Annotated in this window: 48 protein-coding genes (2 of these 48 cut by a window edge); 31 read left to right on the top strand and 17 right to left on the bottom strand. The window is 66.8% G+C overall.

What is annotated here, in order from left to right; all coding sequences use genetic code 11:
* On the bottom strand, window positions 1-206 hold the beginning of the coding sequence (locus BKH33_RS05395) for a GOLPH3/VPS74 family protein (RefSeq protein WP_003781361.1). It extends 454 nt beyond the left edge of the window; only the first 206 of its 660 coding nucleotides appear in the window; it begins with the start codon at window positions 204-206; the stop codon falls past the left edge of the window.
* A gap of 561 nt (window positions 207-767) precedes the next feature.
* Between BKH33_RS05395 and BKH33_RS13560 the strand changes: the two genes are divergently transcribed.
* The 5 genes from BKH33_RS13560 to BKH33_RS05370 all read left to right on the top strand — a co-directional run bounded on the left by BKH33_RS13560 (window position 768) and on the right by BKH33_RS05370 (window position 7,020).
* Window positions 768-1,595, top strand: a complete 828-nt coding sequence (locus BKH33_RS13560; RefSeq protein WP_003781354.1) for a hypothetical protein — start codon at window positions 768-770, stop codon at window positions 1,593-1,595.
* A gap of 446 nt (window positions 1,596-2,041) precedes the next feature.
* Window positions 2,042-5,659 (top strand): DEAD/DEAH box helicase, encoded by a 3,618-nt coding sequence (locus tag BKH33_RS05390; protein ID WP_043538941.1) that lies wholly within the window; start codon window positions 2,042-2,044, stop codon window positions 5,657-5,659.
* A gap of 217 nt (window positions 5,660-5,876) precedes the next feature.
* Window positions 5,877-6,128, top strand: coding sequence for a DUF4244 domain-containing protein (locus BKH33_RS05385; RefSeq protein ID WP_003781362.1), 252 nt, complete (start codon window positions 5,877-5,879; stop codon window positions 6,126-6,128).
* Between the two features lie 209 nt (window positions 6,129-6,337).
* Complete coding sequence (locus BKH33_RS05375; protein ID WP_076067872.1) at window positions 6,338-6,652, top strand: TadE family type IV pilus minor pilin; 315 nt, start codon at window positions 6,338-6,340, stop codon at window positions 6,650-6,652.
* A complete protein-coding gene (locus BKH33_RS05370) occupies window positions 6,649-7,020 on the top strand; it encodes an Rv3654c family TadE-like protein (protein ID WP_003784265.1) in 372 nt (123 codons plus the stop codon). Before BKH33_RS05375 ends, BKH33_RS05370 begins: the two co-directional genes overlap by 4 nt.
* A gap of 24 nt (window positions 7,021-7,044) precedes the next feature.
* Here BKH33_RS05370 and BKH33_RS05365 read toward each other — a convergent pair whose 3' ends face one another.
* From BKH33_RS05365 to BKH33_RS05355, 3 genes are all read right to left on the bottom strand, one after another.
* The gene (locus BKH33_RS05365; protein WP_076142627.1) at window positions 7,045-9,105 is read right to left on the bottom strand and encodes an ABC transporter ATP-binding protein; all 2,061 of its coding nucleotides are present in this window, start codon (window positions 9,103-9,105) and stop codon (window positions 7,045-7,047) included.
* Complete coding sequence (locus BKH33_RS05360) at window positions 9,102-10,835, bottom strand: ABC transporter ATP-binding protein (protein WP_003784480.1); 1,734 nt, start codon at window positions 10,833-10,835, stop codon at window positions 9,102-9,104. The genes BKH33_RS05365 and BKH33_RS05360 overlap by 4 nt, the downstream gene beginning before the upstream one ends.
* 102 nt (window positions 10,836-10,937) lie before the next feature.
* Entirely contained in the window at window positions 10,938-13,520 is a 2,583-nt protein-coding gene (locus tag BKH33_RS05355; protein ID WP_076142626.1) for a DEAD/DEAH box helicase, read from the bottom strand.
* Window positions 13,521-13,664: 144 nt separating this feature from the next.
* On the opposite strand from BKH33_RS05355, the gene BKH33_RS05350 reads away from it, so the two are divergent.
* The 3 genes from BKH33_RS05350 (at window position 13,665) to BKH33_RS05340 (ending at window position 19,072) form a co-directional block, all read left to right on the top strand.
* Complete coding sequence (locus BKH33_RS05350) at window positions 13,665-16,901, top strand: DEAD/DEAH box helicase (protein WP_003782996.1); 3,237 nt, start codon at window positions 13,665-13,667, stop codon at window positions 16,899-16,901.
* Window positions 16,902-17,133: 232 nt separating this feature from the next.
* Window positions 17,134-18,372, top strand: coding sequence for a sensor histidine kinase (locus BKH33_RS05345; protein WP_076142625.1), 1,239 nt, complete (start codon window positions 17,134-17,136; stop codon window positions 18,370-18,372).
* 34 nt (window positions 18,373-18,406) lie between these two features.
* A complete protein-coding gene (locus BKH33_RS05340) occupies window positions 18,407-19,072 on the top strand; it encodes a response regulator transcription factor (protein ID WP_003780160.1) in 666 nt (221 codons plus the stop codon).
* 115 nt (window positions 19,073-19,187) lie between these two features.
* Here the strand turns inward: BKH33_RS05340 and BKH33_RS05335 are convergent, their stop codons facing one another.
* From BKH33_RS05335 to BKH33_RS05325, 3 genes are all read right to left on the bottom strand, one after another.
* On the bottom strand, window positions 19,188-20,918 hold the full coding sequence (locus BKH33_RS05335; RefSeq protein ID WP_043538569.1) for an alpha/beta hydrolase: 1,731 nt from the start codon (window positions 20,916-20,918) through the stop codon (window positions 19,188-19,190).
* A gap of 356 nt (window positions 20,919-21,274) precedes the next feature.
* A complete protein-coding gene (locus BKH33_RS05330; RefSeq protein WP_003780126.1) occupies window positions 21,275-23,059 on the bottom strand; it encodes a M20/M25/M40 family metallo-hydrolase in 1,785 nt (594 codons plus the stop codon).
* A gap of 140 nt (window positions 23,060-23,199) precedes the next feature.
* Window positions 23,200-24,792: a serine hydrolase domain-containing protein gene (locus BKH33_RS05325; protein WP_043538570.1), complete on the bottom strand. Its 1,593-nt coding sequence runs from the start codon at window positions 24,790-24,792 to the stop codon at window positions 23,200-23,202.
* 487 nt (window positions 24,793-25,279) lie between these two features.
* Here BKH33_RS05325 and BKH33_RS05320 point away from each other — a divergent pair, with 487 nt between their 5' ends.
* The 8 genes from BKH33_RS05320 to BKH33_RS05285 all read left to right on the top strand — a co-directional run bounded on the left by BKH33_RS05320 (window position 25,280) and on the right by BKH33_RS05285 (window position 32,494).
* Window positions 25,280-26,173, top strand: coding sequence for a PDDEXK family nuclease (locus tag BKH33_RS05320; RefSeq protein WP_050998454.1), 894 nt, complete (start codon window positions 25,280-25,282; stop codon window positions 26,171-26,173).
* Window positions 26,174-26,728: 555 nt separating this feature from the next.
* Complete coding sequence (locus tag BKH33_RS05315; RefSeq protein WP_076142624.1) at window positions 26,729-28,714, top strand: ribonucleoside triphosphate reductase; 1,986 nt, start codon at window positions 26,729-26,731, stop codon at window positions 28,712-28,714.
* A gap of 175 nt (window positions 28,715-28,889) precedes the next feature.
* A complete protein-coding gene (locus BKH33_RS05310) occupies window positions 28,890-29,600 on the top strand; it encodes an anaerobic ribonucleoside-triphosphate reductase activating protein (protein WP_050998455.1) in 711 nt (236 codons plus the stop codon).
* Window positions 29,601-29,662: 62 nt separating this feature from the next.
* Window positions 29,663-30,049 (top strand): hypothetical protein, encoded by a 387-nt coding sequence (locus tag BKH33_RS05305; protein WP_076078475.1) that lies wholly within the window; start codon window positions 29,663-29,665, stop codon window positions 30,047-30,049.
* 122 nt (window positions 30,050-30,171) lie between these two features.
* Window positions 30,172-31,242 (top strand): glycoside hydrolase family 16 protein, encoded by a 1,071-nt coding sequence (locus BKH33_RS05300; RefSeq protein ID WP_003780124.1) that lies wholly within the window; start codon window positions 30,172-30,174, stop codon window positions 31,240-31,242.
* Between the two features lie 76 nt (window positions 31,243-31,318).
* A complete protein-coding gene (locus BKH33_RS05295; protein ID WP_003780133.1) occupies window positions 31,319-31,681 on the top strand; it encodes a nuclear transport factor 2 family protein in 363 nt (120 codons plus the stop codon).
* Window positions 31,682-31,784: 103 nt separating this feature from the next.
* On the top strand, window positions 31,785-32,096 hold the full coding sequence (locus BKH33_RS05290) for a type II toxin-antitoxin system Phd/YefM family antitoxin (RefSeq protein WP_050998453.1): 312 nt from the start codon (window positions 31,785-31,787) through the stop codon (window positions 32,094-32,096).
* Complete coding sequence (locus BKH33_RS05285; protein WP_003780159.1) at window positions 32,093-32,494, top strand: type II toxin-antitoxin system VapC family toxin; 402 nt, start codon at window positions 32,093-32,095, stop codon at window positions 32,492-32,494. Before BKH33_RS05290 ends, BKH33_RS05285 begins: the two co-directional genes overlap by 4 nt.
* Here BKH33_RS05285 and BKH33_RS05280 read toward each other — a convergent pair.
* The 4 genes from BKH33_RS05280 to BKH33_RS05265 form a co-directional block, all read right to left on the bottom strand.
* Entirely contained in the window at window positions 32,489-33,127 is a 639-nt protein-coding gene (locus BKH33_RS05280) for a malonic semialdehyde reductase (protein ID WP_003780100.1), read from the bottom strand. The genes BKH33_RS05285 and BKH33_RS05280 overlap by 6 nt on opposite strands.
* Before the next feature lie 339 nt (window positions 33,128-33,466).
* Window positions 33,467-34,174, bottom strand: coding sequence for a hypothetical protein (locus BKH33_RS05275; protein ID WP_003780150.1), 708 nt, complete (start codon window positions 34,172-34,174; stop codon window positions 33,467-33,469).
* Window positions 34,171-34,497 carry an ArsR/SmtB family transcription factor gene (locus BKH33_RS05270; protein ID WP_003780101.1) on the bottom strand — a complete coding sequence of 109 codons (327 nt, stop codon included), beginning with the start codon at window positions 34,495-34,497 and terminating at the stop codon, window positions 34,171-34,173. The genes BKH33_RS05275 and BKH33_RS05270 overlap by 4 nt, the downstream gene beginning before the upstream one ends.
* Before the next feature lie 83 nt (window positions 34,498-34,580).
* Window positions 34,581-35,366 (bottom strand): CPBP family intramembrane glutamic endopeptidase, encoded by a 786-nt coding sequence (locus BKH33_RS05265; RefSeq protein ID WP_003780118.1) that lies wholly within the window; start codon window positions 35,364-35,366, stop codon window positions 34,581-34,583.
* A 462-nt stretch (window positions 35,367-35,828) separates the two neighbouring features.
* Between BKH33_RS05265 and BKH33_RS05260 the strand changes: the two genes are divergently transcribed.
* From BKH33_RS05260 to BKH33_RS05245, 4 genes are all read left to right on the top strand, one after another.
* The gene (locus BKH33_RS05260) at window positions 35,829-36,227 is read left to right on the top strand and encodes an excalibur calcium-binding domain-containing protein (protein WP_003780109.1); all 399 of its coding nucleotides are present in this window, start codon (window positions 35,829-35,831) and stop codon (window positions 36,225-36,227) included.
* Between the two features lie 249 nt (window positions 36,228-36,476).
* Window positions 36,477-36,950, top strand: coding sequence for an excalibur calcium-binding domain-containing protein (locus BKH33_RS05255; RefSeq protein ID WP_232621419.1), 474 nt, complete (start codon window positions 36,477-36,479; stop codon window positions 36,948-36,950).
* A 409-nt stretch (window positions 36,951-37,359) separates the two neighbouring features.
* Complete coding sequence (locus tag BKH33_RS13420) at window positions 37,360-37,914, top strand: excalibur calcium-binding domain-containing protein (RefSeq protein WP_081395144.1); 555 nt, start codon at window positions 37,360-37,362, stop codon at window positions 37,912-37,914.
* 459 nt (window positions 37,915-38,373) lie between these two features.
* On the top strand, window positions 38,374-39,453 hold the full coding sequence (locus BKH33_RS05245; RefSeq protein WP_076142621.1) for a type I restriction enzyme HsdR N-terminal domain-containing protein: 1,080 nt from the start codon (window positions 38,374-38,376) through the stop codon (window positions 39,451-39,453).
* A gap of 519 nt (window positions 39,454-39,972) precedes the next feature.
* On the opposite strand, the gene BKH33_RS05235 is transcribed toward BKH33_RS05245, so the two are convergent.
* The 4 genes from BKH33_RS05235 to BKH33_RS05220 all read right to left on the bottom strand — a co-directional run bounded on the left by BKH33_RS05235 (window position 39,973) and on the right by BKH33_RS05220 (window position 43,424).
* Entirely contained in the window at window positions 39,973-40,917 is a 945-nt protein-coding gene (locus BKH33_RS05235; protein WP_003780102.1) for an HNH endonuclease, read from the bottom strand.
* A gap of 205 nt (window positions 40,918-41,122) precedes the next feature.
* Window positions 41,123-41,866: a cupin gene (locus BKH33_RS05230; protein ID WP_076142620.1), complete on the bottom strand. Its 744-nt coding sequence runs from the start codon at window positions 41,864-41,866 to the stop codon at window positions 41,123-41,125.
* Complete coding sequence (locus tag BKH33_RS05225) at window positions 41,863-42,672, bottom strand: ABC transporter (protein ID WP_076142619.1); 810 nt, start codon at window positions 42,670-42,672, stop codon at window positions 41,863-41,865. Before BKH33_RS05225 ends, BKH33_RS05230 begins: the two co-directional genes overlap by 4 nt.
* Window positions 42,669-43,424, bottom strand: a complete 756-nt coding sequence (locus BKH33_RS05220; protein ID WP_003780116.1) for an ABC transporter ATP-binding protein — start codon at window positions 43,422-43,424, stop codon at window positions 42,669-42,671. The genes BKH33_RS05225 and BKH33_RS05220 overlap by 4 nt, the downstream gene beginning before the upstream one ends.
* 130 nt (window positions 43,425-43,554) lie before the next feature.
* Between BKH33_RS05220 and BKH33_RS05215 the strand changes: the two genes are divergently transcribed.
* Both BKH33_RS05215 and BKH33_RS05210 read left to right on the top strand, forming a co-directional pair.
* Window positions 43,555-44,556, top strand: coding sequence for a sensor histidine kinase (locus BKH33_RS05215; RefSeq protein ID WP_076142618.1), 1,002 nt, complete (start codon window positions 43,555-43,557; stop codon window positions 44,554-44,556).
* Complete coding sequence (locus BKH33_RS05210) at window positions 44,549-45,250, top strand: response regulator (RefSeq protein ID WP_003780125.1); 702 nt, start codon at window positions 44,549-44,551, stop codon at window positions 45,248-45,250. The genes BKH33_RS05215 and BKH33_RS05210 overlap by 8 nt, the downstream gene beginning before the upstream one ends.
* A gap of 357 nt (window positions 45,251-45,607) precedes the next feature.
* Here the strand turns inward: BKH33_RS05210 and BKH33_RS05205 are convergent, their stop codons facing one another.
* A complete protein-coding gene (locus tag BKH33_RS05205) occupies window positions 45,608-46,771 on the bottom strand; it encodes a bifunctional glycosyltransferase family 2/GtrA family protein (protein ID WP_003780136.1) in 1,164 nt (387 codons plus the stop codon).
* A gap of 1 nt (window position 46,772) precedes the next feature.
* Window positions 46,773-47,807 (bottom strand): phosphodiester glycosidase family protein, encoded by a 1,035-nt coding sequence (locus tag BKH33_RS05200; RefSeq protein WP_003780151.1) that lies wholly within the window; start codon window positions 47,805-47,807, stop codon window positions 46,773-46,775.
* Window positions 47,808-48,080: 273 nt separating this feature from the next.
* On the opposite strand from BKH33_RS05200, the gene BKH33_RS05195 reads away from it, so the two are divergent.
* The 9 genes from BKH33_RS05195 to dnaK form a co-directional block, all read left to right on the top strand.
* Entirely contained in the window at window positions 48,081-48,230 is a 150-nt protein-coding gene (locus BKH33_RS05195; protein ID WP_232621420.1) for a hypothetical protein, read from the top strand.
* Window positions 48,220-48,426 carry a hypothetical protein gene (locus BKH33_RS05190; protein WP_043538572.1) on the top strand — a complete coding sequence of 69 codons (207 nt, stop codon included), beginning with the start codon at window positions 48,220-48,222 and terminating at the stop codon, window positions 48,424-48,426. The genes BKH33_RS05195 and BKH33_RS05190 overlap by 11 nt, the downstream gene beginning before the upstream one ends.
* Complete coding sequence (locus tag BKH33_RS05185; RefSeq protein ID WP_003780127.1) at window positions 48,423-49,136, top strand: ATP-binding cassette domain-containing protein; 714 nt, start codon at window positions 48,423-48,425, stop codon at window positions 49,134-49,136. Before BKH33_RS05190 ends, BKH33_RS05185 begins: the two co-directional genes overlap by 4 nt.
* A gap of 19 nt (window positions 49,137-49,155) precedes the next feature.
* A complete protein-coding gene (locus tag BKH33_RS05180) occupies window positions 49,156-50,256 on the top strand; it encodes a hypothetical protein (protein ID WP_003780129.1) in 1,101 nt (366 codons plus the stop codon).
* A 171-nt stretch (window positions 50,257-50,427) separates the two neighbouring features.
* The gene (locus BKH33_RS05175) at window positions 50,428-51,600 is read left to right on the top strand and encodes an ABC transporter substrate-binding protein (protein WP_003780135.1); all 1,173 of its coding nucleotides are present in this window, start codon (window positions 50,428-50,430) and stop codon (window positions 51,598-51,600) included.
* Window positions 51,600-52,700, top strand: coding sequence for a FecCD family ABC transporter permease (locus BKH33_RS05170; protein WP_198482857.1), 1,101 nt, complete (start codon window positions 51,600-51,602; stop codon window positions 52,698-52,700). The genes BKH33_RS05175 and BKH33_RS05170 overlap by 1 nt, the downstream gene beginning before the upstream one ends.
* Entirely contained in the window at window positions 52,697-53,455 is a 759-nt protein-coding gene (locus BKH33_RS05165) for an ABC transporter ATP-binding protein (RefSeq protein ID WP_003780156.1), read from the top strand. Before BKH33_RS05170 ends, BKH33_RS05165 begins: the two co-directional genes overlap by 4 nt.
* A gap of 112 nt (window positions 53,456-53,567) precedes the next feature.
* A complete protein-coding gene (locus BKH33_RS05160) occupies window positions 53,568-54,872 on the top strand; it encodes a multidrug effflux MFS transporter (RefSeq protein WP_003780119.1) in 1,305 nt (434 codons plus the stop codon).
* Window positions 54,873-55,742: 870 nt separating this feature from the next.
* Window positions 55,743-57,104 carry the 5' portion of a molecular chaperone DnaK gene (gene dnaK, locus BKH33_RS05150; RefSeq protein ID WP_076142616.1) on the top strand. 498 nt of this gene lie beyond the right edge of the window, so only the first 1,362 of its 1,860 coding nucleotides appear in the window; it begins with the start codon at window positions 55,743-55,745; its stop codon lies off the right edge, out of view.

Raw genomic sequence — 57,104 nt, 5'->3', positions numbered from 1 at the left:
GCCCAGTCCAGCACGGGGTGCCCGGTGGGCCCCGAGTTGATGATGTAGACGCGGGGGCTGCGTTCCTCGGTCAAAGAGATACGGCCGGCCAGCAGCAGGTCGGTGAGCAGCGCGCCGGTGAGGCCGTAGGCCGGGTAGGTCATGCGACTCTCGGGCTTTCCGGAGTCCTTGGTCAGCAGCAGGAACAATTCTTCACAGATCAGCATCGCATTCATGGGTCCAGTACAACGCGCCGTGACCTGTTTGTGATCCCTCGTAGGTGCGAGATCCGGATCCGGGGCGGGTCCTTCTTGAGGGGGAGGCGCTGGGGCTTGAGCCATGTCCTCATAGTCGCACCGAGGTGTGCTGAACTTGCTCTTTCACAGAGACGCGGAGGCTCACCGGTTCCCACCGGCGAGCCCCCGCGCCCGAAGCCGTTGCTTCCTTCGGATCTCCCTGGCCCTCCCAGGTTCCGATGGATCGAACAGGCTAACTATGTTGCATGCCTGTCGGCTCGGTAGCGCTTGGCATTCCAGACCCGAACCCACTCCTTGTGGCGGATCGTTCCTGCTTCCGCGTCATGAAGATAGCATAGCACTGTTCAGCCGTTCTTCCCCTAGATTTCAACGCTAATGGCGGTTCAAGGATGTGAATCTACGGAGAGACATGATCCTTAGTGCTGTTGTTTCAGTGTACTTTGGTGCCGATACACTGCTACACTTGTGGCGGACAGTAAGTAGATCTGCGTACCGCGTTGTACCACCAAGAAGCAGCAAAGAGGGATCAAAGTGACCGAAGTCACAAATAGTTGGGATGTGTTGGCTGAGCGCGCGAAAGTTGAGCGCACAAGCCTGCTTTCGCCTGCATCGCAAGAAGCGGTCAATCGGCTGGCTGAACGAGTGCGTCGCCGCGAGAGGGGCGCTCTTGTAAGAAATAGTTTTGTTCGATACTTCGGAAAAGATGAAAAAGGGCGCCCACCGCTTTCGCTCCTTGTTGGCGTGAAAGGGAGAGGTGGTGGTGAAGTTGCTCTAAAATTATATCTAGCTTTGCTTTGGTTAAGTTCTGGGTACGGGCATACTAGTGAACTCGAGGCTGGTGACTGGGCGCAAATTCTTGATCTCGGGCCGCTTGAAAAAGGGGCTAGGAGAGTTAGGAAGGCGCTGGAAATACTCGAGAGGCATCAACTTATTGCGATTCAAAGACGTCCAGGAAAATCGAACGTGGTGAGGTTGCTGCGAGACGATGGTTCGGGGAATAAATACTCTCTCCCCAAGGGGAGGGGTGAGGCGGATAGGTATTTCAGTGTTTCTGCCGAATTGTGGACCCGGGGCCTTATTCAGGGCATGAGTGCTGCCGCCCTTGCGATGCTTCTCGTTGTGCTAGAAGAGTCGTTTGGCAGAAATCAACCTCAGTGGTGGTCTCCTCGCGTGTTTTCCGAACGTTTCTGCATTAGTCCGGATACGCGCACTAAAGGCATAAAAGAACTTCGGGATGAACTGCATCTTATTGTTGAAATGAGTCAACGACTTCGAGAAAGTCCTGGCAAAAGGTCGTCATTCACTGCGAGACGTCGACGAAAAGCTTACCTCTTAGTAAACGAAGCTCGATACGCATGAACAAATGCTGTCGTTTCAAAGTGGTTTTGGCCTATCGAAAACCTATTCCTTGATGATTCTGTGGATCGACATTGCTGTTTGTCAGTGTTAAATATAGCGATAAGGCTTATTCGTCGGACTCGTTGCGGTGATTGTCGGGGTTGGGGTGGTTTCGATCAGTATTTACGCAGTGGATGTGGGTGCTGCGGAGGTGCTCGGAGTTATGACGAGAACCGTAGGGTTCCAGAGTTGTCCGCTAGTCATGCCGGCTGGGGTGCTGGTCGTGTACGCTGCGTGGACACCGAGCGACTCGTGAGCTAAGGGATGATGGCAGATCTGACCACACGTTCTTATGAGTAATCCTCAAAGTGTTTATCTAAGCGTAGATTGTCGGCCTGTTCGCGCTGGGCGTTCGATCGGTGCTCATGGTGCCCGAACGCGTCGTACCCCGCGTCTAACCTGGGGTCATGGCGCGCGCTATTCGGCATGACGACTGGCCGGTGAGGCTCACTGATGACCAGATCATCAGTCGGGTCGGCCGCGGGGCCTTCCAGCGCGGCCTGGACTACGCGCGCAAGGGCCGGGTGCGGGGCATCGGCGTCGCCGGGGACGGGGACATCATCAGTGCCCAGTCCAAGGGCTCGGGCGCCCGCATCTATCAGACCATGGTCTTCCGCAAGCAGCACGACCAGAGGGGCCCGGAGGCCTGGGTCGGCAACTGCTCGTGCCCAGTGGGCGCCAACTGCAAGCACGTGGCCGCCCTGCTCATCACGGCGCGTTCCCTGGCGCAGGAGGAGCCCGACGTCGCAGGCCCGGCCGGTCAGGTCGCTCCCTGGGAGAGCCGTCTGGCCGGCCTGCTGCAGCTGGAGCGCATGCCGCACCGTCGGATGGCCCTGGAGATCATCGACGACACTGGCAGCATGTGGGGCAACCCTGCCGGCCCATCCATGCTCCCGCTCATCGGGGGCAAGCGCGGCTGGAACCGACAGGGCGCCTCCTGGAGCCAGATCGCCTCCGGTGGGCTCGACGACGAGGCGGACCCCGAGGTGATCGGCGTCCTGCGCGAGCTGGCCGGTATGGCCGGCGGCTACGGCTTCTACTACGCCGACGACCGCGTCTCCCTGATGACCGCGCCCGCCCGCGTCTGGGAGGTGCTGCGCCGCGGAGTGGCGGCCGGCCTGACCCTCACCACCGCGCAGCGCCACGGCCGGCCCGTCCACCTCGCCGAGGGTCTGCGCGGCGGTGTCCACCTCATCCGGGAGGGCGACGGAGGCGTCGTCGTCGCCCCCGCGCTGGAGATCGACGACGTCGAGGAGATCAACCGCCAGCAGGTACCCGGGATCGAGCTCGATCTGACGCTCATGCCGATTGGCGACCCGGTCCACGGCTTCTACACGTGGATGCCCGGACGCGAGCTGCTGCTCATGCCGATCGAGCCGCGCCCCACCGAGGCGCTCTCGCGGCTGCTCCTGGGTGAGAGGGAGACGATCACTATCCCGGCCGGAGACGTCGAGCGCTTCGAGACCGAGCACCTCGAGGCCCTCACCCGGGCGCTGCCGATCCTGTCCGCCGACGCCTCCATCCGCCTGCCCCGGCCCACGACGCTGCGCGCTGCGCTCGCGGTCCACGTCGACGCCGACGAGCACCACCTGACCACCGAGTGGTCCATCCGCTACGTCTCCGAGGACGGCGAGGTCCGGCACGGTCACGGCGTCGGGGACCTCGCCGAGGCCGCCGAGGGCCGCATCGAAGACGGGGCCGCCGGCCGAGACGTGGAGGGGGAGACCCGCCTGGCCCGCGAGGTCCTCAACCGCCTGCTGCCCCTGGCCGTCCAGCACCCGGCCGTCTGGCACTCCCTGGACCTGCGCGGCATGGCCACGGCCCGCTTCATGACCGAGACGCTGCCGGTCCTGCGCGAGCTGGAGGCCTTCGACGTCGAGGTCGACGACGACGTCCCCGACTACCGCGAGGCCGCCGACGCCCCGGTCATCACCACCAGCGTCAGTGACGACGAGGACCGCCCCGACTGGTTCTCCCTGTCCGTGCGCGTCCACGTGGGTGAGGAGGAGATCCCACTGGCGCCGCTCATGGCGGCCGTGGCCGCCGGTGAGCCCGAGGTGCTCCTGGAGTCGGGCACGTGGGTGAGCATCGACCGCCCGGAGATCGAGACCTTGGCCCGCCTCATGGAGGAGGGGCGCGAGCTGGACGATCCGCAGGCGCACGGCACCCTGCGTGTCAGTGCCCTGCACGCCGGCTACTACGAGGTACTGGAGTCCCTCGGCATCATCGAGCGGGCGACCGCGCGCTGGAAGGAGCGGGTCGGGCGGCTGCTGGAGCGGGCGCGCGCCGCCGAGGCCGCTGCTGAGCACGACGCCGTTGCCGATGCCGGGGGCAGCGCCGGCGGGACGCCCGTGCCCGAGGGACTGCGGGCGACGCTGCGCCCCTACCAGCTCGAGGGCTACCGCTGGCTGGACTTCCTGCGCCAGGCTGGCCTCGGCGGGGTCCTGGCCGACGACATGGGACTGGGCAAGACCGTCCAGGTGCTCGCCGTCGTCCAGCGCCTCGTTGAGGAGCGTGAGAAGGTCGAGGGGCAGGTGCCGACCGACGTCGGTACCGGCGAGGACAGCGAATCGACTGACTCCGACGAGCTGAACGAGCTGAACGAGCCGGACGGGATCGGGCCGGTGCTCGTCATCGCACCGACCTCCGTGGTCGGCTCCTGGGTGGAGCAGGCCGAGCGCTTCTGCCCGAACCTGCGGGTGCGGGCGGTGACGCGGACAGCCGCCAAGCGCGAGGAGGCCCTGGAGCGGATCGCGGAGGGCTCCGACGTCGTTGTCACCTCCTACACGATCGCGCGGCTGTGCGAGGAGGAGTTCGTCGCCCAGGACTGGGCCTGGGTGGTGTGCGACGAGGCCCAGTTCGTCAAGAACCGTACCTCGGCCACCTACAAGGCCGTGCGGCGGCTGCGGGCGCCGTCGACCATCGCGATTACGGGCACGCCGCTGGAGAACTCGCTCATGGACCTGTGGGCGCTCATGAGCATCGCGGCGCCGGGGCTCCTGCCCGATCCGGAGCGCTTCGGACAGGTCTACAGAAAGCCGATCGACCGCGGGGACACCGAGGCACTGGAACGGCTGCGGCGCCGGATGCGGCCCTTCCTGCTGCGGCGCACCAAGGAGCAGGTGGCCGCGGACCTGCCGGCCAAGACCGAGCAGGTTCTGGCCGTCGAGCTGGGCGCCAAGCACCGCAAGGCCTACGACCAGCGCCTGGCCCGGGAGCGGCAGAGGATCCTCGGGCTGCTGGAGGAGGACACGGCGCAGTCGCGCTTCATCGCCCTCAAGGCGCTGACCACCCTGCGGCAGATGGCGCTCGACCCGGCGCTTGTCGACGGCGACGGCGGGAATGACGGGTCAGGGACGATAGCGGCCCGCGGTGCGAAGGGTGTGAAGGACAAGGCGGCCGCCACCCCTCCCGAGGCACAGCGGAGGTCCGGTCGGCGGCCGAGCCCGTCGGCCAAGGTCGAGGTACTGCTGGAGCACCTGGGCTCCATCGTCTCCGAGGGACACCGGGCCCTCATCTTCTCCCAGTTCACGCGCTACCTCTCCGGCGTGCGCGAGCACCTGGAGGATGCCGGTGTACGGACCGCCTACATGGACGGCTCCACCCCCGACCGGCAGAAGGTCATCGACGCCTTCCGGGCCGGCGAGGCCGACGTCTTCCTCATCTCCCTCAAGGCCGGTGGCTTCGGGCTCACGCTTACCGAGGCCGACTACGTCTTCCTGCTGGACCCGTGGTGGAACCCGCAGGCCGAGGAGCAGGCCGTCGACCGCACTCACCGGATCGGCCAGGACAAGCCGGTCATGGTCTACCGGCTCGTCTCGGCCGACACCATCGAGGAGAAGGTCATGGCCCTCAAGGAGAAGAAGGCCGAGCTCTTCGCCCGGGTCGTTGAGGGTACCGGCGACGTCGAGGCCGGCGGCGAGGGCGCCGGAGGGCCGGCCGGGGTTGCGGGTGCGGCGGGCGCGGGTGGCCTCAGCCCTGCGGCCCTGACCGCCGCCGAGATTCGCGAGCTCATCGAGGGCTGAGGCTCTCGACGCCGGTGAGGGCCTTTCACGTGGCCCGGCGGATCGGCTGAGGCGTGGGCGTCCCAGGGTCCACAGGCTCGGGACTGCAGGTGGTCTCCACAGGGCTGAGAAGCCCCTGAGCGCGCGGGCTCGGGATGGACCGATTCTGTTGGGGCGGGCACAGCGCCCGCTGGGGAGCAGCGGTGCGCTGGTCCCCATCAACCAGAGGAGAACCACCATGAGGAGACCCACGAGGACCACTCTGCGCGCTCTGCGCACCAGTGTGATGCTGGCCCGCCCGGGCGACGTGTCGGCACTGCCGACCCGCTTGCGGCGCCTGGTGTCCCGGGAGGAGGGCATGGCCACCGCCGAGTACGCCATCGGGACCTTGGCGGCCGCGGCCTTCGCCGGCCTGCTGCTGGCGCTCATGCGTTCGGGCAGCCTGAGCGGCGCCCTGCAGTCCATCATCGAGTCGGCGCTCTCGGTGTGATGTGCGGCGTCATCGCAGTGGGTGGGCGCGCTCGCCCCCGAAGGGTCCGGCTGCCCGGCGGTGGCCGACGTCGCCGCCCGGGCCCCGCCTCCCGCCGGCCTTCCGGCCGGGCGGAACCGCATCCGTCACGCGGGTGCCCGTGCCATCGAGACGCTGAGTCCGGCGGTGGGTCCAGTGGCCCGGACGAGTCCGGGCAGGGCGAGCAGGGGATGGTGACGGCGGAGACGGCGCTGTCGCTGCCTGCAGTCGTCCTCGTGCTCCTCATCGTCCTGGCTGCCGTCAGCGCCGGCGTCACCCAGCTGCGGGTGGCCGACGCCGCCCGCACGGCCGCCCGACAGGCCGCCATCGGACAGGACGACTACACCGGCGCGGCCCAGCGCGTGGCCGGCGGGGTGAGCCTCGGTGTCGAGCAGGGCGAGCTCACCTGCGTCACCGCTGCCCGTCCCGTGCCCGGCCCACTGGGCGGGCTGGGCCTGACGGCGCGCGCCCGGGCCTGCACCTACACCGAACCGAGCAGCCCATGAACCGTCCACGAAGGGATGAGCGCGGCTCGGGGACGGTTTACGCCCTGGGTGTCATCGCGGTGCTCCTGGCGGCCGCGGTCGGCATCGCGGGCCTTATCCAGGCCCAGAGCGCCACCGGCCGGGCCCGGGCCGCCGCCGACCTCGCGGCCATCTCCGGTGCCACAGTCCTGTCCTCGGTGGTCGCCCCCGGCGACCCCTGCGCCATGGCCGGACGCGTCGCCGCCGCCAATGGCGCCTCGGTGAGCGCCTGCTCCGTGGCCGGCGAGGACGTCACGGTCAGCGTGACTGTTCCCGCGACGATCCTCGGCCTGCCCCGCCAGGCCGCCGCCCAGGCCCGCGCCGGCCCCGTCGACGCCCCGCCCGGCTGAGCTCAGCGCGCCCCGGCCCGAGACTCAGTCCTCGACGGCGACGGTGGCACCGTTGGCGAACTGGGCCGCGTGGAGCCTTGCGTAGGCGCCGTCGGCCGCGATGAGCTCATCGTGGCTGCCCTGCTCGACGATGTCACCATGCTCCATGACCAGGATGGTGTCGGCGTCGCGGATAGTAGACAGACGGTGGGCGATGATGAAGCTTGTGCGGCCCTCGCGCAGCGCATTCATGGCCTGCTGGACCAACAGCTCGGTGCGGGTGTCCACCGAGCTGGTGGCCTCATCGAGGATGAGCACTGCCGGGTTGGCCACGAAGGCCCGTGCGATCGTGAGCAGCTGACGCTCACCGGCGGAGATGTTGGCGGCGTCCTCCTCCAGAACCGTGTCGTAGCCCTGTGGCAGGGCCTTGATGATGTGGTCGACGAAGCACGCCCTCGCGGCGGCCTCGACCTCCTCATCGGTGGCCCCGGGGCGTCCGTAGCGGATGTTCTCGCGGATCGTGCCGGCGAACAGCCAGGGGTCCTGCAGGACCATGCCGGTTCGACGGCGCACGTCGTGGCGCGTCATGGTGGCGATGTCGCGCCCGTCGAGCAGGATGCGGCCGCCGTCGAGCTCGTAGAAGCGCATGAGCAGGTTGACCAGGGTGGTCTTGCCCGCTCCCGTGGGCCCCACGATCGCGACCGTGTGGCCGGGGTCGACCCGCAGCGACAGGTCCCGGATGAGCTCGACCTCCGGGCTGTAGGAGAAGCGCACGTGCTCCATCTCGATGACACCCGGGCCCCCCGGAGCCTGCCCGCTGGGGTGGGTCGCAGAATCCCGGCCGGCGCCCTCCGGGGCGACATCGTCGGGCCGCTGCTCCTCGGCATCGAGCAGCTCGAAGATCCGCTCGGCGCTGGCGGTACCGGACTGCACGGCCGTGGCCATGCCACCGAGCTGGCCCAGGGGCTGGGAGAACTGCTGGGAGTACTGGATGAAGGCCTGCACGTCGCCCAGGCGCAGCGACCCGGAGGCGACCATGGCGCCGCCGACCACCGCAATGGCCACGTAGTTGAGGTTCCCGATGACCAGCATGACCGGCATCATGATCCCGGAGAGGAACTGCGCGCGCAGGGAGGCCCGGAAGAGCTCCTCGTTCTCGGCGGCGAAGGCCTCGCGCACCGAGTCCGTGCGCCCGTAGACCTGGACCAGGGCGTGTCCGGAGAAGGACTCCTCCACCCGGGTGTTGATCTTGCCGGTGCGGGCCCACTGGTGGGTGAAGGCCTTCTGCGAGCGCGGCCCGATCACCCCGAAGACCACGCCCATGAGCGGGAAGATGATGAGCGCCACCAGTGCCAGCTTCCAGGAGATGGAGAACATCATCCCCAGCACGCCCACCACCGTGAGGATGGAGGTCAGCGCGCTGGACAGGGACTGCTGAAGGGTGTTGGTGACGTTGTCGACGTCGTTGGTCAGGCGGCTGAGCAGCTCACCGCGCTGGACGGTGTCGAAGTAGCTCAGCGGCAGGCGGTGGACCTTGTCCTCCACCTGGGCGCGCAGACGGTAGAGGACCTTGACCGTGACGCGGTTGAGGAGCCAGCCCTGAAGCCAGTTGAGCAGGCCCGAGCCCACGTACAGGGCCAGCACCACCGTCAGGATCTGCCCCAGGCGGGTGTAATCGATGCCGGCGCCGGGAACGACGTCCATGGCGGAGAGCATGGAGGCGAAGTCGTCCATGCCTCGGGCTCGCAGCATCTCGACGGCCTGGGCCTTGGTGGTGCCGGCCGGCAGCATCGTGGAGACCACGCCCTCGAAGATGACATTGGTGGCCTGGCCCAGCACCTTGGGGGCGGCCACCGCCAGCACCACCGTGCCCACGGCGGCCAGGGCCACGACCACCAGCGAGATCCGGTGGACGCCCAGCAGGCCGACCATCCGCTTGAAGGAGGGCCAGAAGGCCTCGGCCTTGCCCGGAGGCGGTCCGTCGTGCCAGTCGCCCGAGGATGCCTGCGTCTCGGCGGCCAGCTTGAGGTCCTCCTCGCTGAGCTCGTCGGGGTCGACGGCGGTGCTCGTTCCGGTGCTTGCGTTGCTACTCGTGCTGGTGCTCATGCTGCGGCCTCCGCTCCGAGCTGGGAGGTGACGATCTCGCGGTAGACGGGGCAGGTGGCCAGCAGCTCGGTGTGCGTGCCGCTGCCCACCAGGTGGCCGCCGTCCAGGACGAGGATCTGGTCGGCCTCGGTGATCGTGGAGACGCGCTGGGCCACGATCACCTTCGTGATGCCGGCCGTGGCCGGCCCCATGGCCTCGCGCAGCCGCGCGTCGGTGGACACGTCCAGGGCCGAGAAGGAGTCGTCGAAGATGAGGATGTCGGGGCGGCGCACTAGGGCCCGGGCGATGGCCAGGCGCTGACGCTGACCGCCCGAGACGTTGGTGCCGCCCTGGGCGATGGCCGCCTCCAGGCCCCCGTCCATCGCGGAGACGAAGTCCTTGGCCTGGGCGACCTCCAGGGCCTTCCACAGCTCGTCGTCGGTGGCCTCCTCGCGCCCCAGGCGCAGGTTGGAGGCCACGGTTCCGGCGAACAGGAAGGGCTGCTGGGGGACGAGCCCCATCTGGGCCCACAGCGCCTCGGGGTCGGCCTCGCGCACGTCGGTGCCGCCGATGAGCACCTGCCCGCTGCTGGCCTCCAGCAGCCGGGACAGCAGCCGCACCACCGTGGACTTGCCCGACGCCGTCGAGCCGACGATCGCCGTCGTCGTGCCGGGCTGAACGGTGAAGCTCACCTCCGCCAGGACGCGGGCGTCGGCGTCGGGGTAGACGAAGGTGACGTCACGCATCTCAACCGTTCCGGGGGCCGGGAAGGTGTCGACGGCGTCGGGGGAGGAGGTGATGGTCGGCGCCGTTGCCAGCACCTCGCTGATGCGCTCGGCGCATACGGCCGCGCGCGGAATCATGATCGTCATGAAGCTCGCCATGACGATGCCCATGAGGATCTGCATGAGGTAGGACATGAAGGCGATGAGGGTGCCCACCTCCACGTCGCCGTCGCCGACCTGGTGCCCGCCGAACCAGATGACGCCGACGATCGTCACGTCCAGCACAAGCATCACCAGTGGGAACAGCAGGACGAAGAGCTGGCCCACGCGCTCGCCGACCCGGGCGATGTCGGTGTTGGCGTCCTCGAAGCGCTCGGTCTCGGCCTGCTCGCGCACGAAGGCTCGGATCACCCGAATGCCGGTGAGCTGCTCGCGCATGACCCGGTTGATGGCGTCGAGCTTGTCCTGGTAGGAGCGGAACAGGGGCAGCATCCGGCCCACGATGAGGCCCACCGCCACCAGCAGAACCGGCACCGACACCCCGATCAGCCACGACAGGCTCGGGGCGCGCGTGATCGCCATGATGATGCCGCCCACTGCCATGACCGGTGCCGTCACCAGCATGGTGCAGCCCATCATCACGAGCATCTGAACCTGCTGGACGTCATTGGTGTTGCGGGTGATGAGCGACCCCGCCCCGAAGGCGGTGATCTCCCGCTCGGAGAAGCCGCTGACCCGCTCGAAGACCTCTCCGCGCAGGTCGCGGCCCATGCTCATGGCGGACCGCGCCGCGAGATACGTCGCCGCCACCGAACACACACCCTGACCGACGCTTACCACCAGCATGAACGCGCCCATTCGCCAGATATAACCGGTGTCCCCGGTGGCCACACCCTTATCGATGATGTCGGCGTTGAGGGTGGGAAGGTACAGAGAGGCCATCACCTGGGCGAACTGAAGCACCAGAACGCACAGAAGCAGTCCCGTATACGGTCGCAGGTGCCTGCGCAGTAATCGAACGAGCATGCTGGGAACGTATCAGTCTCACGCTACGTGAGGGCGAGCATCTCATGAATACGAAGGCGAGTGTCTTATGAATTTATGTTCATGCCCGAGCACTGAGCAGCCTCATGGTGCGTGAGGGCCGGTGGCCGGCGCCGCCTCGAGCAGGAGCCGCAGCAGGGCGGCCGCCCCGGCCTTGTCCAGGGGCTCGTTGTTGTTGCCGCACTTGGGCGACTGCACGCACGAGGGGCAGCCGCTCGCGCACCCGCAGCCCTCGATGACGGCGAGCGTCGCCGCCAGCCATTCGCGCCCGGCCCGGTAACCGCGCTCGGCGAAGCCCGCCCCGCCGGCGTGCCCGTCGTGGACGAACACGGTGGGCGCCCCCGTCTGCGGGTGCGCTGCGGTTGACAGCCCGCCGATGTCCCAGCGGTCGCAGGTCGCCAGCAGCGGCAGCATCCCGATGCTCGCGTGCTCGGCCGCGTGCAGGGCGCCGGGCAGGTCGGTGGGCTCCAGGCCCGCCGCCTCGCAGGTCTCCTGCGGGATCGTCCACCACACGGCGGCGGTGGGCAGCACGTGCTCGTCCATCTCAAGGGCGTGCTGGGAGACGACCTCCCCGCCGGGCAGCGCCATCCGCTGGTAGCCGGTCACCTGGCTGGTGACCTCCACTGACCCGAAGGACCAGGTGATCGCCGCAGCTCCGGGAGCCTCCCGCCCGTCGTCGGCCGTGTGCGCTGACGGCTCAGGGACGTCGTCGAGCCGATCCCCGCCCCCGACCGGCCGGCCCCAGACCTGCTGCTCGCGCTCGGCGATGATGCGCACGCTCGAACGCGACCGGGCCCGCGTGCGGTAGCCGACCGCCGCCCGCTGCCGCACGAGTGCGACGTCGTCGGCCAGCTCCTCGACCACGTAGACGCGCCCCTGGTGGACGTAGACCGCGCCCTCGTGGACGGTGGAGTCGGCGGCCGCGCCGTCAACCGTGCCGATGACCGCGCCGGTGTCGGCCTCCACCACCGGCACCTCGGGCGGCCCGTCGCCGCGCAGGGAGGTGAGGTCCTGGGGCCGGCCGGGCAGGTTGACGTTCCAGAACCAGCCCGTGGGTCGACGCCGCAGCGCGCCCCGGCTCTCCAGCTCGCGCAGCAGGGCGTCATCGGGCAGGCCGAACAGGGCCAGGTCCTCGGCCCTCAGGGGAGCCTCGGAGGCGGCGGCGCACAGGTGCGGCGCGAGCACGTAGGGGTTGGCCGGGTCGAAGACCGTGGCCTCGGGGGCGGCGAAGACCGCCTCGGGGTGGTGCACCAGGTAGGCGTCCAGCGGGTTGTCGGAGGCGATGAGGACGGCGAGTCCGCGGCTGCCGGCACGTCCGGCCCGGCCCGCCTGCTGCCCCAGCGAAACGCGCGTGCCCGGCCATCCGGCGATGAGGACCGCGTCCAGCCCGGTGACGTCGATGCCCAGCTCCAGGGCGTTGGTAGTGGCCAGGGCGCGCAGCCGGCCTGAGCGCAGGTCTGCCTCCAGGGCCCGGCGCTCCTCGGGCAGGTAGCCGCCGCGGTAGGCCGAGACCGTGCCGATGAGCTCGGGCAGCGAGAGCCCCAGTGTGTGGCGGGCCCGCTCGGCCACGATCTCCGCCGAGCGACGAGAGCGCACGAACACCAGCGCCCGGGCGCCTACGCTCAGCAGGTCCACGAGCAGCTCGGCGGCCTCGACGACGGCGCTGCGCCGCGCCGAGGGGTCCTCGCCCGGGTCGCCTGAGTCCGGTTCGGCCGCACGGGCCGAGTCCTGGGCCGGATCGACGTCGGGCGCAGGCAGCATCCAGGGGTCGCGCAGCGCAGGCTGCCACAGGGCCAGGGTGCGCTCCCCGGCGGGTGCGCCGTCGTCGGTGACGGCCACGACGTCGTCGGGCTCGGCGCCGATGAGTCGGGCCGCGGTGAGGGCCGGCTCGGCTGCCGTCGCCGAGGCGCACAGGACGATCGGTTGCGGGCCGCGCGGGCGCAGGCGCGCCACGAGCCGCAGGAGGCGGCGCAGCACGAGGGCGACGTGCGCCCCCAGGATCCCGCGGTATGCGTGGCACTCGTCGATGACGACGTAGCGCAGGCCCCGCAGGAGACGGGTCCAGCGCTCGTGGCCCGGCAGCAGGGAGAAGTGGAGGAAGTCGGGGTTGGTCAGGACGACGTCGGCATGGGCACGCACCCAGTCTCGCTCGGGCAGGGGTGTGTCGCCGTCGCAGGTGCCGGTGCGCACCGTGCGCAGGGAGCCCGTGGGGGTGCCGGCCTCGCGCTGGACTGCCTCGAGCTCGCCGATGAGCCGGCCCAGGGAGGCTGCCTGGTCGGCGGCGAGCGCCTTGGTGGGGGAGAGGTAGAGGGTGGTGGGGCGCCGGCCGTGGGCGGAGATGCGCGAGTCGGCGCCGGGGGACTGGGCCGCTAGGACGTCGGAGAGCGCCGGCAGCCAGGCGGCCAGGGACTTGCCCGATCCGGTGCCGGTGGCCAGAACCGTGTGGTGGCCGGCGTGGGCGGAGCGCGCGGCGGCGACCTGGTGCGTCCAGGGGCGTTCGACGCCGATGCGGCGGTAGGCGGCCACGAGGTCGGGGTCCGCCCACTCGGGCCAATCGGAGTGGCGGCCGGGGCGGGCCGGGGTGCGTTGGAGATGGACGAGCCGGCCGTCGCGCCCGCCGATGGACTCCAGGAGCCCGGTGAGGTCGCGTCTGGTCCCGTCTGCCATGGGGCACAGTGTGCACCACCGGTGGCCGTCGGCGTCCGACTCGCCTCCGCCGGTGTCCGGGCCCGAGCGCGGTGATCCCTCCTCGCCAGAAGTATCCCGTGCAAATCATCCACTCGAACTGCTGCGACCTGGCAGAATCCTCCCATGGGAATGAATACTTCCTCCGAGACTCGTCAGCGGATCCTGCAGTACTGGTGGATGCTGGAGCTATTCAGCCCACAAATTGTGAAAGAGTCAAGAGGTGGTCGGTGGGTCGACTGGAGGATGGGGAACTCTCTGCCCTGGCATACCTTGGCTCCACCTGAGTCGGCGGGAAAGACGCCTATGAAATGGCAACATACTGTCTACTTTGGCGTGTACGACCTCGATAGGGTCTATGAGGGCCTGCACGACTTCTTCGGAGAGGATCCTGACGCCTACGATGAACGTACGGCCGGTCTCAGTGCCTGTTCGGCGATCGTCCTAGATGAGGATGGAAGTCTCTTGGCTGAATCAGCGACGCTTTCCTCTGCGTTATGGGCTATGGCTCAGGTCAGCATTACGGGTGAGACACCGAGGTCACTGTGGGCTAACGAATTCTATCAGGTGTCTGAGATATTCAAGGATAGGGTGGCTGCTTTTAAGGAAAGTCGTCAGGCGGTCATTGGTGCTGGAGATTTCTCGATCCTGGACGAGATGTCGTTGCTGGAGCTGCTAAATATATCTCATCAGGTTTCTGGGGTGGCTAGGGTACCTAAACTCGCTAGTTCACGTATCATTATCTCATCTGTGGCTGTATCCCGTCGTCGTACCGACGATGCTGCTGCCAACATCGACTTTCTCAACAGTTTCTTCCTTGAGGATCTTGCAGGAGTCATGGCGGGGATATCGGATGGGGACTGCCCGCCGGCACTGTCTGAGTACCTGACCGCCGACGCCAACCTTCCCGTAGGGCGGAGGAAGGACGTCATCAGGGACAACACCGTTGCCGACGCCGGAGTCCGGGTTGACAGGTTGCCGAAAGGTCGGTGGCCCTCCAATACTGAGCACGGCCTGGCGTTGCGTCAGCAGTTCGCCGTCAACCGGGCCTTGGATGATCTGCCTGATGCAGGTGGGCTGATGGGAGTCAACGGACCTCCCGGTACCGGCAAGACAACGATGCTGCGCGACATCCTGGCCGGCAATGTTGTTGAACGCGCGCGGCGCCTCGCTGACTTGAAGAGTCCTGGGGATGCATTCACTGAAACTACATACCGATGGAGAACTGGTGGTGAACATTGGTGCAAAGTCAGGCAACTGCGTTCCGAACTCACTGGATTCGAGATGGTTATCGCTTCAGCGAACAATGCCGCCGTTGAGAACATCAGCGTTGAGATTCCCGCCCTTGGTGCGATCGATGGCAAATGGCGGGAAGACGCCGACTATTTTGCTGACATTGCCTCTGCGGCTCTGGCGGCCTTGGATGTCGGGGAACGGAAACGTGAGGATGCTGAGAGAACGGAGCGGAAGGCCTGGGGCCTGGTGGTGGCCAGATTAGGTAGTAAGCAGAATCGAAAAGCTTTTCGTGAAGCCTTCTGGTTCGACGTCACAGACGGGAACGGGAAACGCGTTCCGGGAACTGCTCCGCGCATGCAGACGCGTCTGAATCAGTGGCGTGACGGAAAGGTGCCATATAAGAGTTGGTCGCAGGCACGAGAAGACTTCCGTCGGGCCGAGCGACGAGTCGACGAGCTCCTCGCTCAGCGGGAAGCGGCTCAGTGGCGTATGGAGCGTCTCAAGGATGCCCTCATGGAGGAGCTGGAACTCGCAGCGCAGGCTCAGCGCCTTGCGTTGGAGGCTGCCAAGGCTGCGGACGAGAGTTGGGGGTATGCGAATGTCATCGAGCGTGCGCAGGCGGAGTACTCCGAGGCTGGCAGCATCCGGAACCGGCACGCGGAGATCAAGCCCGGGGTGCTTGAGACGCTCTTCACCTTGGGGCGAGCTGCTCGCGAGTGGAGGGAACGGTTGGAGCCACTCGAGGAGAAGCTGCGGACGGCGGAGCAGAACTGGCAGCGGGTGCGCCAGCATGCGCAGTACCTCGACGAGCGGGCGCGGCACATCTCTGGCGAGCTGGCAAGCGCTGAGAATCGATGCAAGCGCCTTTCCCAGGAAGTGGCTGATCTGCGCTGGCAAGTGGCTGAGGACCGTGAGCACTATGGGCGCGGGTACCCGGATGAGAGGCGGGATAGAGAGGACCGCGAGAAGTATGCCCCATGGCTCGACGCAGAGCTCGATGCGGCTCGGTCTGACCTGTTCCTGGCAGCGCTGAGGCTCCATGAGGACTTCCTTGCCAATGCGGCCGGAGATATGGTGAAGGGGTTGCGTGCGGCTATTGAGGTAGTTGCTGGTGCTCACCCTCGTGGTCTAGAGCCGGAAAAGATACGCGCAGCGTGGCAGATCTTCTTCCTGGCTGTGCCGATGGTTTCGACGACCTTCGCCTCCTTCGGCCGTTTATTCACGGGACTTGGTCCTGAGTCTCTCGGATGGTTGCTCATTGATGAGGCTGGACAAATATGCCCGCAGGGCGCGGTTGGAGGGATCTGGCGATCCCGGCGGGTCATCGTCGTCGGTGACCCATTGCAACTGCAGCCGGTAGTGACGATGCCGCGCAAGGCTCAGTATGACATCGCAGCTGCGTTCGGTGTCTCATCGGTCTGGATTCCGCCGCAAGCCTCGGTCCAGACTCTTGCTGATCGCATTTCGCGCTATGGAACCACTTTGTGCCACGGAGAGAAACCCATGTGGGTGAGTGCACCACTGACAGTGCATCGCCGATGTGACGATCCGATGTTCAGGCTGTGCAATGAGATCGCTTATGGGGGTATGATGGTTAGCGGTGTTCACCATTATCTTGATAATAGTGATCATCCAGATCTATTTCTCCTTGAAGGGCCTCGGGGGTTGAGAGTCCCAGCAAGTCAATGGCTTGATGTCCGGGAGATTCCATCCTGTACGCATCTTCAGAAGAATCAAATGAAACTATTACGTCGTCTGCTTGACGATCTTCGAGGGCGCGAAATTAAAATGTCGCAGATTATTGCCATCTCGCCGTTCCGAGTGGTGGCTAACGAGTTGGAGTCCCTCGCGAGGAGTTATCCCGGGTTGTGTGGCGGTACGATTCATACCGCCCAGGGCCGGGAGGCGGATGTGGTCTTCCTGATTTTGGGAGGGAAGCCCGACGCTCCTGGGGCGAAGGCCTGGGCCTCGTCGACCGTCAATCTCGTCAATGTCGCCGCGAGCCGAGCGAAGCGTCGTCTCTACGTTATCGGTGACCGCACCGCCTGGGTGCAGTATCCGTATTTCGCGGACCTCGCCTCTGCACTCGCCCCGGAGCCTCAGCAGGCCGTGGATACGGTGGGCTGAACGAGAGCACCGACAGGACTGGAAGGCGCAAGGTGTCGTTGGAGATCCAGTGAGACACCGTTCTCCGATTGCCTGCACCCCGGTTGTCGTGGTCCTACCTTATGTCTCCCGTTCGAGGGGTAAAGGGTACGAACGTGACACCCACCCCACGGCCACGCGCGGCTGACGATGACGAACGGCCTCCCCCACCTGGGGGAGGCTCCCGCGCAGGCGCCCTCAGTAGGGTCGGCCCATGTCCGACGCCTCCGTCTCCTCCAGCACGCACGCCCGCAAGGTGCAGATCCTCGTCTGGAGCGGCACCGCCTCGATCACCGTGGTGCAGACGCTGCTCGCCCTGATTGTGTACCTCAAGCTGGAAGGCGGCTCCACGGTTGTGCCGGGCCTGGACCGCTGGCAGGTGTTGTATGCCGGACACGTACTCATCTCCCTGACCTGTCTTCTCCTCCTCATCCCGGTCCTCAGAGGACCCCGCCCGTCGTTGTCGATCCTTATCGTCTTCCTGGGGCTCATCCCCACCTGGCCGCAGGTGGCGGCTTCTGTGTCTGCGACCGTCATCGGCATGCGTAAAGGGGCGAAAGCGATACCGGTCGTGGTGGCCGTCATGGTCGTGGGTGTGTCCATGTCTCCGCTCCTCAATCCGATTCGCGAAGAGGCCACGCTATCGGCCGTCGCCTCATACGCAGTCAGTAGTCTCCCGATCTGCATCGTCTGCGTCATGCTGGGCGTCAACCTGCAGGCCCGTGAGGAGCTGCTGCGCTCGGCCTCCCGCGAGGCCCGCCTCATCCGCACCACGCAGGAGGCGCGCATCGCCCAGAGCCGCGCCGAGGAACGCGCCCGCATCTCCCGCGAGATGCACGACTCCCTCGCCCACCGCCTCTCCCTGGTCTCCCTCCACGCCGGCGCGCTTCAGACCCGCACCGACCTGGATCTGGGCAGCGTCAGCAAGATCGCGGGCAGCATCCACACCCTCGCCGCCGACTCCGGACGCGAGCTGCGCCAGATCCTCGCTGTCCTGCATGACGACGGTTCCGCTGACGGCGCCCGCGCCACCTGGTCCGATGTCGAGGACGTCCTGTCCTGGGAGCGGGAGGCCGGCCAGGAGATCGAACTGCACCTGGCCGGGTCCTGGGCGGATTTCTTCGAGGCCGCCGACGCCCGCAGCCGACACGCGGTCCTGCGCACCATCGAGGAGCTGCTCACCAACGCCCGCCGCCACGGAACCGGCGGCGTGGTGCGGCTCGACTGTGAGGTCGAGGCCTCCGACGGTCCCGGCGACGACGGCGCAGCCCTCGTGGTGCGGTGCGTCAATGACTGCCCGTCCACGCCTCGGCCGGCGGCGCCCGGCGGCGGCCTGGGCCTGGAGGGTCTGCGCGAGCGGCTGCGGCTTCTCGGTGGCGAGCTGCACGTCTCGCAGCGCACAGAGCAGTTCATCGTCATGGCTGCTGTCCCCGCCCACCCCGACGTACAGTAGCCTCCCAGGTAGTTGAACAAGCAAAGGAATCGGCATGGACTCACCGCAGCGCCGTGTACGTGTTGTCATCGTTGACGACGATGCCCTCGTGCGCGCCGCCTTGCGTCTCGTCCTCGAGGGCGACTCCGGCGTCACGGTCCTTGGCGAGGGGGCCGACGGGCGCAGCGGCTACGACGCGGCGCGCAGTCTGCGCCCCGACGTCGTCCTCATGGACCTGCACATGCCCGGCACCGACGGCGTCTGGGCCACCGCCCAGATCGCCGCCGACTGCCCTGACACCAAGGTTCTCGTGCTGACCGCCTTCGACACCGACGCGATGGTCGCCGCCGCCCTACGCGCCGGCGCCACCGGCTTCCTGCTCAAGGACAGCGCCCCCGAGATCATCTTCCGCGCCGTGCACGCCGCCGCCGACGGCCAGCGGGCCTTCTCCGGCTCCGTCCTGGACCGGCTCGTCGAGGCCGCCGTCGAGGCCACCCCGCAGCGCCGCGCCTTCCCCGAGACCGTTACCGACCGGGAGCGTCAGGTCGCTCTGCTCGTGGCTCAGGGCCTGGGTAACGGTGAGATCGCCGAGGAGCTCGTCGTCGGTGCCAGCACCGTCAAGACCCACGTCTCCGCCCTGCTGGACAAGTTCGGCGTCACCAACCGGGTCCAGCTCGCCGTCGCCGTGGCCGAGTGCACCGTCGACGACGTCCCTCGCTGAACCTGCTGCCGCCGACCCGACGACACCCACTCCCGCCCAACAGACTGGGACCTCGGACCACTCGCCAGGAGTGAGCCCGAGGCCCCGAAGTGTCCCGCACGTGCGGTGCTGTCCGTCAGCCCTCGGCTCCGCCGGCGGCCTGTTGGGGGCCGGCGTCGCAGGTGGTTCCCTCTGCCGGGACGGTTCCGTTGACGAGGAAGTCGATCATGGCGGCGCCGGCACAGCTGCCGGAGGCGCCATGGCCGTAGCCCTTGACGGTGAGCAGGTGGCCGTTGTCCAGCTGGTCGGTGAGGCTCTGGGCCCAGGGGTAGAGGGTTCGGGAGTCTCCTGTGGTTCCGATGACGAGGATCGGGGCAGATCCCTTGGCATGGGTCTCCTGGGGTGGGGTCTGTGCCCGGTGCCCCCAGCCTCGGCAGTAGGCCTCCATAGCGTTCGAGGTGCCGCCGAAGAAGGGGTAGCTCTTCTTCTCGGCGGCTGACTGCGCGTCCCAGTCGGAGGCGGTGCCGCCCGTGTCCGGGTAGTCGTTGCAGATGACCGCGCCGAACATGACCTCGCTGTTGGCGCTGCTGACCGCCTCCTCGACGGTCGTCTCCGGCGACAGGTCGGGCACGCTCTGCTTCGCTTTCACCATGAGGGTGCCGTCACGCTTGTTCATGGCCGGGTTGAGCATGGCGGTCAGCGCCTCCCAGTCCGGTTTCTCGACGGCGTACTGCTGGACGATGGCGGTGGCGTCTTGCGTGTTGACGGTGACATTGGAGTCCGGCGCGGTGAGGGGATTCTTGTCCAGGCCGTCCACGAAGGTCGTCAGCTGGGCGACCGCCTCGTCCGTGGAGCCGGTCAGGGGGCAGCCGTTCTGGGCCTGGCAATGCTCCACGTATTGGCGCAGGGCACCTTCCTTGAAAGCTACTACCTCGGCGTCGCTGTCGGTCCGGTACCGCGACGGGTTCATGGCCGCGTTCAGGACGGTGCGTCCGACGTGGCCGGGGAAGAGGTCGGCGTAGATGGCTCCGATGTAGGTCCCGTAAGAGGTGCCCAGGTAGTTCAGCTTCGCGTTGCCGTTCGTGGCGCGCAGGATGTCCAGGTCGCGGGCGACGTCGCGGGTGCCGACGTGGTCGAGCAGCTCGGGGACCTCGGAGTGCTGGGCGCATCTGGCGGCGTTGGCCGCGCCCTGGTCGATCTTGTCCTGGGCCGGAACGTTCTTGGAGGTGACGCCTTTAAGCGGCTTCATTGGGTTGGTGCTGCCGTCGTCAGGGGCTGCCAGGGACTGCTTGATCTCGTCATCGGTCCAGCAGGTGATCGGGGTGGACTGTCCGACTCCCCGAGGATCGAATCCGATGATGTCGTAAGCACCGCGAAGCTCCTCGGGCATAGCGGCCGGGTCCTTCACCGTCTCAATGCCGCTGGCGCCGGGGCCTCCTGGGTTGGTGAACAGGGAGCCGTGCTCAGCGTTGCCGTCAGAGGCGGGGAGCTTCTTCAGGGCGATCGTGATGGTGCGGCCATCCGGGTGCTCGTAGTCCAGGGGGACGGTGACCGTCCCGCATTTGAAAGGGGCGCCGTCCGGGCAATCCTGCCAGTCGATGCTCTGGCTGTAGAAGCTCTCCAGCCCTTGGGGAATGTCGCTCTGGGAACCGTCGCTGGAACCGTCGGGGCTGCCGGTGGAGTTGCTGGAGCTGCCGGGGGAACCGCTGGCAGGGGTGCTGGCCTGGGCGGTGGGCGTGGGTGCGGATGTGGGTGGTGTGGTGCTGGCGGCGGAGGCCTGTGGTTGGCAGGCCGTCAGGGCGGTCGACAGCATCAGTGCTGCCAGGACCGCGCCCGCCTTCCGCGCGGCGAGAGGTATCGGTTTCATAGGGTTTCTGCTCCTTGGGGGCTGGAACGTCTTCGGTCTCTACCTGCCGCGGGCAGAGGTGGCCGCGGGCGGCGCGATGCCTCGTGTCCGACTCATTCCCGCTGGTAGGTTTCGCCCGGGCTGCGCCCCCGCGGCGCCCGGACACTTGCGACGTTAAAGGAGCGGCGGTGTCGGTTTCCTCGACCATCGGGAGGATCTTGGAGGCGCCGGTTTGCGACCCCCAGGTAGATGATATTGACCTCCCGGAGGAAAACGGACGAGGTCCGTTTTCGTCCTCCGGGAGGTTGACGCGTCCATACCTTTCGGCACGCGGCAGGCTACGGCCGTACGGTGGGCGTGCTCGCGGCTGCGCCGTCCTAGGCCGTCGCGGTGGCCGGACCTGCAGCGCTGTCGAGAGCGGCGTCAGGTCTGCTGCTGGTCCGCGCGGTGGTGCGCTGGGTGCGTCGGGAACCTGCCTGCAGGAGCACGAGTGCCAGCGGCGCCACCGGCACGATCGCGAAGAACACGGTCGCCCACACCGCGCCGAGGCTGAGCAGCTCGTGGATGAGCAGGACCGTGGGGGCGAAGATCACCACGATGATGAAGGCCGCCAGCGCCCCGACCACCGGCCGCATCCGCTGTGGCGCCAGGGCGGTCAGCGCCAGGGCGAGTGTGGGGAGGACCAGGACGTAGGCAGCGCCGGGCAACAGCACCATGAGCGGGATGCAGGCGGCCGCCAGCAGGAGCAGCACCGCGGCGACGGCCTCCTGCCCGAGCCCCTCCTTCCAGCGCCGCACCACGAAGCGCACGGTGAGCCCAACCCCGATGAGGGCTCCGCCGGCGAACATCCACGGCAGTAGCGGGTTCGGTCCGAGTCCGCTCTCCGGCGCCCACTTCATCGCCATGGCCCCGAGCTGCACCAGCCCCGCCGCGGCGGAGGCGAGTGCGGATCGCCACGTCAGGCCCCACACGGTCCCCAGGACCCGCTTCCAGCGCAGCGACCTGGCCCGCATTGCGACGGCGCCGAGTGCCGCGATGACGGCCAGGCAGCCCAGCCCCGTCCCGACCGCGGCCGGGTAGCGCACCGTCAGCCCCCGCCACAGCTGGAAGAAGTGGAGGTCGCCGTCGGCCGTCAGCGTGGGGGCCTGCCCGTCGAAGGCCCAGGCCCGCGTGAGGCTGAGGACCTGGTCGCCGTAGTGCTGGAGGGTCGAGTGGTCGACGTAGCGCGGGGCGTCGGTGGCGTGGTGGTAGTGCTCGGCCTCTCCGATCGCCGCGATGTTGAGCACCGTGAAGCCCTTGGGGATGAGGACATTCATGTCGGTGCCGTTGGGCATGCGCGCATACAGCGAGGGGAGCAGCGAGCTACTCACGGGCTGCTTCACGTGACTGAGGAAGTAGCCGGCGACGGCGCTGTTGTTCGGAGAGGTCTCGAACATGAATGCCGGGCCGCTCGTGCCGCGGGCCTCGAGGTTGAGGACGAGGTCGACGTTCTCGTAGTCGGCGCGGTGGTGTTGCATCTCGTTGCGGGCGCCGACGAGGCCGATCTCCTCTGCGTCGGTGATGACAATCTTCAGCGAGTTTTCCGGCTGGCGCCCCTCGGCCTTGAGAGCCCGGAGCGTCTCGACGATGGCGGCCACGCCGTAGCCGTCGTCGGATGCCCCGGGAGAGGTGCCGTCGGTGATGTGCTGATGGCCGTTCTCGTCCGCCTCGACCGTGGCCGAGTCGTAGTGGGCCATGAGCGCCATGGTGCGCTCGGACTTCCCCGGCACGTCGACGACGATCGTCTCGGCTGGCGCGTCCTTGACCGCCGCCTGCTGCTCGGTGGACAGCATGTCGAAGGTCTCCTTGTCCTCCGGGATGCTGAAGTCGAACAGTGGGTCGGAGTGCACGGTGGGGGTGTAGCCGAGGTCGGTGAACATGCCGATGACGTCGTTGCGCGCCCGGTCGTGCGCTTCGCGGCGCAGGACACTGTGGGGTTCGTCGGCGAGGCGGTTGATGGAGGCCATGGCGCGCTCGGCGGAGAACGTGGTCGGGTCGGCGGTGGTCGGTGCGGGGGAGGGCAGGATGAGGACGCTCAGGCCCGCCACCAGCCCCAGCAGGGCGGCGATCGGAGCCAGCAGGCGCCGGGAGAGATCGGGTACGGAGAAACGGTGAGTAGTCATGGCAAGGAACCTAGGAACTCGAAAATGACGTGTTGATCGGTCGAGAGGTCGAAGTTGGTGGTCTTCAGGTGGAAGCGGGCGGGGCTCGGCTCCCCCACCTGGGGGAGGGCAACGGTTGAGAAAGCATCGGGTCGGCCGGTTCAGGCCTTGGGCCAGGCGACGAACAGGCAGACGGCGACGAAGGCGACAGTCAGTGCCAGCTGTGTCCAGCCGAGCCAGGCCCGGCGACGTGGCAGGGTGGGCAGGTCCGGCCACAGCGTCATGCCCCGGACGATCCCGTACAGGCCGGGCAGCGACGCCACCGCCAGGATCCAGGTGGGCACGTGCGCCCAGGGCCCCGAGGCCGCGGCCGCCGCCAGGCAGGCGAGGAGTGCGGCCACGCGGCAGATCACCGCCATGCGGCTGGGTGCGCTCGCTGCGCGGGCGGCCGTGTACAGGCCCATGACCAGCGCCAGGATGGTGAAGATGCCGAGGATCATGCCCTGGAGCAGCATCTCGGCCGGCACCGGTAGGTGCGCCGTCGAGATCTTCTGCCCGTCGGTCAGGAGCGTCGCGGCGAGCGCGGCGGCGGTGCCGTCCGTGTTCTGGTCGGTGTAGACCATGACGGCCTTGCCCGACTCCTTGTCGATGGCCAGGTGCGTCATGTACTCCATCGTGGTGCCGCCGTGGCTGATGATCGTGTGCCCGTCGACGACGTCGGTGTACCAGGTGTAGCCGATCTTCTCGCCCGGCAGCTGGAAGCCGGCCAAGACCTCGGCCGGCCACCGCGGCTCCTGGGGGCTGTCACCTCCGGGGGCTGTGCCGGTCAGGACCGCCTGGGCGTAGCGGGTCATGTCCTCCGGGGTGCTCCACACCCCGGCACCGGCCGGGTTGGAGGCCGTGCCGCTGAGCGACTGGCCGCGGCGCCCATTGGCCTGGACCCCGTGGATGGCGCCGTCGGGAATCTCCGACTGGTTGGCGATGAGGGTCGTGTGCTCCATGCCCAGCGGCGTGAAGAGCCGCTCCGAGATGTAGGACTTCCAGGAGTCGGCCCCGGCGGCGCGCTTGAGGGCCTCACCCAGCAGCGAGATGCCCAAGTTGGAGTAGGCGAACTCGCCGCGCTTGCCCATCTCGGTGGTGCGGGTCTTCTCGATGAGCTGGTCGGTGCTGTCGGAGAAGGGGTTGAGCCCCAGGATGTCGCCTCGCAGCGCGAACCAGGTCTGGTCCTGTGAGGGGACGCCCGGGATGCCGGAGCGGTGCGAGGCGACCTCCTCCAGGGTGGCCTCGCCCGCCGGGGTGCCGGCGAGCTCGGGCAGGTGGGTGGACAGCGGGTCGCTCGCCTTGACCTCGCCGCGCGCGACGGCATCGGCCAGGAGCTGGCCGCTGAAGGTCTTGGTGATCGAGCCGATCTCCATGGGGGTGGTGGACGTGTACTGCTGGCCGGAGGCGGCGGTGCCGATGCCGGCGTGGCGGGCGCCCTCGGCGGTGATGACGGAGACGTGGATGCCGCGGGCCTGGTAGTCGTCGGGCAGAAGGCTGATGACCTGCTTGGCCAGGTCCTTGTCTCCCGTGATGGAGGAGGTGTCGGCCTTCGGCGCGTGCGGCCCGACGGCAAAGACCATCAGGGCCAGGCAGACCGCCAGGACCGCGCAGGCCCAGCGGGGCAGGAGGCTGCGCGACCGGATGGGAGACGTGGGTCTGACCTGCTGCGACGGAGGGTGGGAGCGGCGGAGGGGAGAGGTGTCAGTGCTCATGGAGCCAGGTTGTCGGAGCGTGATCGCCCACACGATCCGGCCACCTGGTCGCTCGATGTCGGGTCAGCCCGACAAAAGAATGACGGTCCGCGAGGAGGGCAGGTCGGCGGGGTGACATGGGGCGCCCTGTCCTGATCTGGGTGAGCGCCGGTGACGGGGACGCTGATGAACAACCTCCCATGTGGTTCCGGACGTGCAGAGGGCCTTGGAGCGGTGGGGAGTGTCCATATCGGTGACAAAGGCGGCAACGAGCACTGAGTGTGCTTGATGAAACCGCATGATTCCGAGGTTCGCGTGGCTCGGCGAAAAGTGGTTGGGCTCCTTTGTCTCCGATTTGGACACAATGCTCGGGCTACCAGGGCGTGATGTCTCTGGGGTTGGTGACATGTCGGGTCCTGGAGGCCACAGACTGACGGATGCGCCAGTTGTCCACAGGGCGCCGGCGACCGGGTTGCGCCCACTCCGCAGGTGGGCGGCAATGGGCTCCATGAGCACCTTGGACACAGACCTGCTCGCCGTTGTTCGTGGCTGCTACGGCGCGGTGCGCGTTCGGGACCTTGACCTGTCTCGCACTCAGCGCCGTCATATCGCCTCTCTTGTGAGAGCCGGTGAGCTCATCGACCATGAGCACGGTGTCGTCAGTCTTCCGGGGGTGGAACGTGCCGTCGTTCTGGCGCGTATCCACGGTGGACTTCTCTCCTGTCAGGCCGCTATGCGCTACTACGACCTGCCGGTGACACAAGGGGCCGAACAGGTTCATCTTGTGGTCACGACAGGTAGGCGATTCTCAGTTGTTGGGCGGGAGGTGCTCCATGCAGACCGGCATCGGACTCGGTTATCGCCAACCTCATACCCGGTGCAGTCACTTCCTGAGGCGCTGGCTCGTTTTCTGCGCTGCCACGTTCAGGACGACTCCCCACTCATCGCTCTTGACGCAGCACTTCACGATGAGCGCGTCACTGTCGGACAGGTTCGCGACCTGCTTCGCGGCCCCGGTTCGGCCCGTGCGCTCGCACGGCTCGATCGTGCCAGTGACCGGGCTCGTTCCCCGTTGGAGACGCTGGCGCGAATGGACCTCGAGGCTGCAGGACTGAGCTTCGAGGACGGGGTGGAGATCGAGGGCGTCGGCGAGGTGGACCTGGTGGTTGAGGGATGGGCGGTCGTGGAGCTGGACGGCTACACCTACCACTGCGACGAGTACCAGTTCGGCCTCGACCGATGGCGCGACCGCCGGCTTGTTGCCCGTGGCTTCCTGCCACTGCGCTTCACGAGGAAGGATGTCTACGCGCATCAGGTCGTCCCGGACGTGCAGAGGGCCTTGGAACGGTGGGGAGTGTCCAAATCGGTGACAAAGGCGGTTGCAGGCGCTGAGCGCGCTTGACAAAACCGCATGATTCCGCGGTTCGTGTGGCTCGGCGAAAAGTGGTTGGGCTCCTTTGTCTCCGATTTGGACACGAACCTCCCTCGGAGGGTTTTGCACAGCTCTGGTGATGCCTCTTCTTCGTCGGGGGATAGCAGACGGCCGGCGGCGCAAGTGGATCGTGAAGAGAGCGATCGCGCGCAGGGGTGAGGGTTGCGCTCCCGCCCTCGTCCCAACACGCCGGGCAGGAGTGATCTGGGCCTCATATGTGCTCTCCGGGTGGTCCTGTCGGCTCGCGTTCCAGCTTCGACGGCATCCGCGAGATCGCGCGGGAAGGCGTCGCCTATAGGGACGAAAGTCCTCGCCTCTATCGCAAGATGTTGTGGTTGAGATACAATTAAGACACAAGATGATGTGTCTCATCGATGTGATTTGGGAGTATGGTCGGCACCGGTGCCGCCGACCGGTTGGCTCCCAACAGGCAGTGCTCAGTCACTGACGGCACCCAGAAGGACCGGCCTCATCGACGCTCGACAAGGCCGTGAACAGGAACGAGAAGGACCATCGGAGAGACCCGTGCTCGAGAAGAACCTTGCCTCCACCGCCCCCGCAGCTGACGGCTCGGCGCAGCCGCCGGCCGCCACGCCCGACGCCACCACCGACCCGCACCTGGTGGCCCCCGGCTCGGCCGACTCCGCCGTCGCCCGCGGCGAGCGCCCCATCGTGGACGCCATCGCCACCATCACCGAGTACCTGGACCGCTCCGACTGGCGCGTCAACGCCAATGCCAACCAGGGCTACTCGCTGGGCGGGATGATGCTCAACACCTCCGGCAAGGTCGTCGCCAACTACTGGCTCAGCCAGGTCTACCCGGCGGTCGCCGGCCAGGCCCACCGCAACGCGGACCTCCACATCCACGACCTGGACATGTTCGCCGGCTACTGCGCCGGCTGGTCCCTCAAGGACCTCCTCCAGCAGGGCTTCAACGGCGTCCCCGGCGCCATCGCCGCCGGCCCCGCCAAGCACTTCTCCTCCGCCGTCGGGCAGATCGTCAACTTCCTGGGCACCCTCCAGAACGAGTGGGCCGGTGCCCAGGCCTTCTCCTCCTTCGACACCTACATGGCGCCCTTCGTCCGCCTGGACGACATGACCTACGGGCAGGTCAAGCAGTGCATGCAGGAGCTCATCTTCAACCTCAACGTCCCTTCGCGCTGGGGTACTCAGACGCCCTTCACCAACCTCACCTTCGACTGGACCTGCCCCGCGGACCTGGCCGACGAGCACCCCCTCATCGGCGACGACGTCTGCGACTTCGCCTACGGCGACCTCCAGGCGGAGATGGACCTCATCAACCGCGCCTTCATGGAGGTCATGACCGAGGGCGACGCCGAGGGCCGGGTCTTCACCTTCCCCATCCCCACCTACAACATCACCCGTGACTTCGACTGGGACGCCCCCAACACCGAGCTCCTGTTCACCATGACCGCGAAGTACGGCCTGCCCTACTTCCAGAACTTCATCAACTCCGAGCTCGACCCCGGCATGATCCGCTCCATGTGCTGCCGCCTCCAGCTCGACCTGCGCGAGCTGCTCAAGCGCGGCAACGGTCTGTTCGGCTCGGCCGAGCAGACCGGGTCGGTCGGTGTCGTCACCATCAACATGGCCCGGCTCGGCTACCTCTACGCCGATGACGAGGCCGCCCTGACCGCCCGGCTCGACGAGCTGCTCGAGATCGGCCGCGACACCCTCGAGCTCAAGCGCACCGTCATCCAGCACCACATCGACGCCGGCCTGTTCCCCTTCACCAAGCGGTACCTGGGCACCCTGGACAACCACTTCTCCACCCTGGGCGTCAACGGCATGAACGAGATGGTCCGCAACTTCACCCACGACGCCTACGACCTGACCGACCCGCGCGGCCACGCCATGTGCGTGCGCCTCCTGGACCACGTGCGGGACAAGATGGTCGAGTTCCAGGAGGCCACCGGCCACCTCTACAACCTCGAGGCCACGCCGGCTGAGGGCACCACTTACCGCTTCGCCAAGGAGGACCGCAAGCGCTACCCCGGCATCCTCCAGGCCGGCACGGAGACCAACCCCTACTACACGAACTCCTCCCAGGTCCCCGTGGGCTACACCGACGACCCCTTCGAGGCCCAGGAGATGCAGGAGGAGCTCCAGACCAAGTACACCGGCGGCACCGTCCTGCACCTGTACATGAACGAGCGGATCTCCTCGGCCGCCGCCTGCAAGGAGCTCGTGCGCCGTTCCCTGACCGCCTTCCGCACGCCCTACATCACCATCACTCCGACCTTCTCCATCTGCCCGGTCCACGGATACCTCGTGGGCGAGCACCTGACCTGCGACAAGTGCGCCGAGCTCCACCCGGAGGCCGAGCCGGTCGAGTGCGAGGTGTGGACCCGCGTCATGGGCTACTTCCGTCCGGTGCGCTCGTTCAACATCGGCAAGAAGGGCGAGTACATGGAGCGGCAGATGTTCACCGAGGTCGCCGCCGGCGGCCACGGCCCGGCCGTCTCGCGCCTGAGCGCGGTCAGTGCCTGAGAATCCGCCGGGTCGTCGGGCGCCGTCGGATGATCCGGCGACGGCGCCCGACGACCCGGCGCCATGACGACAAGACGCGAGAGGAGCAGCCGTGACCTCCCTGCCGAGAGGCTCGCAGGCCTCCCCACCCGTTCCGGCGGCGGGGGAGAGCCCCGGCCACCGCCCGGCTGACGACCTGGTGATTGCCGGGCTCGTCCCCATGAGCACGGTCGACTGGCCCGACCACCTGACCGCGACCGTCTTCCTGCAGGGCTGCCCCTGGAACTGCTTCTACTGCCACAACCAGGCCCTCATCCCCGCCCGCACGCCCGGCCAGGTGGCGTGGGAGGAGGTGCGCGCCCTGCTGCGCCGCCGGAGGGGACTGCTCGACGGCGTCGTCCTCACCGGCGGTGAGGCGCTGCGCCAGGACGCCCTGGCCGACGCCGCCCGCGAGGTCATCGACATGGGCTTCCAGGTGGGGCTGCACACGGCCGGGCCCTACCCGCGGCGGCTGCGGGACATGATCGCGTCCGGGCTCGTCGACTGGGTGGGGCTGGACATCAAGGCGCTGCCCGAGCACTACGGGCAGGTGGTCGGCCGGGCGAACGCGGCCGCGAAGGCCTGGGAGAGCCTGGAGGTGCTCATCGAGGCGGCCGATCGCGGCGGGCCGGGCTTCGAGGTGCGCACCACCGTGGTGCCCGGGGACGTGACGGCCGACGACGCCGTCGAGGTGGCCCGGCGGGTGCACGCGGCGGGTGCGCGGGTCTACGCCCTCCAGCAGGCGCGTTCGGAGGGGACGAGCGGCGAGTTCGACGTCGTGGCGCCCGGCTGGGACGGGGTGTGCGAGCGCATGGCCGAGCGCATCGAGGCCCTGGGCTGGGACCGCTTCACCTACCGCCCGGCATAGGGCGGCTCGTGTGGGGAGCGGTGTCCATGGTCGGGCGGTGGGTGCGCTACTAGCCTCGGGGCATGAGCTACGACATTCTGATTTTCGAGCCGGCGGCGGTCTCAGACGAGGAATTCCCGCAGTGGTGGGAACAGGTCTCCCAGTGGGAGGAGCCGCGCGACTACGACACCACCGACGGCTCTACCCCGGCGATCAGGTCCTTCTACCGAGACCTCATCCGCTCCTTCCCCCCGTTCAACGGCCCCGACGCGCTGAGTGAGGAGGAGCTCGAAGAGCGGGAGGACAAGGGGCTGCCGGTCGCCGAATACACCATCGGCGCCGACCACATCTACATCAGTGTCGGCTGGTCGGACGCGAACGCGCTCGTCAAGATCGTCGGCCAGATGGCCTGGACGCAGCGGCTTGCAGTCGCCTACGTCAGTGACGACAGTTCGATCGTCCGGCCGTAGCGGCGGGCGGGGCCGCGGCGCCACGCGGACCTCTCATAAGCGCGGGTGTCTTGTCCGATAACGACCGACTGGTTAGGCTCCTCGTATCCGCTGGAAGGGTTCCCGCATCAAAGGAGACGACCGTGAAACCCGCACGAGCAACCCAGCTTCTCATGACCGTAGGTCTTGCCGTGGCGACGGCCACCGCCTGCTTCCCGGTCCAGCCCCAGGGTGCGGGCCCGGGGGCTGCTGCTCTGTCGACCAGTGTCGGCACCGAGCAGGCATCCCCCGGCGGCCCGGCCAGTGCGGCGGCCTCGGTGCCGCCGGCCGGTAATGCCTCCGTGCCGGCGGCACCGTCGTCGAGCATGGGGGAGACGACCACTGCTGCCCCGTCCGGTGAGTCCTCCGCCTTGCCGAGCGAGACCGCCGCCTCCCCGTCCGACGCCGCAACCGCCTCACCCTCGCAGCCCTCCGAGGGCTCGGGTCGGGGGCGCTCCGAGGTCGAGATCGACGGCTGGAACGTCGACTTCTTCGAGGGCTTTGACGCCTCCATCGAGGAAACTGGTTGGGAGCAATACGGCGATAACCCCCTCACCGATCCGGGAGCCATGGGCATGAGGTTGAGGAGGGACTCCTTCACCCAGAACGGCGAGCTCATCATTCGCACCCAGTACCAGGATGGTCAGTGGAGCGCCGGTGGTGCCTCGACCAACAAGGTTTTCGCGGCCTCGCGCGGCCGGTGGGAGGTGCGCGCCAAGTTCTCCCGGGCAAAGGGCATCGGGTACGCGATCCTGTTGTGGCCCGAGGACCAGAAGGCACCGCCGGAGATCGACTTCGTCGAGGGGCGCTTCCATGGTCCGCCGGTGGTGGGCACCTACCACTGGGGTGATGCCACTCCGGAGGGACACATGCGGAAACAAGTGAGCCTCGACAACCCTGACATGGGTGGTTGGCACACGTACGGTGTCATCGTGGAGGACGAGTACATCGCCTTCACCTTCGACGGCGAGGAGTGGGGCCGGATCACTCGGGACGACGTCGGCGAGAACATCTCCAGCAAGCGGATGTTCTTGGGGGTCCAGAGTGGGGCGATGGATCCCAACCACGAGAACGCCCGATGGTACGAGACGGTCGACGGCGGTGTCCCCGGCCCGCTCACTCCGGCCGTCTCCGACATTCAGATCGACTACGTCGCCCACTACACCAGGGGGTAGTTCCCGTATCTGGAGGTGAGCGCAGTTCCGAATTCGTCTCGCTCCCGCACGCCTCCCAGACAGCCCAGGAGAACAGATGGCCGCCTCTGCAGCAGACTTCGCCGACGAGTACCTACGCTCATGGATAGAGCCCGATCCGAAACGACGTCGCGACCTCATCATGAATATGTGGGCACCGGACGGGAGGTTGACCGTCTCCTCGCCGGCGATGGTTGTAGAGGGCGTTGACCGCATCGTCGATCATGTCGCCAGTCTTTACGATGCCCTGAAGGATCTGGACTTCGTCTACGACCAGCAGATCGAGTCGGGGGATGCGCTGCTCCTGCGCTGGTCGATGTCCACCCCTGCCGGGGAGTTGGTCAAACGCGGTGTCAACATCGTCTTCCGCAATGCTCAAGGGCGGGTGAGCCGAGTGCACATGTTCATGGACGTTGACTAGCTCGTAGCGCCGGCTGGGTGCTGCCTCTCGATACTTTTGACTCCGGCTCCGGACTTGCCGCCACAAAGTAGTACATGTAGAACCTATATCGTATTCTCGTGTCATGAGTGCAGCGGATGTGCCGGTTTCTCCGGGGAACAGAACTGTCGGACTGCGGGAGGTCAATCAGCAGGCCGGGCGGGTCTACCGTGAGGTCGAGTCCAGTGGTGTGCCTGTGACGGTCACCGACCACGGTCGCCCTATTGCTCAGATCGTCCCGATCCGCCATGACGAGTCGTGGTACGAGCGCATGGTCCGTGAAGGCAAGGTTCGTCCGGCCGCAGACGACTGGGTGCTGCCCACCAGGCGGTGGGAGGCGCCCGAGGGGTTCGACCTTGAGCAGTTCCTCCTCGGCGAGCGCGAGGAGGACAGGTGATCTACCTCGACACCTCAGTGGCGCTGCTCGCACTCCTCGGCCAGCCCGGAGCCGATGAGGCTGCGCGGCTCATCATGGATGCCCGCGTGAAGGAGGGGCTGGCCTCCTCCTGCCTTCTCAAGGTGGAAATGGCGCGGGCAGCGCATCGCGATCACTTCGACGTCCGTGTGGTCGATGAGTTCATCGCGGGAGTGGAGGTCATCGAGATCGGTCCGGACGTCATTGAGCGCGCCAGCGCCCTGACCGGTGAGCTCAAGTCTCTCGACGCCATTCACCTGGCCACCGCGACACTGCTGGACGCCCCTCGTCACCCTGTCACGGTTCTGACTCACGACGCCCGCCTGGCCGGTGCCGCTCGGGCCCGGGGGCTGGGTGTGATCGACCCATTGGGCTCATAGCACCCGATAGACCTCCTCGAAGGGCAGGCGCGGGTTTCGCTCCTGGTAGGCGTCCGGCCCCGGGTGACCGACGTTGATGACCAGCAGCACCTCCACGTCGTGAGCGGCGAAGAACTCGGCCGCCAACGCCTCGGCGTCATCGCCGTTCATGGGGCCGGCTGCCAGCCCGACGGCGCGAATCGCCTGGATGACGTAGGCCGTCTGAACCAGTGCTGAGGCGCGCGCCCACCGTGCCCGCATGTCCGGCCCGCCCTCCTCCAGCAGCTGCTGGTAGCGCTCGCCGCGCGGGTGCAGCCGCGGCAAGGACTCGGCGAAGGAGCGGTCGGCTGCGCAGACGAGTGTGAGAGGCGCCCCCGCGGCCTGCTCGCGATTGCCGCGAGGAAGACAGGGCAGTAACCGCTCCCGGGCGGCGGGGGACTGCACGGCCGCCACCCGCAACGGCTGGGCGTTGACCGCCGTCGGCGCCCACTTGGCCAGCTCGTGGATTGCCCGCAGCTGGGCGTCCGTCACCGGTTCGTCGGTGAAGGTGTAGGCGGTGCGTGCCCCGCTGAACAGCAGCGAGGCGTCGGACTCGGTCAGGATGGACTCGCCGGGCACGGGGCCCGGAACCGGAACGGGGGAGACGACTGCCATGCCTCGATTGAAGCACGTGCCGTCTCCCCCGCGGTGGAATGGCCGGTCGGGTACCGGCCCTTCGGGCGGTGACCAGTCCTTAGGCAGCCTTACTGGCCGCCGCCCGACGTTATGGATGATGTCTCCCGAGGTGTTCTTGTCGTTGCTCTGTGCCTCCTCCCTTCCTGCTTCTTCTGTCTTTCCTTGGCCAGGTGGGCGGGTGTGCGCCGTCCTGTGGACATCAGACAACACGAGGGGATGTTGTGGTTGTGTTGAGGCTATTGCTTATGTCGTTGCAACATGCGAACCCTCCGGGACATCTCGGTGGGTGCGTCGACCCTGCAGATATGTGACTGCGGCTTACGGGTGGCGGTGCCGTGGCCTGCTCAAACGCATGGCCCTGACCAGGGAGGCGACCAGAAGGGTCACGGTGATGGCTACCGCTCCGCTGCCTCCGATCGCCAGACCCAGCCACGGGCTGGCGGTGGTGCCCGCAATCGTGGCCAGGCCGACGACGACCATCGAGATGCCCGCGCTGCGGCTCATCGAGCGTTGAGCGACGATGAGGGCATTGAGCCAGGAGTCATTCGTCTCGACGTCGGACTGCGCGATGGGGAGGTAGATGCCCAGAAGGACCAGCAGGGCGCCCAGGCTCATCGCCACCAGCGTGAGCGCGGAGGTCTCGGAGCCCGTGTGGAGGCCGACGACGAAGACGTGCACGGCGCACATCACTAGGCAAAGCCCGGCCTGCGTCGCGGTGCGGACCCGTGCGGCACTGCGGTCGTAGCGGGGCATTGGCATGCCGGTGAGGGAGGAGAACTTCGCGTTCACCCAGGGGCTGATCGCCATCAGCGAGGAGACCAGCACGAGGGTCACCGGCATTGCCGACGCGCTAAAGCCTCGGGGGATGATGCTCGCGCCGTGGCTGCCGCCGGCCTCCCGTGTGACGATGGTGGGCGCCATCTCCGGCCAGTGCACGGCGCTCCAGGCGATCATGAAGGCCAGGGCGATCGCCGCAGCGATAACAACTCCGGCGGGAAAACGAGTTGGGCGGTTCTCGGTTGTCATGGTTCTCTCCTTTCCTGAGCGAGGCGGACGGTGGGATCGGGGGCTTTGAGCGTGCCGCCCAGGGAGGCGAGCAGCAGCATGGCCTCGTCAATGAGGGTGAGGTTGACGCGGTACTGGATCTCGGTGCCGCGGCGACGGGTGTCGACCAGCTCGGCCTCGCGCAGCGTGCGCAGGTGGCCCGACAGGGTTGATCCTGAGACGCCGACGGCGTTGGCGATCTCGCCGACCCTGACGTAGTCGTGATCGCGCAGGAAAGCCAGGATCGCGCGCCGTGTGGGGTGCCCCAGGGCGGCGAAGACTCCTGATTCGGTATTTCGCGACATACCGAAATAGTACTCCGGGCGCCGTCGGCCCGCGCGTTGAACGAGCCGGAACGGGCCCGGAGCGGAAGGTGAGTGTGATGCGGTCAGTGCAGGAGGAGGGTCAGGAAGGCGCTGAGGTTGTTGAGGCAGTGGATGCTCGCCGGGTAGAGCAGGTTGCGGTCGGCCTTGACATAGAGCAGCCCGCAGCTGAGCCCGAAGAAGGCGTGCGGGATGACGCTCAGTACCTCGGAGAGCGCGAACGAGTGCATGTGCAGCGCACCGAACAGGACGCTGGAGACGACAACAGCCACCCAGGTCGGCGCGAAACGCTCGATGAGCCCAATGAGGAGCTGGCGGAAGAACATCTCCTCCACAATCGGCCCCACGATCCCGAGCACGACGACGATGATGATCGGCGGGAACATCCGCGTGGCTTCGCCAACGCTGGTGTCATTCTGCAGGGTTGCTCCGGACAGGCCGGCGAGGTTGAGCAGGGCCGAGGACGCCAGGCCGCCGACGAGCTCGATGACCAAGGTGGCGAGTCCGCCCACGATGAGAGTGAGGACGGCCCGCCGCTTACGGGCCGCTACCTGACGGGCGGCCCGGGCCAGCGGGTGGCGGAAGGCGACGCAGCCGACGGCGAAGAGAGCGATGTAGAGCGCGAGGCCGGTTGCGGGGCCGGCGTCCCCGGGGATGAGAAAGTGGCCGAGGTGGAGGGGGAAGAAGAAGGCGTAGACGCTTGTGAAGATGACCAGTGTGACGGTGCTCAGTCGGTCGGGGTGGGTGCTCGCGGTCGGAGTCGAGACCGGAGCGGAGTCCGACGGCGCAGGATCCGGTGCTCCGGAGATGGTCGGCGTCTGCTGGGGCAGGGACGTGCGGGAAGTGCTCATGGCCGGAAGTGTGCGGCGGCCGGCCCATGAGTCACATCGCCCCGGCGGCTGAGTCTCGGTGTGCCCCTCAGACCCTGGTTCGTCAGACTCCGGTTCGACTCCCTAAGCCTTGCTGAGCTGCCTGAGCGCATGTGTGGTCGGCTGTCGTGGGGTTGGAAGACTGCGCACTAAGCGTAAAAATAAGGGACAATTGTCAAGCAGTCGCATTTCAATTTCTACTCCCAGTGACAGTGAAAAATGTGTGTATCAATGCGATTGCATTTTATGGCTGCGTGAGTTATTACTGCCCCTGGAGTGCTTCAATTCTATCGGCTAGCCGCCCACCATCCCTTCTCCTGACTCGAGGCTCTCGTGAACGCGCCCTTTTTGTCCCCTATTCCTCCCATATTTTCCCGTTCGTCTGTTTCATCAGTGTCTTCCTCGACGTCGAAGCGGCGGGGGCTGTTGAGGACCTCGGCTCCCGTGCTCCTCGCCCTGGTTCTTGGCGTCGGGCTCGCCGGCTGTGACGACACCGCCAGCACTAGCAGTGATGCTCCGTCTTCGACTGCGCCGGCCGAGTCGCAGCAGGACTCCGGCAGCGATGGCTCCGCTGACTCCGAGGAGGCGCCTGCTGAGGAGCCCGCTGCGGAGCCGACGGACGACTCGTCTGGCCGGAGCGGCTGGTTCGGTGGCGGTGACTCGGGTTCCGGGGAGAGCTCCGAGGAGGGGGCGACCCCCGAGCCTGAGCCTCAGAAGGAGTTCTACGCCAACTGTGACGACGCCAAGGCTGCCGGGGCTGCACCGATGTACAAGGGTGACCCTGGCTACCGGCCCGAGCTGGATCGGGATAAGGACGGCATCGCCTGCGATCAAAATAAGTAAGGCCTGACTATTGCTGCGGCAAGCCAATGCCGGCTCTCGCTGCTCCAGATCTCATCTTCGCGTGTCCCGTCATGCTGCGTCGAGTGCTATGCGGCTTGACGTAGCGCAACACATTGTCTTTCACTTTTCCTTTTCGAGGCTCTCATGAAGAATTTCCCTGTCCACTTCGTCTCTTTGCGATCGTTCCACGCCGGTGCTGGTCGGGCGGCAACTCCGATGTCCCGTTGCCAGAAGGTGACGGTGAGGTCAGTGTCTGCGGCCCTTGCCATCGCGGTCTGCGCCGGACTGGCCGGGTGCGGGGTCCCGTCGTCGGCTGACGATGTGGACTCGCCGGTACCGGCACCCTCGCCGACGGCGACTGCTTCGGTGTCGCCGTCTCCTACTCCGACTCCGTCCCCCGCTCCGACCCCGACGCCGAGTCCCGCCCCGACGCCTACGCCGACGCCCACGCCGTCACCGAGCCCGACGACGCAGGCCCCGACCCCCGAGCCCTCGACGCCGCCTGAGACGCAGGAGCCCGAGCCGACGCCGGAGGCGGATACGCAGGGTGGCGGTGGTGGGGCGGCTCCCGCACCCGCTCCGGAGCCGAAGCAGGAGAGCACGTACTACCCCAACTGCAAGGCTGCGAAGGCAGCAGGCGCTGCTCCCTTGTACCGAGGTGATCCCGGGTATCGCGAGGACCTGGATCGAGACAAGGATGGCGTCGCCTGCGAGATCAAGTAAGGCTCCGTTGACGCCTGCCGTCTAGAACGGGGACGCTGCAGAGTCGTCCACCAGTTCCATGTGCTTCGTTCGTAGCGTCTACGTGCTGCGAACGAAGCACATTCGGTTGGACGGTCTGTGGGATCTTGTATAAGGAGCACGACGTTCGCTCACGTCACGTGAGCTGAGATGGCACGGAGTGAGCGGAAGTGGACCGAGTGGGCAGGAGTATCGGGATGCGTTAAACCCGCAGTAGCCAGAGGGGTACAAAGGGAATGAGCTTCAGTGGCTAAGTCGTCTTTGTACTTCTGGAGACAACTGTAGGTTGCGGTATGATTTCATTTTCCGAAATTTCAGGACGCTGGATTCGTCGAGGTGCTTTAATCTTCTCGACTAGCCGTAATGATCCTTTCTTGCGACCTGAGGCATCATGAGCGTACCCCCTTCTCCTCCATATTCGTCAGCATATTCCTATGTTGGTCCCAGCCAATACTACAGTCCGATGCCGAGGCGTCGGACGAATTTGAGGAGATTTGTCCCCTATGTTGTGACGTTTGTTCTTGGGGCTGGGCTTGGCGCTGCTGGCGCGTCGGACGATGCTCCGTCCCAGCCGACGGCGGCGTCGACGCCCACTGTGGTGTACTCACCAACCCCTGTTCCCACGGTTGTCTACAGCCCGTCGCCAGTGCCAACAGTTGTTTATTCACCGTCACCGGTGCCAGCGACTGAGGCTCCCGCTCCACCGGCGACGGTTCCCGCTGCGCCGGTGTCGGAGCCGACGCCGGAGACGAGTGAAGAAAATTCCGGAGGTGGTACCTCGTCTGGCACAGGTGAGGAACCGACTCGGTCGGAAGCCGACTCGAGCGGTGTCTACTACCGCAACTGCAAGGCGGCTCGCGATGCCGGTGTGGCGCCGCTCTATCGAGGGCAGTCCGGTTACCGGCGTGAGCTGGACCGCGATAACGACGGCATCGCTTGTGAGTAGAAAAAAGCGATTGACCGTGGAGTGATCGTATTGAAATTCCGAGTGCCTTAAGTCTCTCAGGGGAGGAGATGAAATTTCGGTTGCGCACTGGTAGATACGGTGGAGACGCAACTGGAGTATGTCTGCTTGGGAGTGCCCTTATGATAACTTCTGTAGGTTAGAACGCGTTGGACTGCAGCACCACTGGATGAGTGTCCGCTAGATTTGAATAAAATGTGCATACTGCGTTGGTATGTTACTGAAAGTGAGTGGGACTTTCGGTTGGTTTGAAAGAAGGTCTGCCACTTTTGATGGCGAGCTCTCAATGTGACACTAGACCCTTGTCTCGAGTTCTATACGTAAATAACGGTATGGCGACAATTTCGAGTTATGCGTTGAAAGTTGTGAGAGAGCGGGAAGTGGTTGATCTATGATGTCGAACCGACAAAGCCGTTGTTCCGAGGCAGTCAGTGAGGACTCATGTCATTCGAAGATGCGTTGCTCAACATAGCAAACCGTGTGCGAGACTACGCCGGTTCGCTTGAGACCGAAGAAGCCACTAAAAATGCGATCATCATGCCTTTCATTCAGAGTGTTCTAGGCTATGACGTATTTGATCCAGATGAAGTTGTGCCGGAATTTGTTGCCGACGTCGGTAGTCGGAAAGCTGAAAAAATTGACTATGCCATCAAGCGTAAGGAAACCATACAGATTCTTGTTGAAGCTAAAAAGGTTGGCGAACCTCTGTCGCTTGAACACGCTAGCCAGCTAGTTCGATACTTCTCCGTATCTAATGCTAGGATTGGGGTCTTGACTAATGGGAGGTGCTGGCATTTTTACACCGATCTGGACAAGCCCAACATCATGGATTCCAAGCCATTTCTTCGCCTGGATCTTCTAAATGTAGATAGTTACATTCTTCCCGAATTGAAAAAGTTAACTAAAGCAACATTTGATCTCGATTCGGTGTTAACGGCGGCTGAGGAACTCAAGTACGTGTCCTCTACTAGGGCGGAGATTGCAAAGACCTTCAGTGAGCCGGATGCGGATTTTGTGCAGCTGTTTGCCCGCCGGGTGTATGACGGTGCACTTACCGCGAAAATGAGGGAGTTTTTTCAAGGGGTTGTCGAGAAGGCGTGCAGGCAGTTCCTTGCTGATCAGGTTAATGAGCGTCTTAAGAATGCACTTGGTGAGACTGTTTCCGCTTCTCCCGAAAGTGAAGAAGAAAACACTCGGAGTGAGGTTGAGGTCGAGGATAAGAAATCAGGAATTGTTACTACCGAGGAAGAAAAGCAGGCATACATGATTGTTCGTGCGATCGTGGTGTCAGAAATTCCGCTGGAACGGGTCGTTGACCGCGACACCAAGAGCTATTTCGGCGTTCTTGTTGATGATTCTAATCGCAGACCAATATGCCGCTTCCACTTCAATGGGAAAAACAAGAAGTATCTTGGTCTGCTTGATGAGCATAAAACCGAGACTCGTCACCAGATCGATCGTCTAGAAGACATCTATCAGTACGCCGAACAGCTTCGCGAGGCTGCGCGTCGTTACCGGTAGGGGCGGCCAGGTAGGTGTGCTGTAAGTGTTTGCTGACAGCGGCGCTCACAGCGTCAGCTGCAGTCGGCGCCTGGACCTGAGTTGCCCAGGCGCCGATGGCGGTCTCTAGATGGCGCCGGCCGGGGATGACGGCGACGGCCTCTCGGTGACTGCTCTTAGTGGTGCCGATGACGGTGAACCAGGTAGGTCTGCCGAGCCGGTGGAGTAGATCGGCACCTTCTGGCTCTGCGGCAAGGTGATCCATGACGACGTCGAGTGCTGCCCTCCAGGTCTGCATCTCGATCCCTGTTTCGGCGTGCGCGCGCAGGAGATCTGCGACGAGCAGCATGACATCATCTCGATCGGTGTCGTTCGTGGGGTGCCAGTGCTTGCCGATGATAGCGGCGAGGCGATCCGCATGTTCAAGCACTGCTGCCTCGACTTCGGTTGTGATGTCTCGCGGGTAGGTCATGGCGGGCTCCTTCGAGTAGATGGAACCCATTCTCTGGAGCTGTGTGTAGCTTGTCGGAAGCTTTGGGTCTATCTGACTGTTTGAGCCTCTGCTTTGAGGAAGTCCTCGAAGTGTTCGGCAAGACGGTCGCCATCGGGGCGCATCTGTTTGGAGGCCGGCACATGCGTGAGGGAGTGACCTTCGAATTTTAACAATCCAGTTTGCAGACGGGCGGTCTCGAGGCGCTTTGCTCGTGTTGCCACGTGGATGTGGCGGTCGGCGTCGATGCCGAGGAGATGGCGGTCGTAGGCGGTGTGGTGGAGTCTGCACAGGGCCAAGCCGTTGCTGACCTCAGGGACTCCCGCTTCCCTGGAGTCGGCGATGATGTGCGAGGCTTCCAGGAGCTGTGCGTGCGGAAGATCGCAGACTGCGCAAGAGATCTGGTAGGCACTGAGTACGTGCTCCCTGAAATCGTGCTGGTGGATGCGCTCTTTCATCCACCTTGACTTATATTTCTTTTCAATAGGAGGTGGGTTCGTGAGGTTTCCGTAGGGGATCGAATCATCGATGTCTATAATAAATTCCTGCTTCTGGAGGTCGACATCTTTGATGTATGCCGGGAATCGCATATAGTACAATGTTGGATTCTTCATTGACGGCACTCGAATAAGCCAAACGAGTGGATACTTGCGCAGATGCGCCTCGATCATCGCATCGTTTGTCCATGTCTTGTTGTCCGAATCGGCGAACTGGTAGTGGAGAAGTCCGTCGTCATCGATAGTATCATCGTATGGCCTGGAATCTTCTTCTGTAGATGTAGTTTTGAAGGAAAAAGCTCCGCGAAACTGCTTTGGGCGCCATATTCCTTGATTTCTGTTGATTAACTGAATTCGATGGCCGTGCCAGCGGAATCCGTCGTTAAGGGTTTGAAAGGTCAGTATTTCATGTCCGTTGATGCGTTGTTCTTCCAGCCATTTCATGGTAGCTAGGTGCGCATCGAGCTCCTCTTCTGGAGTGAACGTATCGCTGTCCATGGTGCTTCCCTCATGAAAAGAGCAGGTGAGAGACGGGGGTGTCTGCCTGCGATGGCAGAATGTCTCTGCGGGAGTATATCGTGCTGGAACGATGTTGAGCGATCTGGGTTTACTCGGCAGGGGATAGGGGTGAAAGCGTCCTCACTCGCTCTCACCCTTGGCTTTGATGAGCGGCGGCCGGCTCGTACTTGTGGTGTCCTGATCCTCATCCATCGGCCCGCACCAGCCGGACGATGCCAGCCATCTGAGTGGCCGTCGTCCAGGCCAGGATGATGAGTCCGGCGGAGGTGACGTCCGCCTGCGATTCGGCTGCCGTCAGCCAGATCTGGCCCGCCTGGCCGGGGAACCAGCGGGCGGCGTCGCCCAGGAACACGGCCAGCTGCGGTGTCAGGATCACCAGCACCACGGCCGCCGTCGACGCGCCGATGACGCTGCGCAGCGCCGCACCGAGCCCGGCCGCCAGCAGCAGCACCGCCGTCAACCAGACCACGGTTCTTCCGCCGGCCCACAGCGCCGCCGTCGACATCGTCGGGCACGCCGCCAGGCTCGCCCCGACCAGGACGCTCGCCGCCACCAGTCCCGTACCGGTCAGCACCATGAGTCGCGCCGCCGCCAGCCGCCCCCGCGCCGGCGTCACCAGCAGACTCGTCATGCCCTGCGCCGTGGAGTGCTCGGCACCCGCGGCGGCCACACCGGCCGCCACGAAGCCGATCTGCACCGCCAACGTCCACATTGGCGCGATCTCCTCGAATCCGAAGTCCCGCCCATCCACCACGTTCTGCAGGACCGACATCATCGTGGCGATCGCAGCCGCGCCCGCCACCGCTGCCGACCACCACATCGCCGGCAGCGTCACCACCTTCAGCAGCTCCGCGTGCAGCGCACGCCCCCAGGCTGTCGTCACCCCTGCGGTAGCCCTCACCCTGCTGGTCGCACCGGCTCCGCTCATACGTCCCGCCTCATCCACACCCAGCAGCACACCGCCGCGCACCCGCCCGCCCACGCCGTGCAGACGGCGGCCGCCATCGGGATCGACAGCAGCTCGACGAGCCGGTCGTAGTTGAGCGTCGTCGGGTTCGCAATGAGCCGCACCGCCGCGGTATCCGGCAGGAACCGGGCCGCATCGGTGGACTTGATGAGAAGCACCCCCGGCGAGATCATCGTCGACATTGCTACGAGGACCGTCATCGACACCAGCGCGCTGCGCGTCGCCATCGCCAGTGCCATCGACGCCATTGCCGAGAACACCCACCACGTCAGGATTCCCATCAGCATCCACCACGGCACCGGCTCGAAGGGCACACTCGACCCCAGCAGGTGCCGGCACAGCGAGTAGGTCGCCGTCCACGCCACCGCCAGGAGCACCGTCGCAGCACCCAGCACCACGAGCAGCTTCGCGGCCACCGATGCCCCGCGCCGCGGCTGTACCAGCATCGTCGTCGTCACCTGTCGCGGAGCGCCGGAGGCCCCGCTCGTGCGCGGATCACTTGCGTACTCGCTGACCACAACACTCACCGCCAGCACCACGATCCCCGTCGTCCCCACGTACAGCCCGATGACGCCGACGTTGCCCAGCTGCGCCGGCGCATCCGGGTCGCCGGCCGCCAGCCGCGCCGCCAGGTCATGATCCGTGTAGTACTCGATCAGGAGCGGCAGGACGATCGCCAGCGCCGCCCCCAGCCAGGCCCCCGGCAGGCCCACCGTCTTGCGCACCTCCGCCTTGAGGGAACGCACCACCGCCGTCGCCGCGCTCATGAACGGACCCCTTCCTCGCGTCCGGCCCGGCCGCCCCGACCGCCGGCCTTGCCCCCGGTCGGGGCAGTCAGCGAGAAGAAGGCCTCCTCCAGGTTCGCGTAGCCCGCCGCGACCTCCTCCAGCGTCCCGGCGGCCCGCACCCGCCCGCCGGCGATGACGACGACGTCGTCAGCCACCTCGCCCAGCTCTGCCAGAACATGACTGGACAGCAGGACCGTGCCCCCGGCATCGGCCCTCTGCCGAAGCAGCGTGCGGATCCACCGGATCCCTTCCGGGTCCAGGCCGTTGACCGGTTCGTCGAGGACCAGCACCTCCGGGTCGCCCAGCAGCGCCGTCGCCAGCCCCAGGCGCTGCCCCATTCCCAGGGAGAAGGTGCGCACCCGCCGCCCGGCCGCATCACTCAGCCCGACGACGTCGAGTACCTCGGCCACCCGATGCCGACTGATCCCTGCGCCCGAGGCCACCCAACCCAGGTGACCGCGGGCCGTGCGCGAGGGATGCGCGCCCGAGCCGTCGAGCACCGCCCCCACCGTGCGCAGCGGCTCGCGCAGCTCGCGGTAGGGGCGCCCGCCGATAAGCGTCCGCCCGCCGTCGGCCCGGTCCAGACCCAGCAGGCACCGCAGGGTCGAGGACTTCCCGGCGCCGTTCGGGCCCACGAATCCGGTGACGCGGCCCGGACGGGCCTCCAGGCTCACGCCGTGAAGCACCTCCCGCTCCCCGTGCCGCTTGACGAGGTTCTCAATACTGATCATGGGCCAACTCCAGCGCGCCGAGCGGCAGCGCGCATCGGCCGCCCAGCCGAGGCGGTCCCACTGCCTCAGACCCAGGTCCGTCAGACCCTGGTTCGATGAAGCGCCCGAGCCGCCTTCCTAGACTGGCCGCGTGCCTGCCCCCGATGTCCCACCGCGCCACTCGCCGCTCGGGCGCGCCATCACCGGGCTGACCGTGGTTGTTGTCGGCCTGGGCACCATGGTCGGCTTCTCCCCGGTTCCTTCTCGGCGCGCCCAGATAACGGTGCTGCTCGTCATGGCCGGGCTCGTCGTCGCCTCCCTGTGGCTGCTGCGGCGCGACCAGCGTGCCTACGAGCGGCGCCTGGCGCAGGAGACCGCCGCGCGCGCCGTCGCCGAGGACCGCCTCGTCATCGCCCGCGAGCTGCACGACGTCGTCTCCGGCAACCTCGGCGCCATCACCGTGCGCTGCGCCGTGGCCCAGCGCCTCGAGACCACCCCCGACGGGCTGCGGACCGCACTCGACGACGTCGAGACCGCCTCCCGCGAGGCCACCGACGCGCTGCGGCGCATGCTCGCCGTCCTGCGCGACGGGAGCAGGCCCCCGACGCCGGGAGCGGTCGTTGCGGCCTCGGCGACCGCTGCAACCGCTGTGACCTCAGCGGAGGGCGTACCGGCGGCGAAGACCGGTACTCCCGACGAACTCACCGAGAGTCTCCATGAATCAATCGACGAATCGATCGACCGGGCTGGGCGATCCGGTGTCACCGTCGAGCTCGACTCTGATGTCGGGACACGTGCAGAAGCGGCTGCCATCCGGGGCGCGGCGGCACCCGATCTCCTCCCCGCCCCGGTGGTGCAGGCCGCTGCCCGAGTCGTGGCCGAGGCCCTGGCCAATACCGCCCGCCACGCCGGCCCCACGCGCGCCCGCGTGACCCTCCGCCGGGAGCCGGGACTGCTGCGCATCGCCGTGGTCGACGACGGGCCCGCGACCGGCTGGGAGCCTCACCTCGGGGCCGGGCAAGGACTGCGCGGACTCCATGAGCGCCTGACCGCGCTTGGTGGGACCCTGACCGCCGGCCCCCGTGCCGACGCCCCCGGCTTCGCCATCGAGGCGACGCTGCCCGTCGACTCCCACGGGAGGCCCCATGACTGAAGCCGTTCCCGGGCCGGGAAGTGCCCCTATCCGGGTCCTCATCGCTGAGGACCAGGCCCTCCTGCGCACCACCCTGGCCGCTCTGCTCGAGGCCGAGCCCGGCATGAGCGTCGTCGGCCTGGCCGAGGACGGCTCCCGCGCGGTCGCCCTGGCTGCCGAGCTGCGCCCCGACGTCGTCCTCATGGACATTCAGATGCCCGGCCTCACCGGTATCGAGGCCACCACCCGGATCTGCGCCGACCCGGCGCTCGCGGCCACGCGCGTCCTTATCCTGACCATGTTCGAGATCGACGACTACGTCCTGGGCGCCCTGCGCGCCGGCGCCTGCGGCTTCCTGCTCAAGGACACCGACCCGCAGTCCCTCGTCGACGCCGTGCGCACCGTCCACGAGGGGCAGTCGCTGCTCAGCCCCCAGGTGCTGTCTCGCCTCGTGGCCCGCATGCCGCGCGCGGCGTCGGCCGGAGCTTCCGGCAGCACCCGGGCCGATGCCGTCGAGGCCCTCACACCCCGCCAGCGCGAGGTGCTGCTGCTCATCGCCCAGGGCCTGTCCAACAGTGAGATCGAGGCCGAGCTCGGTATCACCCGGGCCACCTGCCGCAGCCACATCACCGCACTCCTGGCCCGCCTCGGTGCCCGCGACCGGGCCCAGCTCGTCATCGCCGCCTACGAGTCCGGCCTCATCAGCCCCCGCTGAGGCTGCTGCCCGCGACTCTGCGTGAGGCGAGTGGCGTCTTCGGCTGAAAAGTGTCCATATGGGACGACTTTGACGGCTCACTCGCACAAACAGCATTGTGTTTGTGCAGGTCAGGGCGTTTTGGGTAGTTGCGTTACGGCGATTGGGGCATTCAAAGTCGTCCCATACGGACAAAATCTGCTCAAGAGCCGTCGCCGTTGTGCTTAAGTGCGGCTTGTTGACGGTGCTGCGCGGAAACCGTCAGCGGGGTGCGATCGAGAGGGCGGCGATGCCGTGCCCTCGGGGACGACGCCGGCACATCGCCTCTGAGGACACGGCTATCCGAGGAGCTTCCCGCCGGGCCCCGGCGGGCTGATCTCACCCCCGCTCCGTGAAGACCAGCCGGCGCTGTGCCACATAGCTGGCCACGTAGATGGCTCCATCGCCGAGAACCTTGGCGATCCCCAGCGGGATCCCGATCGTGGTGAGCGCCTTGAGCAACAGGTAGCTGGCCGCCAGCAGGCTCACCGCTAGGACCCCGTAGCGCACCGCCGTGCGCACCACAGTGCCGCGCCGAGCCCGGAAGACGCGGCGGTTCATGAAGAAGTTCGCCGTCCCGGAGATCAACCGCGCCCCCACCACCGCCGCCAGCAGGTTGCCGCTCATCGCGAAGATGATCATGACGCCCAGCCAGTCGATCCCGAAGCTTGCCAGCGATGTCCCCATGAACCGCAGCAGCGGTGCGTAGATCCGCGCCGAGTCCTGCAACGGCCGGAAGTGCGAGGAGGTGTTGCCCGGCTCGTAGACCGTGGCGATCTCCACCTGCTCCACCACGAGCCCCAGGTCGTGGGCGCGCAGCAGGGCGGAGAGCTCGTACTCGTAGCGGTCGCCGGGTACGTTCTGCAGCCAGGCCAGGTGCCCGGCGGGGTAGCCGCGCAGGCCGGTCTGGGTATCGCTCAGTTTCCAGCCCGTTGCGCTGCGGAACAGCAGGGCGGTCACATCGTTGCCGATCCGGCTGCGCAGCGGTACCGGCCCGGTGAACCGCCGCACCCCCAGGGTCATGCGCCCGGTCTCGCGCACCCGCGCGGCCACGGCCTCAATGTCCGACGGCGTGTGCTGTCCGTCGGCGTCGGCACACACCACGTCCGCATCGGGCCAGGTGGCGGCCGCATGGGCCAGCCCTGTGCGCAGCGCCCGCCCCTTGCCCTGGTTGTCCGGGTAGCTGACCACCTGGGCGCCGCGGGCGCGGGCGGCGGCGAAGAAGGGCGCGTACCGCGGCCCCGAGCCGTCATCGACGACGAGCACCGCGCAGTCCCGGCGCGCCCCGCGCAGGCGGGCCACGAGCACGGCCAGGCGCTCGTCGGGCTTGTAGGCCGGGATGAGAACCACGAGTGTTACCGCCGTCCGGGGGCGGGGCCTGTTACCGGCCCGCGGCGCCGTCCGGTTGCCCGCCGTGCGGTTCGTGGCGATCCGGTTCGCCGGGGCAATGACCCGCGGCAGCACCCGCGGCGAGGTCTGAAGGGCTGTGTCGGTGCCGTTCATCTCAGGATCCGTTCGCGATGTAGAGGATGTCGGAGGTGTCGCGCTCGCCCCCGTTGGAGGGCTGGTTGATGATCGAGCCGTTGAAGTACATGGCCGACGAGCCGCCGCCGTCGATGTTGTAGGCGCAGGCGCACCCCAGGTCGGCCATGATCTGGGCGAGCTCGGTCATGGTCACGCCGCGCGAGTAGCCCTCGCTGCGGCCGTCGACGACGACGAGCTTGAGGTGGTTCTTCTCCACCCACCCCACGGCGGTGCGCGGCTGCTGGCCCTGGATGGAGTGGTTGCCGACATTCGTGTCCACCTCGACCTGGTCGATGCCCGAGAGCACCTTGGAGCTGTTGACCAGCGCCGGCCCGAAGGACAGCGTGTTCCACACCCCCGCGTCCAGAAGCGTCTGGGCCTTGGTGGTGGTCTCGTCGTAGACCTCTACGCGCCCGTCGGTGTAGAAGGCCATGCCATCGCGCGTGCCGCTGTCGCGGTAGATGACGCCGTTGCGGATGAGGATGCCGTCGCTGCGGAAGCCGTAGTAGTCGCCGTTGATGGCCAGGACGGCGTCGTGCTCGGAGGCCATCGTGGTGGGCTTGGCGGTGATGTTGGTGCCGTAGGAGTTGTTGGCGAAGGCGCTGCGCAGGTCGGTGGCGTTGGTGAGCTTGACGTCGGCCACGTAGTAGGTGATGGTGTCGCTGCCCGAGCCGGTGGAGACCTGCTGGATCTCGATGCTCGTGTTGGAGGAGGAGTAGGAGTTCTCGCCGACCGTCACGTTGGTGGCCGGGGTGGCCGAGGAGTTGGCGGCGGCGTTCTGCGCCTTGGCCTCCAGGGCGGCGACGTCGCCCACCTCGACGTGGTCGATGACGAAGCGGTTGAGCGCCCAGGCACTGGTGCCGGTGGCGGCCAGGCCCAGGACCGTGGCACCGCCCAGGAGGAAGCGACGGCGTGGGTGCTTGCGGGACTTCGAGGAGCGGCCGCGCCGACCGGACTCGTGGTACTGGCCGGTTTGGGGAGGCTCGGTCGGGCTGAGAGCGTTGGAGCTGTGCATGACTCAACCGTGTCGAGGCCGTGTGTGCCGGGCGTAGGTTGACCTTGTGGGTCTCCTGTGAAGGCGTGCAGGGCGGAGTGACGCAGGAGTATGGTCATTACTCCGACAGGTCGAATTCTTGCCCGACATGGCCCGCGAACTGCCCCGAGGCGGCCTCATCCGCACCTACAGTGGTGGGAGGCGCGAGCGGTCGGTGCCCGCGACGTGAGTCTGCAAAGGGGGGAGGCAGCGGTGTTATCGGGTCGGAACCGACGTATTTTCCTACTGTTCATCGTGGTGCTCAACATCGTGGTCACGGTCCTGTCTGTTCAACGGGGCGACATGGCGATGGCGATCCTCTTCGCCGCTGCTGCGGTGCTCATTCTGTTTCAGCTGATCCGCCTGGCCTCTCGCGGCGACGACGATGATGACCATGCTGACTGAGCGGGCTCTCTGGATCCTCCGGCTGGTTGTGATGGTGCTCAGCGCCGTCTCCGCACTCATGTCCTTCAGCCGGGGAGACACGACGGGCGTGGTGATCTTCGGTCTCCTGTCAGCGCTCTTCCTGTACCAGCTGATTCGTCCATTCGTCGGTGGCAAGGATGATGACCGCGACGACCGGACTTCTCCGAGCTCATGAGCGCCGTCGACGACGCCACCCACCTCCTTGAGGTCGAAGGACTGTCCGCCTGGTACGAGCGCGACCGCCCGGTCCTCACCGACGTCTCCTTCGCCCTCGAGGCCGGCGAGGCCGTGGGCCTCATCGGCCTCAACGGCGCCGGCAAGACCACGATGCTCACCTCCCTGTGCGACGTCCACCGCGGAACGCGGCTTGGTTCCCTGCGCTACCGGGGTGGGGACGTGCACCCTGGCAACGAGCGCTTCAAGGCCGCCCGCTATCTCAGCCTCGCCGATGACGACTCCTTCCCCACCTGGAACCTGGAGGCCTTCATCGGCTTCCTCGAGCGCGCCTACCGCCTGCGCCCGGACCGCGGCCGCCTCGAGGAGCTGATCGAGGGGTTCGACTACGGTCGCTACCGGACCACATCCTTCTCCCGGCTCTCCAGCGGCTCACGCAAGAAGGCCAACCTCATCGCCGCCTTCTACGTGCATACGCCGCTCCTCTTCCTGGATGAGCCCGTCGACTTCCTCGACTTCACCGCCACCGAGTTCCTGTACCGCAGCATCAACGCCGCCGCCGCATCCGGCCGCTCGATCCTGCTCAGCTCCCACATCGCCGAGTCCTTCACCCGCTGCACCCGGCGCCTCTACGTGCTCTCCGCCGGCCGGATGACCGGTCCCTTCACCACCCCCGAGGACTCCGATGCTGTGGCGGCGCTGGTCAGTTAGCCGAGTCGCCCTGAGAGCGGTGACGGGGCAGTTCGTGGGGCGCCAGAGCGCCCTGGGTGCCGTCATCCTGTGCGCCCTGGCCTGGTTCGGGGCGTCGACCGACCTCCGCGTCAACCCGCGCGTCGCGGTCACCGGACTGGTCCTGGCCGCCGTCGGCCTGACGGCCACCATCGCCTCGGCCTGGATCGGCTCCGGGCGCTGGGACGATCTGGCCCGCTTCCCGCTCCGACGCGACGAGCTCGCCCGGGCCACCTACCTCGTGGCCGACGCTGTCGTCCTCCTGGAGGCGGTTGTGCCCATCGTCCTGTTCGTTTTGCTCACCGGCGGCGGAGGAAGTGGCCGGAGTCCCGGCGTTGGCACTACTGCGGCGGCGGTGGAGATGATCGTCGTCGGGCTGGGGGCCGGGGCGCTGGGCCTGGCCCTCTGGGCGGGGGAGCGGTCCGGCCTGCGCTGGGTGGCAGGTGGGGCCCTCGCCGTCGGAACGCTCCTCTGGTGGCTCGCGCCCGCGGCCTCGGCCCTCCTCTTCGCGGCCTGCGCTCTGGCTGTGACGACGTATTCCCGTGATCTGCGGGCGCGCCGCAGGCAGGTGGGTACCGTTGGAGGCGGCCGCCACAGCCTGGTCCTGGGCGAGCTGGCGACCGTGCGCACCACGCAGGTCAATACTCTGATGATGCTTGCGGTCGCTCTGGTCTTCACCTACACCATGACCGGTCGAGGCCTGATGATCCCGCTGCCCATGGCCTTCGTCGTCGTCAACACGCCACTGAACGCCTACTTCTCCCGCTACCTCAGTACCCGCACCGTGGTGCTGGCCGCGCCCGGATCGCGGCGCATCCTCGTCGCCTATGCCCGAGATCTCACGCTGTTGTACATGGCATCCAACTGTCTGGTGGGGGCACTGATCATCTGGCTGGGCGGCGGCATTGCTGAGACCGTTGCGGCTGGAGTGCTGGCCTCGCTCGCTGGGGCGACGACGGCGGTCCTCCTGGAGGTCTACCGGCCGCTGACGAGCTGGAAGTCTGAGCGCGACGTCATGCGCCACCCGCGCAAGTACCTTCCGCCGGCCGCCGCGCTGCTTGTCGTCCTGGCGGTCCGGGCCGTCGGGTCTCTCGCGGCATAGAACCCTCGACGGCATGGTGCGAGGTGTTGTCGCCAGGTGGAAACCCTCAAGCCGCGTCCTTAGGTTTGTGTGACCTTACCTAAAGTTGTGAAAAACTCTTGGCAAATTAACTTAGGCGGCCCTAAGGTCCTAGGTGCTTCGTGTTCGCCCTCGCCTCACCGAAGGACTCCTATGCGCCGTCGTACCCTGCTCATGGCCCTCCCGCTCACCGCCGTCCTTGCCAGCTGTGGAGTCACCTCCCGCGCCGGCAAGGGATCCAGCGCCGGCGCCTCCTCGGGCGCCTCTCACGGAGGCTTCGAGGTCACCGACATCGTTGGCCGCAAGGTCACCTTCGATGCCCAGCCCAAGAACATCGTCCTGAGCGAGTCTCGGCACGTCTACTCCCTGGTCTTCCTCAACAAGGACAACCCCATCGACAAGGTGGTCGCCTGGGGCGAGGACCTGCAGAAGGCCGCCCCGGACTTCTACGACAAGGTCCTCTCCGTCGCCCCGAAGGCCGCTGATCTTCCGACCATCGGCTCCATCGCCAAGGACAACCTGCCCATCGAGACCCTGGTGAAGTACAAGCCCGACGTCTTCATCATGACCCTGGACGTCTACAACTCCGCGAAGGAGAAGGGCTACCTCGACAAGCTCGACGGCCAGAAGATCGCCTACGTCGTCACCGACTTCCGCCGTGACCCGGTGAAGAACACCGTCCCCTCGGTCACCCTTCTGGGCGCCCTGTTCGACAAGCGCAAGGAGGCCGAGGCCTTCGTCTCCTTCTACAAGAAGCAGGTCGACCCCATCGTCGAGAAGGTGAAGTCCCTGAACTCCAAGCCCACCACCTTCCTGTGGCGCGGTCCGGGCGTCAACGACCCCGGCTCCACCTACTCCACCGCGAACCTCGGCGCGATCGTCACCGCCACCGGCGGCACCAATATCGCCGACAGCCTCCTGTCCGGCGAGGAGGGCGTCCTCACCCCCGAGCAGGTCATCGCCTCCAACCCCCAGCACATCATCGCCACCGGTGGCGAGTGGCAGAAGCAGAAGATCAAGGACACCGCCCAGACCAGCTACGTCCACCTCGGCTACAAGGCCGATGAGGCCTCCGCCAAGGCCAGCCTCGAGCAGCTGAAGGACCAGCCCGGCTTCGAGCAGATCCAGGCCTTCACCAACCGGCACGTCTACGGCATCTACCACCAGTTCTACGACGCCCCCTACAACTTCATCGCCTACCTCACCTTCGCCAAGTGGCAGAACCCCGAGGCCTTCTCAGACATCGACCCCGGCAAGGTCTGGAAGGAGTTCCACGAGCAGTACATGCCCTGGAAGGCCGAGGGCGTCTTCTTCACCTCCATCTGATGGGAGCGAGTTCCAAGGCCTCTGCCGACGACGCCGCAGCCGGGGCCGACAGTGCGTCGTCGGCCTACGCCTCCTACCGGCGTCGGACCCTGCGGCGAGTGCTGCTGCTGACGGGACTGACGACCCTGCTCCTGACCGTCTTCCTCGCCGCCCTCATGGTGGGACCGCTGGGATTCAGCCCCGGCCAGGTGCTCGGCTCCCTCTTCTACGCCGACTACGACCCCTGGGTCGCCAATATCGTCGTCAACCTGCGTCTACCCCCGGCGCTCCTGGCGATGCTGGTGGGCGGGGCGCTGTCACTGGCGGGCGTTCAGATGCAGACGATCCTCGACAACCCGCTGGCCGAGCCCTTCACCCTGGGGATCTCCGCGGCCTCCGCACTGGGGGCCGCGCTGGCGATCGTCACCGGGCTCGTGCTGCCCGTGGCCACCGGGGCGACCCTGCCGATCGCGGCCATGTCGGCGGGGCTGGCCGCCTCCCTGGCTATCGCGATGGTCTCCCGGCTGCCCGCGGTGACCAAGGAGATGACGATCCTGCTGGGCATCGCCCTGGTCTTCAGCTGCCAGGCGCTCCTGGCGCTCGTGCAGTACCGGGCCTCCACCGAGAGCCTCCAGCAGATCGTCTTCTGGTCGATGGGCTCCCTCATGCGCGCCACCTGGCCGGCCGTCATCACCGTGACGGCGGCACTGGCCGTGGCCACACCCGTCTTCTGGGTCAACGGCTGGCGCCTGACCGCCATCACCCTGGGGGAGGCTCGTGCCGCCGCCATGGGCATCAACGTTGCACGCGTGCGCTCCTGGTCCCTGGTCGGGGTGGCGCTGCTGGCCGCCCTGTCCGTGGCCTTCGTCGGCATCATCGGATTCGTGGGACTCGTGGGCCCGCACATGGCCCGCGGCCTGGTGGGGGAGGATCAGCGCTTCCTCGTTCCCGCCTCGATCCTGGCCGGCGCCACCCTGCTGACCGGCGCCCACGCCGCCAGTCAGGTCATCGTGCCGGGGGTTGCCGTGCCCGTCGGCATCCTCACCGCGCTGGTGGGCGTTCCGGTGTTCCTCGCCATCATCTTCGGACGCCAGCGCTCGGCGGTCAGGAGCGGTTCATGAGCCTGACGCTGGACAATCTCACCTTCTCCTATGGCAGGCGTGCGGTCCTCAAGGGCGTCGACGCCAGCTGGGAGACGGGACAGATGGTGGGCCTGCTCGGCCCCAACGGTGCCGGCAAGTCCACCCTGGTCACCTGCGTGGCCCAGCTGCGCCGCTACCTGGGGGAGGTGACCTTCGAGGGGCGCCGGGGCCGCGACCTGCGCGGCATGATCGGCTACATGCCGCAGGGCCTTCCTGGCGACGCCGCCCTGACCGCCCTGGAGTCGGTGCTCACCGCCTCGCGGCGCGGGATGACCTGGCACACGAGCCGCGCCGACATCGACCTGGCCTGGGGCGCTCTGGACGAGCTCGGTGTGGCCGAGCTGGCCGACCGGCCACTGGGCCAGCTCTCCGGCGGGCAGCGCCAGCTCGTGGCTCTGGCCCAGACGCTCGTGCGCGAGCCCGGACTCATCCTGCTCGACGAGCCCACCTCCGCCCTCGACCTGCGCCGCCAGGTCTCGGTGCTCTCCCACGTGCGCCGGATCTGCCACCGGGACACCGGGCGCCTCGCCGTCGTCGCCCTGCACGACCTCAACCTGGCCGCCCGCTTCTGCGACCGCCTCGCCGTCCTCGCGGGCGGGACGGTCCTCGCCGAGGGGCCGCCCGCCGAGGTGCTCCAGCCCGATACCCTCGCCGAGGTCTACGGGCTGCGGGTGCGGATCGTGCCCGACGGCGACCACGTCATGGTCGCCCCCGAGACTGATCAGGAGGCCTGAGCCGGCGGCTCGCCGCTCTGGCATCCGGTTGGTGTCCGACGTCGCCGGGCGTGCACCGCATCACGCGCCCGCGTACTGACGTGGCGGCCGGAAATCTCCCTACTCTCAGGCCATGACAGCTTCACCGGTCGTCCCGTCCGACCACGGGCTGAGGACGGCCTTCCCCGCCACACTCCTCATCGCCCTGGCCGCGCTCGCGGCCGTCGCGCCTCTGGCCACCGACGCCTACCTGCCGGCCTTCGCCCAGATGGCCGATGACCTGGGTGTCTCCGCCTCCAGCGTTCAGCTGACGATGACCACGTTCCTCGTGGGCATCGCGCTCGGCCAGCTGGGCATCGGGGTCCTGTCCGATCGCGTCGGCCGGCGCCCCCTTCTGCTATGGGGCAGCGTGCTCGCCTTGGTCGCCAGCATCGGCGCCGCCCTGGCCCCGAGCCTGTTCGTTCTCCTGGTCGCCCGCTTCTTCCAGGGGTTTGGGGGAGCGGCCGGCATGGTCCTGGGTCGGGCGGTCATCTCCGACCGTTCCCGCGGGATCACCGCCGCCCGGGCCCTCAGCGTCGTCATGGCGATTCAGGGGATCGCCCCGGTGGTGGCGCCGATCCTCGGGGGCGTGCTCGTCGAGCCCATCGGGTGGCGTGGCATCCTGGGGGTCGTGGCCGCGTTCACCGGGCTGCTCGTGGTCATGGTGGTTCTCTGGGTGCCCGAGTCCCTGCCTGCCGAGCAGCGCCACGACGGCGGACTGCGGATCCTTCTGGAGGGCACCCGCGAGCTGGCCCGCGACCATGTTCTCGTGCGCCTTCTGCTCATCAATGCCATGTCCTTCGGGCTGCTCATGGCCTACCTGTCCGCGGCGCCCTTCGTGCTGCGCAATGTGCTGGGCATGGGGACGGTGGCCTATACGGCGGTCTTCGGGCTGTGCGGGGCGACGGTGACGGTGACGATCGCGGTGGCGGCCTCCCTGGTGCGCCGCTTCTCGCAGGCCCGGCAGGTGAGGGTCGGGCTCATCGCGGGGCTGGTCGTCGACATGGTCTTCGCCGGGGTCTGCCTCATGTGGCTGCGCGAGCCGGTGACCGGGCCGGAGCGGATGCCGCTGCTGGTGGCGGTTGTCGCGCTGTTCCTGGCGCATGTGGCCTGCCTGGGGCTTGCGATGGGCAACGCCCCCGCGCTCGCGCTCGACCGCACCGGCCGGTGGGCGGGAACCGGCTCCGCTCTGCTCGGCTTCCTCCAGTTCGTCGTCGGCGGGCTCGTCAGTCCGCTGGTGGGGCTGACCGGTGAGGCCAGTGGGGTGGCCTTCGGCGTCGTCATCGTGGCCGTCGGTGCCATCGCCAACATCCTGGCGGTCTTCGGCCTTCGCGAGAGGGGCGAGAAACAGCGCCTGGCCGCCGAGGAGACCGAGCGCCGGCGGCGCCTGGGCCAGTGACGGCTCCGGCCGGCGGCGCGTACTCAGGAGGCTGAGCACAGCCGCCTTGCTGGACCCACAGCCGGTCGCAAGGGATGAACCGGCCGTCCGCACTCATCTCGATATAGCCCACGTGCTCGCCGTCCTCGCGACGCAGATGATCGAAGACGTCCTCAGGATCGGGCAGGCCTGCCGGTGGCGGGACGCTCATGCGTGCCAGGTTACCGGGCCGGTGAACGCCGCTACGTTAGCGCAGGCCTGTCGCTTCTGCTGACTGGTGTCACGATTGGCGACTATTCGCGGGTGGTGCGGCATCAGCCGGCAACCTCGCAGAGGTGACTTGGGGGCGTCGGTGCTGGTCAGGGCTGGTTGTGGGGAGGGGAGTGTGGCGGGTCGAGGCTGGTTGACTCTGAAAAGTCGTCAATCGTGACACTTTCGGCAGTGTGCGGGGCTGGGTGGGCTGATCGAGAACGTACTTTCGCGACGAGGACTGCGTTCTCCCACAGAACTCGCGGGTGGGACCTCAGTCATCTGCAGGAAATCGCAGTCCTCGCCGGGTATCGCAGTTCCCGGTATGTGGCTGGGGCGCGCCGCTCTGACGCAGCCGGAACCGTCCGCCGCCCTGCCACGGCCAGGGCGCTTCGCGAGGCTGGTGGCTCGCTCTGCGTCCGTGGCGCAGGTCCGTGTCGCAGGTCACTGTCAGCTCCGGGAATGGACTGCGGCCCGCCAAGGTTGAGCCAGTCAGACTCAAGGTTGGGTGCTATCGAGTTGACAGAGCTCGACTCAACCACAATCCTGAGTGCATACGACTCAACCTGAAGGCGCCGGAACCCCGGCCCTCACTGCAGACATCAACTGACCACAAACCAGCAACCACAAGGAGCACATCACATGGCACGCGCTGTCGGTATCGACCTGGGTACCACCAACTCCGCCATCGCCGTCCTCGAGGGTGGCGAGCCCACCATCATCCCGAACGCCGAGGGCGGCCGCACCACCCCCTCCGTCGTGGCCTTCTCCAAGTCCGGCGAGATCCTCGTCGGCGAGATCGCCAAGCGTCAGGCGGTCACCAACGTCGACCGCACCATCTCCTCGGTCAAGCGCCACATGGGCACCGACTGGTCCGTCGAGATCGATGACAAGAAGTACACCGCCCAGGAGATCAGCGCCCGTATCCTGGCCAAGCTCAAGACCGATGCCGAGTCCTACCTGGGTGAGCCCGTCACCAACGCGGTCATCACCGTCCCGGCCTACTTCAACGACGCCGAGCGCCAGGCCACCAAGGAGGCCGGCACCATCGCGGGCCTGACCGTGGACCGCATCGTCAACGAGCCCACCGCCGCTGCCCTGGCCTACGGCCTGGACAAGGGCAAGGAGGACGAGCTCATCCTCGTCTTCGACCTCGGTGGCGGTACCTTCGACGTCTCCCTGCTCGAGGTCGGCAAGGACGACGACGACTTCTCCACCATCCAGGTGCGCGCCACCAACGGCGACAACCGCCTGGGCGGCGACGACTGGGACGCCCGCATCGTCGACTGGCTGGTCAAGCAGGTCAAGAGCAAGGACGGCGTGGACCTGTCCAAGGACAAGATCGCCATGCAGCGCCTCAAGGACGCCGCCGAGCAGGCCAAGAAGGAGCTGTCCTCGGCGACCTCCACGAACATCAACCTGCAGTACCTCTCCATGAGCGAGTCCGGCCCCATCCACCTCGATGAGAAGCTCACCCGCTCCAACTTCCAGGAGATGACCGCGGACCTGCTCGAGCGCACCAAGATCCCCTTCCACAACGTCATCAAGGACGCCGGGGTCAAGGTCTCCGACATCGACCACGTGGTCCTCGTGGGTGGTTCCACCCGCATGCCCGCCGTCACCGAGGTGGTGCGCGAGCTGACCGGCAAGGAGCCCAACAAGGGCGTCAACCCCGATGAGGTCGTCGCCATCGGCGCGGCCCTCCAGGCCGGCGTCATCCAGGGCGACCGCAGCGACGTCCTGCTTATCGACGTCACGCCGCTGTCCCTGGGCATCGAGACCAAGGGCGGGGTCATGACCAAGCTCATCGAGCGCAACACGGCCATCCCGACCAAGCGCTCCGAGGTCTTCTCCACGGCCGAGGACAACCAGCCCTCCGTGCTCATCCAGGTCTACCAGGGCGAGCGTGAGTTCGCCCGGGACAACAAGCCGCTGGGCACCTTCGAGCTGACCGGCATCGCCCCGGCCCCCCGCGGCGTGCCCCAGATCGAGGTCTCCTTCGAC

The organism is Actinomyces naeslundii, assembly GCF_001956585.1.
Taxonomy (GTDB): Bacteria; Actinomycetota; Actinomycetes; order Actinomycetales; family Actinomycetaceae; genus Actinomyces; species Actinomyces naeslundii.
The sequence above is the reverse complement of the archived record's forward strand: the minus strand, read 5'-3'. Positions and strand labels throughout refer to the sequence as shown.

What these genes read in the sequence shown, in the direction of transcription:
- BKH33_RS05320 (WP_050998454.1), top strand. Translation starts at nt 25,280, where the DNA reads ATGAGCACCTTGGACACAGACCTGCTCGCCGTTGTTCGTGGCTGCTAC.
- BKH33_RS05160 (WP_003780119.1), top strand. Translation starts at nt 53,568, where the DNA reads ATGACAGCTTCACCGGTCGTCCCGTCCGACCACGGGCTGAGGACGGCC.
- BKH33_RS05275 (WP_003780150.1), bottom strand. Translation starts at nt 34,174, where the DNA reads ATGACAACCGAGAACCGCCCAACTCGTTTTCCCGCCGGAGTTGTTATC.
- BKH33_RS05365 (WP_076142627.1), bottom strand. Translation starts at nt 9,105, where the DNA reads ATGAGCACCAGCACGAGTAGCAACGCAAGCACCGGAACGAGCACCGCC.
- BKH33_RS05345 (WP_076142625.1), top strand. Translation starts at nt 17,134, where the DNA reads ATGTCCGACGCCTCCGTCTCCTCCAGCACGCACGCCCGCAAGGTGCAG.
- BKH33_RS05190 (WP_043538572.1), top strand. Translation starts at nt 48,220, where the DNA reads ATGCTGACTGAGCGGGCTCTCTGGATCCTCCGGCTGGTTGTGATGGTG.
- BKH33_RS05210 (WP_003780125.1), top strand. Translation starts at nt 44,549, where the DNA reads ATGACTGAAGCCGTTCCCGGGCCGGGAAGTGCCCCTATCCGGGTCCTC.
- BKH33_RS05355 (WP_076142626.1), bottom strand. Translation starts at nt 13,520, where the DNA reads ATGGCAGACGGGACCAGACGCGACCTCACCGGGCTCCTGGAGTCCATC.
- BKH33_RS05330 (WP_003780126.1), bottom strand. Translation starts at nt 23,059, where the DNA reads ATGACTACTCACCGTTTCTCCGTACCCGATCTCTCCCGGCGCCTGCTG.
- BKH33_RS05295 (WP_003780133.1), top strand. Translation starts at nt 31,319, where the DNA reads ATGGCCGCCTCTGCAGCAGACTTCGCCGACGAGTACCTACGCTCATGG.
- BKH33_RS05185 (WP_003780127.1), top strand. Translation starts at nt 48,423, where the DNA reads ATGAGCGCCGTCGACGACGCCACCCACCTCCTTGAGGTCGAAGGACTG.
- BKH33_RS05390 (WP_043538941.1), top strand. Translation starts at nt 2,042, where the DNA reads ATGGCGCGCGCTATTCGGCATGACGACTGGCCGGTGAGGCTCACTGAT.
- BKH33_RS05340 (WP_003780160.1), top strand. Translation starts at nt 18,407, where the DNA reads ATGGACTCACCGCAGCGCCGTGTACGTGTTGTCATCGTTGACGACGAT.
- BKH33_RS05350 (WP_003782996.1), top strand. Translation starts at nt 13,665, where the DNA reads ATGGGAATGAATACTTCCTCCGAGACTCGTCAGCGGATCCTGCAGTAC.
- BKH33_RS05335 (WP_043538569.1), bottom strand. Translation starts at nt 20,918, where the DNA reads ATGAAACCGATACCTCTCGCCGCGCGGAAGGCGGGCGCGGTCCTGGCA.
- BKH33_RS05170 (WP_198482857.1), top strand. Translation starts at nt 51,600, where the DNA reads ATGGGAGCGAGTTCCAAGGCCTCTGCCGACGACGCCGCAGCCGGGGCC.
- BKH33_RS05235 (WP_003780102.1), bottom strand. Translation starts at nt 40,917, where the DNA reads ATGGACAGCGATACGTTCACTCCAGAAGAGGAGCTCGATGCGCACCTA.
- BKH33_RS05280 (WP_003780100.1), bottom strand. Translation starts at nt 33,127, where the DNA reads ATGGCAGTCGTCTCCCCCGTTCCGGTTCCGGGCCCCGTGCCCGGCGAG.
- BKH33_RS05245 (WP_076142621.1), top strand. Translation starts at nt 38,374, where the DNA reads ATGTCATTCGAAGATGCGTTGCTCAACATAGCAAACCGTGTGCGAGAC.
- BKH33_RS05375 (WP_076067872.1), top strand. Translation starts at nt 6,338, where the DNA reads ATGGTGACGGCGGAGACGGCGCTGTCGCTGCCTGCAGTCGTCCTCGTG.
- BKH33_RS05175 (WP_003780135.1), top strand. Translation starts at nt 50,428, where the DNA reads ATGCGCCGTCGTACCCTGCTCATGGCCCTCCCGCTCACCGCCGTCCTT.
- BKH33_RS05200 (WP_003780151.1), bottom strand. Translation starts at nt 47,807, where the DNA reads ATGCACAGCTCCAACGCTCTCAGCCCGACCGAGCCTCCCCAAACCGGC.
- BKH33_RS05205 (WP_003780136.1), bottom strand. Translation starts at nt 46,771, where the DNA reads ATGAACGGCACCGACACAGCCCTTCAGACCTCGCCGCGGGTGCTGCCG.
- BKH33_RS05225 (WP_076142619.1), bottom strand. Translation starts at nt 42,672, where the DNA reads ATGAGCGCGGCGACGGCGGTGGTGCGTTCCCTCAAGGCGGAGGTGCGC.
- BKH33_RS05265 (WP_003780118.1), bottom strand. Translation starts at nt 35,366, where the DNA reads ATGAGCACTTCCCGCACGTCCCTGCCCCAGCAGACGCCGACCATCTCC.
- BKH33_RS05325 (WP_043538570.1), bottom strand. Translation starts at nt 24,792, where the DNA reads ATGAGCACTGACACCTCTCCCCTCCGCCGCTCCCACCCTCCGTCGCAG.
- BKH33_RS05360 (WP_003784480.1), bottom strand. Translation starts at nt 10,835, where the DNA reads ATGCTCGTTCGATTACTGCGCAGGCACCTGCGACCGTATACGGGACTG.
- BKH33_RS13420 (WP_081395144.1), top strand. Translation starts at nt 37,360, where the DNA reads ATGAGCGTACCCCCTTCTCCTCCATATTCGTCAGCATATTCCTATGTT.
- BKH33_RS05220 (WP_003780116.1), bottom strand. Translation starts at nt 43,424, where the DNA reads ATGATCAGTATTGAGAACCTCGTCAAGCGGCACGGGGAGCGGGAGGTG.
- BKH33_RS05385 (WP_003781362.1), top strand. Translation starts at nt 5,877, where the DNA reads ATGAGGAGACCCACGAGGACCACTCTGCGCGCTCTGCGCACCAGTGTG.
- BKH33_RS05305 (WP_076078475.1), top strand. Translation starts at nt 29,663, where the DNA reads ATGAGCTACGACATTCTGATTTTCGAGCCGGCGGCGGTCTCAGACGAG.
- BKH33_RS05165 (WP_003780156.1), top strand. Translation starts at nt 52,697, where the DNA reads ATGAGCCTGACGCTGGACAATCTCACCTTCTCCTATGGCAGGCGTGCG.
- BKH33_RS05270 (WP_003780101.1), bottom strand. Translation starts at nt 34,497, where the DNA reads ATGTCGCGAAATACCGAATCAGGAGTCTTCGCCGCCCTGGGGCACCCC.
- BKH33_RS05290 (WP_050998453.1), top strand. Translation starts at nt 31,785, where the DNA reads ATGAGTGCAGCGGATGTGCCGGTTTCTCCGGGGAACAGAACTGTCGGA.
- BKH33_RS05370 (WP_003784265.1), top strand. Translation starts at nt 6,649, where the DNA reads ATGAACCGTCCACGAAGGGATGAGCGCGGCTCGGGGACGGTTTACGCC.
- BKH33_RS05230 (WP_076142620.1), bottom strand. Translation starts at nt 41,866, where the DNA reads ATGAGCGGAGCCGGTGCGACCAGCAGGGTGAGGGCTACCGCAGGGGTG.